This window comes from Psychrobacillus sp. AK 1817 (assembly GCF_008807035.1).
GTDB classification, from domain to species: Bacteria; Bacillota; Bacilli; order Bacillales_A; family Planococcaceae; genus Psychrobacillus; species Psychrobacillus faecigallinarum.
Map to the genome: position 1 here is coordinate 461371 of NZ_CP031739.1, position 57671 is coordinate 519041.

At 36.4% G+C, this 57671-nt stretch carries 64 protein-coding genes (2 of these 64 only partly in view); 13 read left to right on the top strand and 51 right to left on the bottom strand.

What is annotated here, in order from left to right; all coding sequences use genetic code 11:
• Window positions 1–908, top strand: partial view of an SH3 domain-containing protein gene (locus D0S48_RS02365; protein ID WP_151109837.1) — the 3' portion only. The gene continues 325 nt to the left of window position 1, outside the view; 908 of the gene's 1233 nt are visible here — the last part of the coding sequence; its start codon lies off the left edge, out of view; its stop codon occupies window positions 906–908.
• A 608-nt stretch (window positions 909–1516) separates the two neighbouring features.
• Here D0S48_RS02365 and D0S48_RS02370 read toward each other — a convergent pair.
• Together D0S48_RS02370 and ccsB are read right to left on the bottom strand one after the other, a co-directional pair.
• Window positions 1517–2002 (bottom strand): tetratricopeptide repeat protein, encoded by a 486-nt coding sequence (locus tag D0S48_RS02370; RefSeq protein WP_151109839.1) that lies wholly within the window; start codon window positions 2000–2002, stop codon window positions 1517–1519.
• Between the two features lie 901 nt (window positions 2003–2903).
• Window positions 2904–4094 carry a c-type cytochrome biogenesis protein CcsB gene (gene ccsB, locus D0S48_RS02375; RefSeq protein ID WP_151109841.1) on the bottom strand — a complete coding sequence of 397 codons (1191 nt, stop codon included), beginning with the start codon at window positions 4092–4094 and terminating at the stop codon, window positions 2904–2906.
• Between the two features lie 141 nt (window positions 4095–4235).
• Between ccsB and D0S48_RS02380 the strand changes: the two genes are divergently transcribed.
• Window positions 4236–4652 carry a ribosomal maturation YjgA family protein gene (locus D0S48_RS02380; RefSeq protein WP_225321670.1) on the top strand — a complete coding sequence of 139 codons (417 nt, stop codon included), beginning with the start codon at window positions 4236–4238 and terminating at the stop codon, window positions 4650–4652.
• Between the two features lie 15 nt (window positions 4653–4667).
• Here the strand turns inward: D0S48_RS02380 and D0S48_RS02385 are convergent, their stop codons facing one another.
• The 5 genes from D0S48_RS02385 to D0S48_RS02400 all read right to left on the bottom strand — a co-directional run bounded on the left by D0S48_RS02385 (window position 4668) and on the right by D0S48_RS02400 (window position 7863).
• Window positions 4668–5135, bottom strand: a complete 468-nt coding sequence (locus D0S48_RS02385; protein ID WP_151109843.1) for a GNAT family N-acetyltransferase — start codon at window positions 5133–5135, stop codon at window positions 4668–4670.
• Window positions 5136–5317: 182 nt separating this feature from the next.
• Window positions 5318–5476, bottom strand: a complete 159-nt coding sequence (locus D0S48_RS21245) for a putative holin-like toxin (protein WP_225321671.1) — start codon at window positions 5474–5476, stop codon at window positions 5318–5320.
• 66 nt (window positions 5477–5542) lie between these two features.
• Window positions 5543–6049 (bottom strand): GNAT family N-acetyltransferase, encoded by a 507-nt coding sequence (locus D0S48_RS02390; protein ID WP_151109845.1) that lies wholly within the window; start codon window positions 6047–6049, stop codon window positions 5543–5545.
• A gap of 201 nt (window positions 6050–6250) precedes the next feature.
• The gene (locus D0S48_RS02395; RefSeq protein WP_191963854.1) at window positions 6251–7381 is read right to left on the bottom strand and encodes a copper resistance D family protein; all 1131 of its coding nucleotides are present in this window, start codon (window positions 7379–7381) and stop codon (window positions 6251–6253) included.
• Between the two features lie 128 nt (window positions 7382–7509).
• Window positions 7510–7863, bottom strand: a complete 354-nt coding sequence (locus tag D0S48_RS02400) for a copper resistance CopC family protein (RefSeq protein ID WP_151109849.1) — start codon at window positions 7861–7863, stop codon at window positions 7510–7512.
• Between the two features lie 184 nt (window positions 7864–8047).
• Between D0S48_RS02400 and D0S48_RS02405 the strand changes: the two genes are divergently transcribed.
• The gene (locus D0S48_RS02405; RefSeq protein WP_151109851.1) at window positions 8048–8272 is read left to right on the top strand and encodes a hypothetical protein; all 225 of its coding nucleotides are present in this window, start codon (window positions 8048–8050) and stop codon (window positions 8270–8272) included.
• Here the strand turns inward: D0S48_RS02405 and D0S48_RS02410 are convergent.
• Genes D0S48_RS02410 through parE form a run of 3 tightly spaced genes read right to left on the bottom strand, consistent with a single transcriptional unit; the run spans window position 8248 to window position 13870 of the window.
• Complete coding sequence (locus tag D0S48_RS02410; RefSeq protein ID WP_151113666.1) at window positions 8248–9456, bottom strand: MFS transporter; 1209 nt, start codon at window positions 9454–9456, stop codon at window positions 8248–8250. The genes D0S48_RS02405 and D0S48_RS02410 overlap by 25 nt on opposite strands.
• A 17-nt stretch (window positions 9457–9473) precedes the next feature.
• The gene (parC, locus tag D0S48_RS02415; protein ID WP_151109853.1) at window positions 9474–11903 is read right to left on the bottom strand and encodes a DNA topoisomerase IV subunit A; all 2430 of its coding nucleotides are present in this window, start codon (window positions 11901–11903) and stop codon (window positions 9474–9476) included.
• A complete protein-coding gene (gene parE / locus D0S48_RS02420; protein ID WP_144536445.1) occupies window positions 11900–13870 on the bottom strand; it encodes a DNA topoisomerase IV subunit B in 1971 nt (656 codons plus the stop codon). Before parE ends, parC begins: the two co-directional genes overlap by 4 nt.
• A 466-nt stretch (window positions 13871–14336) precedes the next feature.
• Here parE and plsY point away from each other — a divergent pair, with 466 nt between their 5' ends.
• Together plsY and D0S48_RS02430 are read left to right on the top strand one after the other, a co-directional pair.
• Complete coding sequence (gene plsY / locus D0S48_RS02425) at window positions 14337–14942, top strand: glycerol-3-phosphate 1-O-acyltransferase PlsY (RefSeq protein ID WP_144536447.1); 606 nt, start codon at window positions 14337–14339, stop codon at window positions 14940–14942.
• Between the two features lie 117 nt (window positions 14943–15059).
• Window positions 15060–15353, top strand: a complete 294-nt coding sequence (locus D0S48_RS02430) for a HesB/YadR/YfhF family protein (RefSeq protein ID WP_144536449.1) — start codon at window positions 15060–15062, stop codon at window positions 15351–15353.
• A gap of 228 nt (window positions 15354–15581) precedes the next feature.
• On the opposite strand, the gene D0S48_RS02435 is transcribed toward D0S48_RS02430, so the two are convergent.
• From D0S48_RS02435 to D0S48_RS02490, 13 genes are all read right to left on the bottom strand, one after another.
• Window positions 15582–15887 carry a hypothetical protein gene (locus tag D0S48_RS02435; RefSeq protein WP_151109855.1) on the bottom strand — a complete coding sequence of 102 codons (306 nt, stop codon included), beginning with the start codon at window positions 15885–15887 and terminating at the stop codon, window positions 15582–15584.
• A 2-nt stretch (window positions 15888–15889) separates the two neighbouring features.
• Window positions 15890–16312 (bottom strand): acyl-CoA thioesterase, encoded by a 423-nt coding sequence (locus D0S48_RS02440; RefSeq protein WP_144537192.1) that lies wholly within the window; start codon window positions 16310–16312, stop codon window positions 15890–15892.
• A gap of 57 nt (window positions 16313–16369) precedes the next feature.
• On the bottom strand, window positions 16370–17242 hold the full coding sequence (locus tag D0S48_RS21250; RefSeq protein WP_370455718.1) for a class I adenylate-forming enzyme family protein: 873 nt from the start codon (window positions 17240–17242) through the stop codon (window positions 16370–16372).
• 5 nt (window positions 17243–17247) lie between these two features.
• Window positions 17248–17853 (bottom strand): AMP-binding protein, encoded by a 606-nt coding sequence (locus tag D0S48_RS21255; protein ID WP_370455719.1) that lies wholly within the window; start codon window positions 17851–17853, stop codon window positions 17248–17250.
• A gap of 19 nt (window positions 17854–17872) precedes the next feature.
• Window positions 17873–18613, bottom strand: coding sequence for a 3-oxoacyl-ACP reductase FabG (gene fabG, locus D0S48_RS02450; protein WP_151109857.1), 741 nt, complete (start codon window positions 18611–18613; stop codon window positions 17873–17875).
• A 2-nt stretch (window positions 18614–18615) separates the two neighbouring features.
• Window positions 18616–19509, bottom strand: a complete 894-nt coding sequence (locus tag D0S48_RS02455) for an intracellular short-chain-length polyhydroxyalkanoate depolymerase (RefSeq protein WP_151113668.1) — start codon at window positions 19507–19509, stop codon at window positions 18616–18618.
• A 2-nt stretch (window positions 19510–19511) separates the two neighbouring features.
• Window positions 19512–20534, bottom strand: a complete 1023-nt coding sequence (locus tag D0S48_RS02460) for a 3-oxoacyl-ACP synthase (protein ID WP_151109859.1) — start codon at window positions 20532–20534, stop codon at window positions 19512–19514.
• The gene (locus D0S48_RS02465) at window positions 20531–21544 is read right to left on the bottom strand and encodes a branched-chain amino acid ABC transporter permease (protein WP_151109861.1); all 1014 of its coding nucleotides are present in this window, start codon (window positions 21542–21544) and stop codon (window positions 20531–20533) included. The genes D0S48_RS02460 and D0S48_RS02465 overlap by 4 nt, the downstream gene beginning before the upstream one ends.
• Before the next feature lie 7 nt (window positions 21545–21551).
• Window positions 21552–22412 (bottom strand): branched-chain amino acid ABC transporter permease, encoded by an 861-nt coding sequence (locus tag D0S48_RS02470; RefSeq protein WP_144536461.1) that lies wholly within the window; start codon window positions 22410–22412, stop codon window positions 21552–21554.
• A gap of 13 nt (window positions 22413–22425) precedes the next feature.
• Entirely contained in the window at window positions 22426–23133 is a 708-nt protein-coding gene (locus D0S48_RS02475) for an ABC transporter ATP-binding protein (protein ID WP_151109863.1), read from the bottom strand.
• A complete protein-coding gene (locus D0S48_RS02480) occupies window positions 23117–23884 on the bottom strand; it encodes an ABC transporter ATP-binding protein (RefSeq protein ID WP_151109864.1) in 768 nt (255 codons plus the stop codon). Before D0S48_RS02480 ends, D0S48_RS02475 begins: the two co-directional genes overlap by 17 nt.
• A gap of 106 nt (window positions 23885–23990) precedes the next feature.
• Complete coding sequence (locus D0S48_RS02485; RefSeq protein ID WP_151109866.1) at window positions 23991–25232, bottom strand: substrate-binding domain-containing protein; 1242 nt, start codon at window positions 25230–25232, stop codon at window positions 23991–23993.
• A 728-nt stretch (window positions 25233–25960) separates the two neighbouring features.
• On the bottom strand, window positions 25961–29173 hold the full coding sequence (locus D0S48_RS02490) for an AfsR/SARP family transcriptional regulator (protein WP_191963856.1): 3213 nt from the start codon (window positions 29171–29173) through the stop codon (window positions 25961–25963).
• 119 nt (window positions 29174–29292) lie between these two features.
• Here D0S48_RS02490 and D0S48_RS02495 point away from each other — a divergent pair, with 119 nt between their 5' ends.
• Window positions 29293–29835 (top strand): GNAT family N-acetyltransferase, encoded by a 543-nt coding sequence (locus D0S48_RS02495; RefSeq protein WP_151109870.1) that lies wholly within the window; start codon window positions 29293–29295, stop codon window positions 29833–29835.
• Window positions 29836–30097: 262 nt separating this feature from the next.
• On the opposite strand, the gene D0S48_RS02500 is transcribed toward D0S48_RS02495, so the two are convergent.
• The 4 genes from D0S48_RS02500 to D0S48_RS02515 all read right to left on the bottom strand — a co-directional run bounded on the left by D0S48_RS02500 (window position 30098) and on the right by D0S48_RS02515 (window position 35018).
• On the bottom strand, window positions 30098–30508 hold the full coding sequence (locus D0S48_RS02500; RefSeq protein WP_151109872.1) for a GNAT family N-acetyltransferase: 411 nt from the start codon (window positions 30506–30508) through the stop codon (window positions 30098–30100).
• A 3-nt stretch (window positions 30509–30511) separates the two neighbouring features.
• A complete protein-coding gene (locus D0S48_RS02505) occupies window positions 30512–31561 on the bottom strand; it encodes a serine hydrolase domain-containing protein (protein ID WP_151109874.1) in 1050 nt (349 codons plus the stop codon).
• Between the two features lie 128 nt (window positions 31562–31689).
• Window positions 31690–34398 (bottom strand): aconitate hydratase AcnA, encoded by a 2709-nt coding sequence (acnA, locus tag D0S48_RS02510; RefSeq protein WP_151109876.1) that lies wholly within the window; start codon window positions 34396–34398, stop codon window positions 31690–31692.
• Between the two features lie 122 nt (window positions 34399–34520).
• Window positions 34521–35018: a DinB family protein gene (locus tag D0S48_RS02515; RefSeq protein ID WP_151109878.1), complete on the bottom strand. Its 498-nt coding sequence runs from the start codon at window positions 35016–35018 to the stop codon at window positions 34521–34523.
• Window positions 35019–36317: 1299 nt separating this feature from the next.
• Here D0S48_RS02515 and D0S48_RS02520 point away from each other — a divergent pair.
• Window positions 36318–36566 carry a GlsB/YeaQ/YmgE family stress response membrane protein gene (locus D0S48_RS02520; RefSeq protein WP_144536478.1) on the top strand — a complete coding sequence of 83 codons (249 nt, stop codon included), beginning with the start codon at window positions 36318–36320 and terminating at the stop codon, window positions 36564–36566.
• 108 nt (window positions 36567–36674) lie between these two features.
• Here D0S48_RS02520 and D0S48_RS02525 read toward each other — a convergent pair whose 3' ends face one another.
• Together D0S48_RS02525 and D0S48_RS02530 are read right to left on the bottom strand one after the other, a co-directional pair.
• A complete protein-coding gene (locus D0S48_RS02525) occupies window positions 36675–37346 on the bottom strand; it encodes a lytic transglycosylase domain-containing protein (protein ID WP_151109881.1) in 672 nt (223 codons plus the stop codon).
• The gene (locus D0S48_RS02530; protein ID WP_370455750.1) at window positions 37336–37752 is read right to left on the bottom strand and encodes an EAL domain-containing protein; all 417 of its coding nucleotides are present in this window, start codon (window positions 37750–37752) and stop codon (window positions 37336–37338) included. The genes D0S48_RS02525 and D0S48_RS02530 overlap by 11 nt, the downstream gene beginning before the upstream one ends.
• 598 nt (window positions 37753–38350) lie before the next feature.
• Here D0S48_RS02530 and mscL point away from each other — a divergent pair.
• Window positions 38351–38728: a large conductance mechanosensitive channel protein MscL gene (gene mscL, locus D0S48_RS02535; RefSeq protein WP_151109885.1), complete on the top strand. Its 378-nt coding sequence runs from the start codon at window positions 38351–38353 to the stop codon at window positions 38726–38728.
• 139 nt (window positions 38729–38867) lie between these two features.
• Here mscL and D0S48_RS02540 read toward each other — a convergent pair whose 3' ends face one another.
• The 4 genes from D0S48_RS02540 to D0S48_RS02555 all read right to left on the bottom strand — a co-directional run bounded on the left by D0S48_RS02540 (window position 38868) and on the right by D0S48_RS02555 (window position 40490).
• The gene (locus tag D0S48_RS02540) at window positions 38868–39458 is read right to left on the bottom strand and encodes an SCO family protein (RefSeq protein ID WP_144536482.1); all 591 of its coding nucleotides are present in this window, start codon (window positions 39456–39458) and stop codon (window positions 38868–38870) included.
• 90 nt (window positions 39459–39548) lie between these two features.
• On the bottom strand, window positions 39549–39677 hold the full coding sequence (locus D0S48_RS02545) for a YvrJ family protein (RefSeq protein ID WP_144536483.1): 129 nt from the start codon (window positions 39675–39677) through the stop codon (window positions 39549–39551).
• Window positions 39678–40042: 365 nt separating this feature from the next.
• Entirely contained in the window at window positions 40043–40255 is a 213-nt protein-coding gene (locus D0S48_RS02550; RefSeq protein WP_151109887.1) for a DUF2922 domain-containing protein, read from the bottom strand.
• Between the two features lie 19 nt (window positions 40256–40274).
• Complete coding sequence (locus D0S48_RS02555) at window positions 40275–40490, bottom strand: DUF1659 domain-containing protein (RefSeq protein WP_151109889.1); 216 nt, start codon at window positions 40488–40490, stop codon at window positions 40275–40277.
• Between the two features lie 116 nt (window positions 40491–40606).
• On the opposite strand from D0S48_RS02555, the gene D0S48_RS02560 reads away from it, so the two are divergent.
• Window positions 40607–41068: a DUF2621 family protein gene (locus D0S48_RS02560; RefSeq protein ID WP_144536487.1), complete on the top strand. Its 462-nt coding sequence runs from the start codon at window positions 40607–40609 to the stop codon at window positions 41066–41068.
• A gap of 13 nt (window positions 41069–41081) precedes the next feature.
• Here the strand turns inward: D0S48_RS02560 and D0S48_RS02565 are convergent, their stop codons facing one another.
• The 5 genes from D0S48_RS02565 to D0S48_RS02585 all read right to left on the bottom strand — a co-directional run bounded on the left by D0S48_RS02565 (window position 41082) and on the right by D0S48_RS02585 (window position 46329).
• On the bottom strand, window positions 41082–41567 hold the full coding sequence (locus D0S48_RS02565; protein WP_151109891.1) for a CcdC family protein: 486 nt from the start codon (window positions 41565–41567) through the stop codon (window positions 41082–41084).
• A 40-nt stretch (window positions 41568–41607) separates the two neighbouring features.
• A complete protein-coding gene (locus D0S48_RS02570; protein WP_151109893.1) occupies window positions 41608–41973 on the bottom strand; it encodes a response regulator in 366 nt (121 codons plus the stop codon).
• A gap of 16 nt (window positions 41974–41989) precedes the next feature.
• Window positions 41990–42700, bottom strand: coding sequence for a cytochrome c biogenesis CcdA family protein (locus tag D0S48_RS02575; RefSeq protein WP_144536493.1), 711 nt, complete (start codon window positions 42698–42700; stop codon window positions 41990–41992).
• Between the two features lie 90 nt (window positions 42701–42790).
• Window positions 42791–44575 (bottom strand): ABC transporter ATP-binding protein, encoded by a 1785-nt coding sequence (locus tag D0S48_RS02580; protein ID WP_151109895.1) that lies wholly within the window; start codon window positions 44573–44575, stop codon window positions 42791–42793.
• Window positions 44575–46329, bottom strand: a complete 1755-nt coding sequence (locus D0S48_RS02585) for an ABC transporter ATP-binding protein (RefSeq protein WP_151109897.1) — start codon at window positions 46327–46329, stop codon at window positions 44575–44577. Before D0S48_RS02585 ends, D0S48_RS02580 begins: the two co-directional genes overlap by 1 nt.
• 192 nt (window positions 46330–46521) lie before the next feature.
• Between D0S48_RS02585 and D0S48_RS02590 the strand changes: the two genes are divergently transcribed.
• Window positions 46522–47268: an SDR family NAD(P)-dependent oxidoreductase gene (locus tag D0S48_RS02590; protein ID WP_144536499.1), complete on the top strand. Its 747-nt coding sequence runs from the start codon at window positions 46522–46524 to the stop codon at window positions 47266–47268.
• A 171-nt stretch (window positions 47269–47439) separates the two neighbouring features.
• Here D0S48_RS02590 and D0S48_RS02595 read toward each other — a convergent pair whose 3' ends face one another.
• The 8 genes from D0S48_RS02595 to D0S48_RS02630 all read right to left on the bottom strand — a co-directional run bounded on the left by D0S48_RS02595 (window position 47440) and on the right by D0S48_RS02630 (window position 50964).
• Entirely contained in the window at window positions 47440–47817 is a 378-nt protein-coding gene (locus D0S48_RS02595) for a GNAT family N-acetyltransferase (protein ID WP_151109899.1), read from the bottom strand.
• Between the two features lie 44 nt (window positions 47818–47861).
• A complete protein-coding gene (locus tag D0S48_RS02600; protein WP_151109901.1) occupies window positions 47862–48374 on the bottom strand; it encodes a GNAT family N-acetyltransferase in 513 nt (170 codons plus the stop codon).
• Between the two features lie 23 nt (window positions 48375–48397).
• Window positions 48398–48592, bottom strand: a complete 195-nt coding sequence (locus D0S48_RS02605) for a hypothetical protein (RefSeq protein ID WP_191697088.1) — start codon at window positions 48590–48592, stop codon at window positions 48398–48400.
• A 122-nt stretch (window positions 48593–48714) separates the two neighbouring features.
• Complete coding sequence (locus tag D0S48_RS02610) at window positions 48715–49107, bottom strand: VOC family protein (protein ID WP_151109905.1); 393 nt, start codon at window positions 49105–49107, stop codon at window positions 48715–48717.
• 90 nt (window positions 49108–49197) lie between these two features.
• Entirely contained in the window at window positions 49198–49614 is a 417-nt protein-coding gene (locus D0S48_RS02615) for a GNAT family N-acetyltransferase (protein WP_151109907.1), read from the bottom strand.
• 157 nt (window positions 49615–49771) lie between these two features.
• Window positions 49772–50239, bottom strand: coding sequence for a DinB family protein (locus D0S48_RS02620; protein WP_151109909.1), 468 nt, complete (start codon window positions 50237–50239; stop codon window positions 49772–49774).
• 1 nt (window position 50240) lies between these two features.
• Window positions 50241–50654, bottom strand: a complete 414-nt coding sequence (locus D0S48_RS02625) for a DUF6157 family protein (RefSeq protein ID WP_151109911.1) — start codon at window positions 50652–50654, stop codon at window positions 50241–50243.
• Between the two features lie 16 nt (window positions 50655–50670).
• Window positions 50671–50964 carry a hypothetical protein gene (locus D0S48_RS02630; RefSeq protein WP_151109913.1) on the bottom strand — a complete coding sequence of 98 codons (294 nt, stop codon included), beginning with the start codon at window positions 50962–50964 and terminating at the stop codon, window positions 50671–50673.
• 136 nt (window positions 50965–51100) lie between these two features.
• Between D0S48_RS02630 and D0S48_RS02635 the strand changes: the two genes are divergently transcribed.
• Window positions 51101–51541: a GNAT family N-acetyltransferase gene (locus D0S48_RS02635; protein ID WP_151109915.1), complete on the top strand. Its 441-nt coding sequence runs from the start codon at window positions 51101–51103 to the stop codon at window positions 51539–51541.
• Between the two features lie 309 nt (window positions 51542–51850).
• Complete coding sequence (locus tag D0S48_RS21260; RefSeq protein ID WP_370455720.1) at window positions 51851–52171, top strand: DUF1062 domain-containing protein; 321 nt, start codon at window positions 51851–51853, stop codon at window positions 52169–52171.
• A 258-nt stretch (window positions 52172–52429) separates the two neighbouring features.
• Here D0S48_RS21260 and D0S48_RS02645 read toward each other — a convergent pair whose 3' ends face one another.
• The 5 genes from D0S48_RS02645 to D0S48_RS20510 all read right to left on the bottom strand — a co-directional run bounded on the left by D0S48_RS02645 (window position 52430) and on the right by D0S48_RS20510 (window position 57089).
• Window positions 52430–53683, bottom strand: a complete 1254-nt coding sequence (locus D0S48_RS02645) for a Y-family DNA polymerase (RefSeq protein WP_144536520.1) — start codon at window positions 53681–53683, stop codon at window positions 52430–52432.
• A gap of 223 nt (window positions 53684–53906) precedes the next feature.
• Window positions 53907–54884 (bottom strand): HD domain-containing protein, encoded by a 978-nt coding sequence (locus D0S48_RS02650; RefSeq protein WP_151109917.1) that lies wholly within the window; start codon window positions 54882–54884, stop codon window positions 53907–53909.
• Between the two features lie 20 nt (window positions 54885–54904).
• Entirely contained in the window at window positions 54905–55945 is a 1041-nt protein-coding gene (locus tag D0S48_RS02655) for an ABC transporter permease (protein ID WP_225321672.1), read from the bottom strand.
• Complete coding sequence (locus D0S48_RS02660; RefSeq protein WP_144536524.1) at window positions 55942–56781, bottom strand: ABC transporter permease subunit; 840 nt, start codon at window positions 56779–56781, stop codon at window positions 55942–55944. The genes D0S48_RS02655 and D0S48_RS02660 overlap by 4 nt, the downstream gene beginning before the upstream one ends.
• Window positions 56782–56924: 143 nt before the next feature.
• Window positions 56925–57089, bottom strand: a complete 165-nt coding sequence (locus D0S48_RS20510) for a hypothetical protein (RefSeq protein WP_191697084.1) — start codon at window positions 57087–57089, stop codon at window positions 56925–56927.
• Window positions 57090–57592: 503 nt separating this feature from the next.
• On the opposite strand from D0S48_RS20510, the gene D0S48_RS02665 reads away from it, so the two are divergent.
• Window positions 57593–57671: the 5' end (the start) of an HD domain-containing protein gene (locus D0S48_RS02665; protein WP_151109919.1), read on the top strand. 1328 nt of this gene lie beyond the right edge of the window; 79 of the gene's 1407 nt are visible here — the first part of the coding sequence; it begins with the start codon at window positions 57593–57595; its stop codon lies off the right edge, out of view.

Genomic DNA, 57671 nt, shown 5'->3' on the forward strand with positions numbered 1-57671 from the left:
ATCAAGAAAGATTGAAATACGATATCACTTATAATATTCAAGCAGGCGTCGAAATTCTTAACAGTATGTATAAACGTAATGATTTGCCTAAAATAATAGGCGGAGGACCTGAAATAATCGAGAACTGGTACTTTCCAGTCATGGCTTATAACGGTATAAAACCTGCTAACAGTCCACTATATAAGTCCAATGGATTGAAGAACATTGGTGCTTATCAAGAAAAAGTCTTTACATTTATTGAAAAGGATAGTTACTTGAATAGCACTAAATTAGCGCAGTTTCCTTTCAGTTTAGCTGATTTTGAATATGACCCTAACAGCAGTGACAATATTGCCTTTACGAAGAAGGAATATACATTAACGGATCAATTGCATACCTCTTCATATCATTTCCAAAAAGGAAGCAAGGTATTGCTAACAGCAGACAATGTAAAATTAAGATCGCAACCTAGTACTTCTTCAGTAGCAAATACTTTAGCCAAAAACACTACCTTAATTATTGAAGATAAATTCTTATACGACCAATCTCCAACGAGCATAAACCAATTTGTGTGGTACCCTGTTAAAACTGAAGATCAAAAGCTAACAGGTTATATTTCCTCTGCTTATATTAAGAAAAAGACAGATGTTCCATCTATAAAAAAAGTGATGTGGGGAAAAACAGAGCTAAAATTAGGGCAAATAGGTAAAGCTACTATTTTATCCAATACAAGCTTGGTCAAGATGGAAAGCAATGGTTCATTGACTACTGTTCGAACTTTGAAAAAAGGTGAAGAATACCGTGTTTATAACTATAAGAGCAATCATGGTGGTTTATATGGTGTAGGTGGTGGAAATTACATTCAAAAATCACCAAATGTAAAATACGAAACACCATCGAAAAGCAAGCTAGCATTACTTAAGCAATAAAAAAGTGTTCGATGTAAATAACTACCTAAAGTCATAAAGAATACTGCAAACGGCAAAATAGGAGTTGCACAAGAGTAAAATTTCAGTAATTGAACTGCTGCATAAGTATATAAAGAAATAGTAAATATTTTAATAATGTTATAAGCGTTGGAGTTTACGACAGAGTTGTTTTTCACGAACAAGTTAAGGCGAACTTAATAAGCCTGTTAGGTAATCAAAAGTTAACCGGCAGGCGAGTAAATGTATAAGTGACTTAGCATAGAGCGAATGTCTAAACTTTTGTGGCAGTCGAAATAAGAAAGAGGTGTAGGCGCACCTCTTTCCATAATTTTTAATTTTAGTTTACATAATATAAATTATACGAAGTTACGTTTCATTTGAAAAGTATACTTGAAACAGTGAGATATTTGAGAAAAATACGTAAATACATGATTTTTATAGATTATAAATTTATAGCTTTTTTGCATTTTAATCACTCATATTTTTAGTTATTACAATTCATTGTTCAGGTTAATGTCTTCCTTGTATTCAAATTAACTGTAAATTGTAATTCAGACACTATACACATCATTTATTTTGTTTTACCTTATTTATCACTTATTTCTGTTTCAATTCCAAATCTCATCCAGCTTATCTGAATAAAATTCAATTGCCTTTTTGTAGCTTTGTATATTTTCATCTATTGACGTATCTTTAATGTTTTTTAATAATAGTTCCATAGCTTTGTTATGATCATTTAAGTTGTATAATGTCATCGCTAAGAATACTTGCATAGCTCTATTATCTGGAAATCGTTCTAAACCCTGCTGCAAGGTTTTTTGGGACTTTACGTATTCTCCGAGTGTTCTATATGTACTTCCAAGCCCAATAAAAGCCCCTTCCTGATCTTTTTCAGGTAATCCTAGACTAATTGCTCTCTCATAAAATGGAACAGCCTTAAGCTCCTCTCCTTGCGCGTCAAAGCTCCAGGCACATTGATAATTAATATAAGCATTTTGAGGGAAATCTTTAACCAATTGAAGCAAAATAGTATTGGAATCTAGAAGAAGACCTTTTTTTCTCAATTTAAGTGCTTGTTCTAATAATTTTTCCATAGAAACCTCTCCCTTCCTATTTTTAATGAATTTAACCTTTTTCTATTCAATAGTTTTTTTCTCACTATTCATTATATTGTAAATATGAGTTCTATGTGTAAATCCATTGTAATTATTAGCCCTGCTTTCTATTGGTACTAGTGTTACAGAGATTTCTTTTTGTTGCGTCTATAAAAAAGTCTCCATGAATAATATACTATCCAAGCAAAGTAAATTAACAAATGTGGAATGTAATTATAATCAAGATCAATGAACAAAAAAGTTATGCTACATACAACAATCGTTGGTAATATAATATAAAACCACATTCGAACTTCTTTATTTTTAAAGCTTAAATCAAATCGATCGCTCATCTGCTCCATCCTGCCATTCTTTACTTAATATTATCCTCTTACAGATTAAAAAATTAACTGATATCACCAAGTACAAAGTTCATAACTTTTAAATATGAATAATTTCTCTTTCTCCCTTTAAGACTTCTTCTTTAGTTGAATATTGTGTATACTTCTTTTGTCTTTCCGAAATATTATCATAAAGAAACTTATGATATGAGTTATCCCAAAACTTACAATGCCTAATAAGAATCGACCGACAATTTCTCTTAGTAGCATATTAGTGATGGTTACCTACTCTCCATCTACCTGTACTACTTTTATATTAAACATTTTCTTACCAATAATATAACCACTCCAAACTATTGGTAGAATCGTTAAATACAGCGCATATATAACATCCAAAAATTTACTGTCTAAAAGTTTTTATCAATGAAACGATAATACTCAGCAGTAAAAAAGAAGGCTATCCACTAAAAATGCAATTTTTCTCCTTGGGGAACTAGCTAGGTTAAAATTATTTTCTTTAGTTGTATTCTCCATTCTCAAAATATTTAAGGTTATAGTATTTAAGCATATGAATGCAAGCCGGCGATGACTAGATTGACAAAGATTTGATTGAACATGATGGTCCCAAATCCAATGATAGCTAACCAAGCTGTTCTCTCTCCATCCCACCCTCTGTTGATGCGCAGGTGTAAAAATGCTGTGTAGAATAAGAAGGTGATTAATGCCCATACCTCCTTAGGATCCCAGCCCCAGAATCTGCTCCATGCTAAATGTGCCCAAATCATTGCGAAGAACAAACCACCTAATGCAAACAGAGGAAATCCAATAACGATAACTCGATAAGATATTTCGTCCATTAGAGTAAGGTTTACTTTTTGTGTGAGTGGCTGTAAAAGCTTTGATATACTCTTACGAGAAAATAACCGAATAAGTATGTAAAGTATGGAGCCTATAAAATAGGACCAAATTAACGTATTCAACTTTGCCGCGTCAAAAATAACTGGTACCTGTACTAGCCCGGAGAAACTCCCTTTTAATTCATCACCAGTATCATCTATTGATAGTGCATTATTAGGTGTTACGATAGCTGGTAGACTATACTGATAGGTTTCCTGATTGCCTTGTTGATTAACAAATTGGTAACTAGCGTTATAATGGACAAAGCCAAATATTGCAGTTATAGTCACAAAACCTAAAACGACTATTAATTGATATAATACAAATTCTAAAAAAAATGTACTTGCTCCTTTTTTGTTATGGTCTACTTTCTTGATCAAATAGATTAGCCCAGTTACAAATGAAAGAGATAATATTGCACTTGCAATAGCTACTGTAATCACATGTATTGTTAACCAATTGCTTTGTAAGGCAGGGATTAAAGGTGTAATCTCCTTGGAGAACATACTTCCATAAGCTATGATTAATATAGCAATTGGCATTAAGAATAATCCAATCACAACCTGTCTATAGAGGTAATAGACTAGGAAAAAGCCACCAACTAGCATCATGCCAAAGAAGGTCATAAACTCATAGAGATTACTAACAGGAGCATGACCTGAAGCAATCCATCTTAAGACAAAATAATTTAACTGAGCAACAAATCCTAATACAGTTAGACTCAACGCTAGGGTGGTTGCTGTCTTATTTTTGGAGCGGATTGCAAAGCCAAATGGTAAAATTGCAATCAAATACAAAATAAAAGCTAAATATAAAGAAGCACTACTTATTGATGTCAAAGAATCAAAAGACATATGTATCCCCCATTAACCATTTTTTTCAGACAATTCAACCTCCATTATATTATAAAAATACATAAAAACCATTATATGGTTAATAAAAGTTAGTATTTTCAAACTACTATTCACATTTTCAACATATTTATTTTATAGGGAGTGATTTCCTTGAACCAAATCTTTCGCAATCAATTAACGTATTTGGCACTTACTTTTCTCATGATATTGTTAGGATTAGCTTCTAGAATATATGGTTATTTGCTTTTTGATGTGTTAGAGCTAAATGCTGGAGATGCACTTTGGGCAGCTATGGTTTATTTTGGAGTACGATTTATTTTAGTTACTAGACCTCCGAAGTTTTCCTTATTGGTAAGCTTAATATTTTGTTTTGCAATTGAGTTTAGCCAGATATACCAAGGAGAGTGGATTAATAGTATCCGAGGAACAACACTAGGAGCCTTAATCTTAGGGAGAGGATTTTTAATCGTGGATCTTTGGAGATATACATTAGGGGTTAGCATAGCCTATGTGCTTGATATGATATTAAAGAAGTTCTTTATAAAATCCACCACCTAAGTGTGAGTACCCTTACTAAAACTGAAAGATACTAACAAAATAATCGTCTACGGGAAAATCACCTAAATAATTTAGGCCACAGCCATTATAAAAATCCTTGAGCTTGTTATTTCCGGCCCAGCAATCTAAATACATATCTCTATTTTGTTCTACAGAAATAGATTGACAGTACTCTATAATAGATGCACCAATGTTTTTTCCTTGGTATTCAGGTATAATTGCGATTCTGCCTACGTATAAACTATTTTCCCTGATTGAGAGATTATTCAATTGAAGGATTGGTTTAATTATAAAAGTTCCAACAATATCATTTTCTATCTCGTATTTAAATACTTGCCCTTGTGCTATTTGATCTTCCACTTCAGAGATTGGCCACGGATAAGTCCATTGCTTAATATCTTTACTTAATAGCTTTAAGGTTGCTTTATTCAAAATGTCAAGAATTGTAGCAATGTCATTTTTTTCTGCCAGTTTAATATTCATATGAACACTCCCTTTAAATTGATACTCACTATAAATATTGGTATAATTAGGTCAATAAATGTATAAAATAAAAAACCGCTTAGATGTTGGTAGCATCCAAACGGTAAAATAGACTAGTTCCCTTCAATGGGGATTGGCTCTTAAGGCAAAGTAACCCATCCGAGCGCTAACTCATAGGTGGGTTACTTTTTTTGTGTCATTGAAAGAGCCAAAGTAATTAAAGCAATAATTAGCGAACCAAAGCTAATCATTATTACAAGCGATTCAAATACAGTCAAAAAGGCAGCACCTCCCCTCTGTCTGAATTTACCGTGACAAAAGGGGTTGTATGTGCCAACCACCCATGAGATTACTAATCTATTTGCTACCTATTATATCTTATATTGCAACTATATTTAAATTTTTTCTTAATCTTTACCAGTTAAAAAGCTTCTTCTCTCTAATAATACTACATCTCTCCAAACTCCATTAAGTTTCCCGATTTTTTTTCGAGTACCGACTATCTCAAAACTATGTTTTCTATGTAAATGTATGCTCCCTTCATTCTCGGGAAAAATCATGGATTGGATTGTCCAAAATCCTTGTTGCTCACTATCCTCTATTAGATGCTTGAGTAGCTTTCCACCAATGCCCATACCAGTAGATGAACCGTATAGATAAATACTTACTTCAGCAACGCCAGAAAAGGCTTTTCGGCTTGAAATCGGACTAAGGGCAGCCCAACCTACCACTTTCTCTTTAAACGTCGCTACGAACCTACATTTGACTGTATGGCTAGCATCCCACTCTTCCCATGTTGGAGCCTCTGTTTGAAAGGTAGCATTACCTGTTTGTATTCCCTCTATAAAAATCTCACGCACATCGTCCCAATCGCCTTCAATCATTTTTCTAATGACTATTTCTTTATGATTCATTCATTATCCCTTCATTTCTAAATATGTTTTCTCATATTATAAGACAAGCAATCTATCTAAATAAGTTTTTTCAAGTTTTTTCTCATGAAATTAATTCAACTTTCATTTTGATTTGATGGATATCCATCTATCTACGATATTTATTATACAAATAAAAAACACTTCCTAAAGGGTTAGATCCCTTTTAAGAAGTGTTTTCTTTTAATATGCTACGACGCTATAAGATAGCGCTAATAATGCACATACGACTAGTAAAATACTCATGATGAATGAGAACAATGGCGGCATCTTTTTCGTAAAGGAATAGATACTGATTACTAGAAATGCCACTGCTAGAATACCTAATGATATCCCTTTAAAATTGGCAACAATATCCACTGTTAAAGGAACTAAAGAGCCCTGACCAGAAGGTAAAATGCCGTAAGCTTGTAAAAATGTATCTTTACTTAACGATGCATTGTTATGTGGCGGTTCCTGCTGACTCATAGCCCCAGTAGCAGCAAAAATTGCTAGCACAATAATTGATTCCAGCTTAGTCCAAGGTCTTGGATCCAGTTTTTCCTTCTTTCCAAGCTTTCTTTTCATCAAAATCCCATTAATGAAGGCATATCCTATTAACGGAAGGATGAACAAATGTTTGATGAGCAGGCTTTGGCCATATGGCTGTAACCACGAGTTTGGATATTCAGATATATTCATTGAGTAATTCATTAATGAAAGACCAGTAACGGTAATAATGGCAAAACAAAACAATGCCGTTACATGGAACCAATTTAAAAAAGGGATCCAATTCTCTTTGTTTTTAGAAAACCAAGCGACTATTATTAATATACCAACCCAAACGATAACAGTGCTAAAGTGAATAAAATGTGTAATAAAGCCTTGTATACCATATACTGCATGCGAATGGGTAGTCCAACTCATCGCTGCAACTATACCAAACAATAATAGGATTCCAATTATATAATAGATAGGAGTATTTCTATTATCAAATAAGTAAATAAAGAATCCAAGAATGATTGTTAAAATAACAGTTACAATCCAAGCTTTTCCTATTTCAAAAGTTAGCAACAATGATTTTAATACATATAAAAAAGTGTATTCCTCTAGCAAATAAACCATTAGATTTAATATTGGCATGAAGGAAAATACTGCTATTCCAGCGAGGGCTATTAGTTTAAACTTTTTAGAAACTAAAATTGCAGGTTTTAAATCAGTTGGAATTAAAGAAAATATGAAGCTGCCCATTAACAATGCAAAGCAGGAATATAGTATGGCCTCGCTAATTGTTGATAGAAACATCATCATTTCTTCTTGCGTCCATTCATCCACCATATACTAACAACTATTACTAAAGCTAATACGATAATCATACTTTAGTTTCATTAATAGGAGCAGTCTCTTTATCTTCAGTCTCTTTAACTTGTGACTCTTCTTCAGTCACTTGCACTGGAGTTTCCTCAACAGGAAGATTTACAGCAAATGTTGAGGTCTCCTTGAATTGGATGGCCATCAGCTCCAATTATATTCCACGTCAATGTGTATTCGCCATTTTCCATCCCATCTACAGAACCAGTCATAATATCATCAACTACTACAATATTTTTAACCGGAACCTCTACATTATTTGCTCCTTGTATTTTAAATGAACTTGTTTGTTCAATTTTTGTTAAAAAGGTAAGTGTAATTTCTTCTATCGGATCAGTAACAGTACTTCCGTTAGAGGGATTTGAACTTTCTAATCCCGTATGGGCAAATGCTTTCCCTCCAATTACCAGTAAACAGATAGTGACTAAAAATATGATTTTTTTCATTCTATTACCTCCAAAATATTATGTAGGTATTGTTATGTATACTTTCGAATTTAACAGTACCTTAGATTAATGTAGTGCTTACTATTACTTATACCACAATCTAAAGAAATATGTTAAAGATTGAATTTTACAATCACTTTCTTTAATATAGAAGGAGAAAATTATTTTAAAGGGAGAGAACTATATGGCCAAATCAAATGCCAAGAAAAAAAGATTACATCAGTTGAGAACAACCGGTAAAGATGTGTCATCGATGAGAAACGAAGTAGATTTTAGTACTCATGTAAGAGTGACTAAGACTAAAAAGGAAAAACTACTTCACTATAATAACAAACATAAAAAGCATTTCCAGCAAGGTGTACACCTCGAGGGAAATGCTTTTTATTATGTTCTTGCAGTTGGAATCTGAAAAGAAAGCTTTCTCCTTTGAATTTGTAAAAGGAAAACAATTGTTAGCCCTATACTAAATACTCCGAAAATCACCATCATATAAGCAAGACCTATCAAATCTAGCATTGCTCCAGTGGACAATAAGACAATTTGGAAAGAAACTCGGTCCAACATATTGCGAAAGGAGAAAAAACGACCATGATACTCTTTAGACACTTGCTTTTGGAAAATAGTCAGTGCTGTAGGATAAAAGCAGCCTATGGAAAAACCAAATAAAGCAAAGCTTACTAATGTTAAGAATGGATTTGCAACAAAGTACATAGACATTTCAGCAAAACCAATGATGAAAACAAATGTAAAAAGAATAGATTTTGTACTATATCTTTTTCCAATGTACTTAATAGCCAAGGTCCCAACCATAAAAGCAACACCCTCCACTGCATAAATGATGCCCTTGATAGAAGATGAGTCCTGAATCTCACTAATATTAATGACAATCAGGTTAAACGACCCTAAAAACAAAACAGGTATCAATGTTAAAAAGAGTGTCAGCAATACAGGAGTATTACCCTTAAGCATAGGAAAAACTTCTTTAAACCCATCCGTTCTCGGTCCATTAGTAATGATCACTTTATCCGTTCCAGCTTCATCAATTCGAAGCATAAAAGAAAATACTAATATGCCTAGATAAGCCATCAAGGAAATAATATACAATGATTGAATAGGCCAGTAAACAAGTGCAAGTCCCCCTATCGCAGTACCAGCAACTCTAGCAATGGTCGACACATTCATATGCCAGCCATTTAACTGCAGTAAATCTTCATCTTTAACAATTAACGGCAGCGTTGCCTGTAAAGCTGGGAAGTAAAAAGATGCTGACACCTGTAGGCATATTAAAAACAATAACATCCACCATATGGAACCAGTTGCAATAGCAACGAACATAAAAAACACACTAAACACTCTACCAATACCAGAAACAATTAGTACCGTCTTTTTGTTTGATTGGTCAATTATTCTACCCGCTAGTGGTCCAACAAGGATTCCGGCAAGCAAACCACTAGCGAGCAGCAAGGACTTATGAAAATCTGAAGGAACCTTTTCCTGCATAAATTCCAAGTTTCCTATGATTCCGCTCCAAAGCCCTAAACCAGCAATTAATTCCCCTATAAGAACAATCCAAACATTCCTATTTCTCCACATATCCCTTTTCCCATCTTTTAGGATTCTTCTACTGGTTTCTTCCATACTCGAAGAAGCTGCCCATCTTTCTCTGTATCTATTACAAATGATCCGTTAGAATAACGATCTGTCGGACGGAAGCTATTCACTTCAATTATTTCTTGATGTCCTCTTTCTGTTTCCACTACTAAACCTTCTGATTTGTTTGCCAAAACAACAGTAAATACGCGATGGGCGTTTGTTTTTAATTCTCGAAGCGTGACAAGTCCCCGTTTCGCGCGAACGCCAGGCTCAACTTCTGAAAGATGCATTCTCTTCACAGATCCACGATGAGTAATTAACATAATATCATCATTGCTTTGTTGTGGTACTACATTCACACTAACAACATAATCCTCATCTTTTAGATTGATGCCTTTAACCCCACTGGTTTTAACCCCTGTGATTGGCACTTCGTCTAAGGAGAAGCGAACAGAATAGCTCAAATGAGTAGTCATTAGTATTTCATCAGAAGGTGCCACTAGCTGAGCTAATATTAGCTCATCAGTCGCCTTTAATTTAATGGTTTTAATTGGTCGTGCATATCTTTGGACTACATAATCTGAAAGAAGAGATCGTTTTATTTGTCCTTCTTTAGTTGCAGTTAAAACACATAAGTCTAAATCAAATGAGTCAATGCCTATTACATTTATAATTGTTTCATTTGACTCGAGAGGTACGATACTAGATATATGCTGTCCTAGATCCTTCCAGCGGATATCCGGCAACTCGTGCACTGGTTGATAAATATAGTTTCCTTTGGAAGTAAACAACAGAAGGTGATGCTGCGTGTTGATTGACTCCTGATATAGCTGGTAATCGGACTCTTTTATAGCAAAGTCCTGTCCATTGGATGCATTAAATGATCTCAAGCTCGTGCGTTTAATATAACCATCCTTTGTAACGGTAACGATAACCTCTTCAGAAGGGATTAGCACATCTAGTGTTACCTTTATCTCTTCTATTTCATTTTCAATAACGGATTTACGCTGTTCAGCAAACTGCTTACGAACAACTTGCAACTCTTTCTTGATGGTCTTCATCAATACAGATTCCTTAGCAAGGATACTTTCAAGATTTTTTATAAGATCATTTAACTTAATCTCTTCCTCTTGAAGCTCGGTTATATCTGTATTAGTTAAGCGGTAAAGCTGCAAGGAAACAATAGCCTCTGCCTGTGCTTCAGAAAAATCATATGATTTTATCAAATTGTTTTTCGCATCTTTTTTATCCTTGGATGCACGTATCGTCTTAATAACCTTGTCTAAAATAGATAAGGCTTTCATAAGACCAGAGACGATATGAAGGCGCTCTTCTGCTTTTTTCAAATCATGAATTGTTCTACGAGTAACCACTTCTTTTTGATGATTGATGTACGCATCAAGTAGTAAAGGCAATGTCATCATGGTAGGTCTACGATTGTGAATTGCGATCATATTAAAGTTATAAGTTATTTGAAGATCAGTGTTTTTAAATAAGTATTGTAATATGCCATGAGCATCAATTTCTTTTTTCATCTCTATCACAATACGTAAACCAGTTCGATCTGATTCATCCCGAACATCTGCGATTCCATCTAATCTTTTATCTAAACGTTGTTCATCTATTTTTTTGACCAAGTTAGCTTTGTTGATTTCATAAGGAATTTCTGTGATGACAATTTGTTCTTTGCCGCCTTTAATCGTTTCTATTTCTGCCTTAGAACGTACAACGATTTTCCCTTTGCCGGTTTCGTATGCCTTTTTAATACCTTCAACACCTTGAATTATGCCGCCTGTTGGAAAATCCGGTCCTTTAATAACAGTCATAAGCTCATCCACTGTACATGCTGGGTTTTCCATACGCATTAAAACTGCATCTAGCGCTTCATGTAGAGCATGTGGAGGTATGTCTGTCGCATATCCAGCAGAAATACCAGTGGCACCATTTACTAGTAGATTAGGAAAACGGGCAGGTAGAACGAGTGGCTCCATGTCAGAGTCATCAAAGTTTGGTATATAGTCAACCGTATTCTTATTAATATCTCTTAATAGTTCATGTGAGATTGCAGAAAGTCTTGCTTCTGTATAACGCATAGCAGCGGGTGGATCTCCATCCACTGAACCGTTGTTACCATGCATTTCAACAAGCATATGACGTAGCTTCCAGTCCTGACTCATGCGGACCATCGCTTCATAAACAGAGGAATCACCATGTGGATGGTAGTTACCAATTACTGTTCCAACTGTTTTAGCTGACTTTCGGAAGGGTTTGTCGTTTGTATTCCCTTCTTGAAGCATCGCAAATAAGATACGACGCTGAACAGGCTTAAGACCATCTCGGGCGTCGGGTAATGCACGGTCTTGAATGATGTATTTGCTATAACGTCCAAACCGATCACCTATTACTTCTTCTAAGGGTAAATTTTGATATTTTTCGGTTTGTGTCATACTAATTCATCCTCCGTGTGAATTCTGTCATTTTCTAAGATGTTAGAATCATCGTCTAAACTAAAGTTTACGTTTGCTTCTATCCATTTTCTACGTGGCTCTACTTTGTCACCCATTAGTGTAGTCACTTGTCTCTCCGCTCGAGCACCGTCTTCAATAGTTACTCGTATTAATGTACGAGTGTCAGGGTTCATCGTCGTGTCCCACAATTGATCGGCATTCATTTCACCAAGACCTTTATAACGTTGCAGCATTACACCTTTTCCGATTCTTTCCATAGCAACATCGAGCTCTTTTTCCGTCCATGCATACTCAAAGACCTCTTTTTTGCCCATTCCCTTATATACCTTATATAGAGGAGGCATAGCAATATAAATGTTGCCATTTTCGATCAATGGCTTCATATAGCGATAAAAGAACGTGAGTAATAAAACCTGAATATGTGCTCCATCCGTATCGGCATCAGTCATAATAACAATTTTGTCGTATGCAATATCCTCTATTTTAAAATCTGCTCCAACTCCGCCACCAATTGCATGAATGATAGTAGCAATCTCAATATTTTTCATGATATCGGTTAGCTTTGCCTTTTCTGTGTTTATAACTTTTCCTCGGAGGGGTAAGATTGCCTGGAAAGTTCTGTCTCTACCTTGCTTCGCAGATCCACCTGCAGAATCTCCCTCTACGAGATATAATTCATTTTTCTTAGCGTTTCTTGATTGAGCTGGAGTTAGTTTACCTGATAATAACTCGGAAGGCTTACGTTTTTTCCCATTTCGAGCATCTTCACGTGCTTTTCTAGCTGCTTCACGAGCATGTTGAGCTCTAATTGCCTTACGAATTAAAGAAGCAGATAGCTCGGAGTTTTCCTCGAGGATATACTGTAGCTTTTCAGATACTACAGCGTCAACAGCACTTCTTGCCTCACTCGTACCTAATTTCCCTTTTGTTTGTCCTTCAAATTGTAAAAGATTTTCTGGTATTCGAAGAGATATGATTGCTGAAATCCCTTCACGAATATCCGAACCATCTAAATTTTTATCTTTTTCCTTCAATAAGCCTGATTTTCTAGCATAGTCGTTGAACACACGCGTTAAAGCCGACTTAGCACCTGTTTCGTGTGTCCCGCCATCTCTTGTTCTTACGTTGTTAACAAAAGATAAAATAGTTTCTGAATATCCATCATTGAATTGGAAAGCAAACTCTACTTCAATCTCTTCATGGTTTCCTTCCATATAAAAAACTGGATGTAAAACGTCTTTTTCTTCATTTAAGTAAGCTACGAAAGCTTCTATTCCTGTTTCAAAGAAGAAAACGTCATGAGACTCCGTACGTTCATCAATCAGTTCAATTTTTAAACCTTTTAATAGAAAGGCTGATTCTCTAAGTCTTTCGCATAATGTTTCATAATTATATTTAGTGGTAGAGAAAATTTTGCTATCTGGCAAGAAGTGAACAGAAGTCCCTGTTTCTTTCGTTGCGCCAATTTGAGTTAAAGACTGTACTACTTTTCCTCCGTCCTCAAAGCGTTGAGCAAATTTTTTACCATCTCTATGAATTACTACATCTACATAAGAAGAGAGAGCGTTTACTACAGAAGCACCTACACCATGTAGACCCCCACTTGTTTTATATCCACCTTGTCCAAATTTACCACCTGCATGTAACACAGTAAAAATAACCTCTGCAGTGGGAATACCCGTTTTATGCATTCCAGTTGGCATACCTCGGCCAAAATCTCTCACTGTAATACTTTGATCTTGGTGTATAGTGACGATAATATGATCACCGAATCCAGCAAGGCTTTCATCCACCGCATTGTCTACAATCTCGTATACTAAATGGTGAAGACCTCTTGCATCCGTAGATCCAATATACATTCCTGGTCTTTTTCTTACGGCCTCCAAGCCTTCTAACACCTGAATATCATCATCGCCATAGCTTGTTAAATTATTATTTTTACTCAATTCGTTCCCCCAAAAAAACAAAACGTTTGTTCTTTTTCTATTTTAAGCCTACAAACAGATTGTCATTATGTCAATAGCGCTGAAGGACAGGCCAGACTTCAATTGTAGTGAAAGTTCAATTAGAATGCAATCTACCCTTTTCTTGCATTCTCTATTCACCTAAATAATTCCTTCTTTACTTTTAAACAAAGCTTCTAACATATGTTTAAAAGAACAATCGTATAATTAGTATATCGTAAAAACTTGGATTATTTCAGTAGGAAACTTTTTAAAAGTTAAGATTTGGTCCTTCTGTGAGTTAAGTCATACTAAAATTCTGTAATATTGCTACAGTCATACTAAATGTGCACAAACTCTTATGTATATCTGTATTTATCCTCTTTTCTTGTCATTGAATAAAAACTCATGTACATGGTAAAATAAGAAAGTTATCATATTATCAGTAGATAAATAGAAGGAGCACACTATGACAATAATCATTTTACTTTTACTTGCTTACATAATTGGATCAATCCCATCTGGGCTATGGGTTGGTAAGCTATTTTATAACATTGATATACGAGAGCATGGTAGTGGTAATTTAGGTGGAACTAACACTTTTCGGACACTTGGTAAAAAAGCTGGTTTAGTAGTTACAATAATGGATATTCTTAAAGGAACTGCTGCTACCCTATTAGGCTTCCTTCCGTTCTTTGCTTCAGCAAATGTACATCCTCTTATTTTAGGAATAATAGCGGTGATTGGACATATCTATCCTGTTTTCGCTGGATTTAAGGGTGGTAAGGCAGTTGCTACTTCAGGTGGTATTCTTCTAGGTTATAATTGGCCGATTTTCGTAATATTAGTTTTAGGATTTTTTATTATCTTAAAAATAACGAAAATGGTTTCATTAACATCGATGTGCTTAGCGATTATAGCAATTATTTATTCTATAGTTTATTATTTTACAGTGGAAAAGGACTGGCCGTTAATCGTTATTGTGTCGTTACTTGCTATATTCATTTTATATCGTCATCGTGCCAATATCGAGCGTATTAAAAATGGGACTGAGCCAAAAGTTAAGTGGATTTAAATTTTTGCGACAGAGACACTCTTTATTGTTAGACAAATTCTTTGTGGATTGTACTAAAATAATATAGACTAAACTCATGAAAAACAGCGAAAATATAAAGAAAGCTTGGTGGTTCAGATGAAAATCAATATCTCGACAGATGCTTTGAAATGGTTCCATGAGGAAATGGAAGCGGACAAAGGTGATAAAATTCGTTTCTACGCACGTTATGGAGGAGCAAGTCCTATGCATGAGGCCTTTTCTCTAGGTGTAACGAAGGATACTCCATTTGAACCGTCTGTAACTCTCATGCATGAGGACATCATGTTTTTTATAGAGGAAAGAGATGAATGGTATTTCAATGGCCATGATCTTTACGTAACATTCAACGACCAATCAAATGAACTTGAATATTCCTACAAGAAAAGCTAAAAAGAGGATGGTAATCTTACCATCTTCTTTTCTTTTAATAGATGAACGGTCGCAAAGTTTTCTATCCGGTTATAAAAAATTCTATCGGGCCATAAGTACCGAGTGAACGGTCATAAAAATTTCTATCCGGTCATAAATCTTTGCTAACCGGTCATTAACACGATCTCCAACTAAAAAAACAAGTCGAAATGTTCATCCGACTTGTTTTTTTAGTTAAAACTTGTAATTTTACTGCACGAAACGAAACCTTCTCAACTGCTCCAATAAACCTTCTTTTTTCATAATCTCATATTCATACTTTCCAAACAAATCAAAATGAGGGTATGCTTCCTTATAATCGATCCATTCTTCTTTTAAATCATACTGCTTACCCCAATCAATGAGCTTAGCAATATCGCTACAGCCCACCTTAGTTACTGTATTACATCCAGGAAAGCGTTCATCTGTCCAATAATGAGTTAAAAAAGCGATTTGTTTGTTTTCTACTGCTTGCTTCCAGCTTGTCAACTCTTCCCTCTTTATACCGAATGCCACGATTAGGATTCCTTCACAATTTCTTTATACTTACTATCCCAAGCCGCATCGATCTTTGCAAGCGCCACTGGTTTAAAATCTTCCTTACGAACCACGACATGCTCCGTTGTTGCAGTAGAAGACAGTGTTCCATCCGTATGTACAATTTCATAGCCATAGGTTGTTCTTAGTTTTCCATGCTTTTCAATCCATGTGCGTACTTTAACATTGTCTCCGTATTTTACAGGAGCTTTATAATTTATATTTACATTGGTTACTGGTGATAAGTATCCGTCTTTCTCTAAACCAGCATAGGAGAAGCCCAAATCTTGTATAAGCTGAGTTCGCCCCATTTCTAACCAAACTAAATAGTTTGCATGATACACTACTCCCATTTGATCGGTTTCTGCGTATCGCACTTCAATTTCTTTTTCACTTATGAACATATCCTTAGTCACCTCACCTTTATTATACAAAAAGACAGCAAAAAAAGCTGTAAAGGGTTACTTTACAGCCTTCAAAGCCATCTCTTTTAATGTTTTTTTATCAATTTTACCTACATCTGTCCTCGGCAGTTCCTCTAAAAAGTATATTTTCTTAGGAACCTTATAGCTACCTAGCGTTGCTTTACAATAAGCGATAAGCTCCTGTTCTGATTGCGGAGAGCTAGCGTAAGAGATAAAAGCAGTGACACATTCTCCCCACTTATCGTCCTCTATTCCAAGTACGGCAGCTTCTCTAACGTTAGGATGCTCAGCAAGAAGTTGTTCTATCTCTATAGGGTAAATATTCTCTCCTCCAGAGATAATCATTTCTTTTTTACGGCCAACTATGAAGAAATCACCTTCTTCATCAAACATCGCAAGGTCCCCCGTTTTTAACCATTTCCCTTCAAACGTGTTCACCGTTTCCTGTTCATTATTCCAGTATTGCTTAAAAACATGCCTTCCCGAAACATATAGTTCTCCAACTTCATTTGATTGACAAGGTTTCCCGTATTCATTTATTACCTTTACTTCATTGAATTGCATACACTTGCCTACTGTCCCCTTTTTGAGCCTTGCTAGCTGGGGATCGATAAAGAAGTTGTTTGGTCCTGCCTCGGTCAGGCCATAGCCTTCCTTAAACAAAATTCCCATTTTTTCAAACCTATTATATATAGCTCGAGGACAAGGTGCACCTCCTGACAAAAAACACTTAACTGTCGGAAAGATAGACTTCTTTATATATTCTGTATCAAGCATAGCCTGGTACATTGTCGGAACAAATAACGAAAGAGTAGTCTTGTAGATATCCAAGAACTTTAAAGCTTCCTCTGCTTGGAATCTTTTACCTGTAACTACAGTGCCTCCCGCCATTAAAATAGGAATGCACAATGCATTTAGTCCCCCGTATGAAACATAGGCATATAGTTTAGTGTGCAATCTTCGTCATTTAATCCCCAGCTGATAATAGTATTGATAGCATTCCAATTCACATTATCAAATGATAGAACTGCACCCTTTGGACTTCCCGTTGTTCCTCCCGTATAAATAATGAGCCATGGGTCATCCGGTTTCCAATCAGTGTTAAAATGAAAATCACTGTTATGGGAAACTGTTACACTCGATAACAAAAACGTTTTATAAGTTGGGAAAAATTCGCTCAATTCTATATGATTTTCATCATAAATGATCGTCACCGGAGAGCAATTATTTAGTATATCCTGTAATTCGTTAGTGCTTAGTCGATAATTCAACGGGACATATATTAGCCCCTTCAAGCCACAAGCAAATAATATGGCAAATAGCTCAATTCTATTTTGAGAAAGCACGGCTATTCTATCCCCGGCTTCAAATCCCTGACTTTCAAAATAATTGGCCCATCCTTTTATTTGTTCCCATAATGTATGGTAGGTCCATACTTTGCCACTACTGCTATCTATTAAAGCGTTCTTGCTTGGAGAGAGGATTGCCCTCTTATAAATCCATGCCTGTTCAGTAAACATCTTGGCAACGCACCTTTCCTTACATCATGATACCGCCATCCACTTGTAATACATGTCCGTGTACGTAACTAGATTCATCGGAAGCTAAAAATAAATAAGCGTTCGCAATATCTTGTGGCTCGGCCAGACGCTGTAGAGCTACAACAGACTTCATCTGTTCAATGATTTTATCTGGCATCTTCGCTACCATTTTCGTCGCAGTAAAGCCAGGAGCTACCGCATTCACATTAATCCCTTTTCTACCTAATTCTTTTGCCCATGTTTTAGTCATCCCTACTACGGCTGCCTTTGAAGCCGCATAATTGGTCTGGCCCACGTTTCCATAAACCCCGCTGACCGAGGAAGTACTGATGATTTTTCCGTATTGATTTGCTACCATGTGAGGAACAACAGCCTGTGTACAGTTAAACACGCCTTTTAGATTGACGTCTAAAACTTGGCTGAATTCCTCTGCCGTCATCTTAGTTAACATGGCATCACGAGTAATTCCCGCATTATTTATCAAAATGTGGATCTCTCCAAATTGCTCCAGCGTTTGTTCCACCATTGCATCTACACTTTCCCGATTCGCCACATCCACTTGGATAAATACTGCATTATAGCCCTTTTCTCTCATTTCTTTTTCTAGAGATTTCCCCGCACTCTGATCAAAATCAGCTAAAACCACCTTTGCTCCTTCTTCTGCAAAGCGTTGAACTGCTGCAGAACCAATACCGTTAGCTGCTCCAGTAATAATAGCAACCTTATTTTGAATTCCCATAATCATCTCTCCTCCTTTAAAAACTTTTCGATAGCTCCTAACAATTGCCCGAGATCATCGATAAGGGGAGAGTGACCGCAGTTAACTAAAGGTATATATGTAGCATTGTCTCCTAAATCTGAAACTATTTCTTGTGTCATTTCCTCTGTGACTACATAATCTCGATCTCCTCGAAGTATTAAAACTGGAATCGTTATGTCCTTTGCCTGATTGGAACCTTTTGACACCCCGTTATGATCAGCGCCAATATTAAAAGTATTTAAGCTATGATACACATCTGCTAAATTTCGTTGTGTCAGCATATCCTCTAGATACTCTTCATATAACTGCTCATTCGGTTTACTATGCGTATAAATTACAGCATCCCAAACTGCCCTTAAGCCTTCTTTATTTTTTGTATCGTACAAACCCTGCATGGCTTTCGTTTTAGACGGATCTTCTTCGATTTGCTCTATAGTTTGTAATCTTTCTGTATAGTTAGGTGTACCATCTGCAGTCGTACCAAAGAATGGATATCCTCTAGTGGAAGCAGAAGCCAATAAAATAAGCTTCTCGCAGTATCCGGGATTGTCGATTACAAACTGCATACATATTGCCCCACCGGTAGACCAACCGATTAAATCGAATTTTTCAAGTGCAACCGAATCTATAAAATCCTTGAGATCATTCGAAAAATCTTTTATCCCATTTACTCGAGTATAATAGGTTGAGCCTCCAAAGCCTCTCAAATCAAGGGCGATTACAGTAAAAGAATCATCAAATGCATCAATTAATACATCCCAATGCTTAGATGAAGTCATATTGCCATGAACGAGAACGATTACGCGATCACCTCCCTCTCTCTTTCTATAAGTGATATACTCCCCATTTGCCAATGTTACTTTTTGCAATGTCATGTTCATATTTTTCTCCCTTCAGTTCCCCATTTAACAGCTATTGCTCCCCATGCATAGCCAATGCCTGCACTAACTAGAACAACAATATCTCCACTCTTTATTTTCTCTGATTTTTCCGCTAATTCCAATGATATAATTTGATCCATTTGTCCGATGTGCCCATAATCACTTAAATAAATCGATTGTTCCTTAGTTAAGCCTAACTCACCTAATACATAATCATGAGCTGATTTTTTCATATGGAGGATGGCAAGATAATCTATGTCCTTTTCACTGTATCCACTTTTCAATAATGCGTTACGAACAACTTTTAAAAAATTGTCCATAGATTTTTGTTCTAATCTTGCCTTCATCCCCTGTGGGTCCATTACATCTAAACGATACATACCGTTTTCCAAGAGTTCAGAGGTTAGAGGTTGCTTGGTTCCCCCAACTGGCACCAACACGTCCTCTGAAAAAGAGCCGTCCGTGATTATATCTGACTCTAAAAGAATATTTTTATCGTAATTTCTTTTTAAAATCATCGCCGCTCCTCCTGCTCCCAGGTTAAACATGAAACGAGTACTTTCGTTTGTATAATCAATAAAGTCACTGTTTCGATATCCTCCAGCAAGTAAAACCGTTTGGATAGAAGGATCAGCCAACATCATGCTCTTTGCCACCTTCATCGCCATAATTGTTGTTCCACAGCGTAGTGCAACATCAAAAGCCCAAGCGTGAAAGGCTCCTAGCTCCTCTTGTATCTTAATAGCAGCTGTCCACAGGGGGTATTCCTTATGTTCTTCCCCTATATAAATAATTAGATCGATAGATTTTGGATCCACATTTCCTTTTTGTAACGCTTTTTCTGCTGCCCATATTCCCATAGCAACTGTATGATCGTCTCTCCCTGGTATCGGCTTTTTTGATATACCCATTTTATATTTGACGACTTCTAGAGGGAGATTGGATTGTGTAGCGATATCTTCAGCAGTCATAACTGCTTCAGGAATATATATACCAGTACTGACAATTCCTATGCTCATTTAGCTAACTCCCTTCTTTTAGGAGCAACTTCAACTTTATGTTTCTTGTTTTTCCTTTTCCAAAAAGCTTGTTGAATAGTACCAACAATGCCTCTAGGAAAGAAAATAACAGCGAGAATATAAACAACCCCGAAGAATATGATCCATCTTTCAAAAATCGGATGTTCTTTTGCAAGTCCGGAAAGATAATGCTGAGCTAGCTCTATAACCCCTGCGCCTATAATTGGACCTATTAATGTGCCTACTCCACCAATAATTGTCATTAGTAAGGCATCGAGCGTAATATCCATTGTGAGCACGCTTGTATTAACAAAGCGTAAGGATATTGCATATAACGAGCCAGCAAGACTAGCAACTACTCCAGCAACTACTGAAGCAATTACTTTATAATGAAGCGTATTGAATCCAAGTGACTTGGTTCTTTGCTCATTTTCCCTCACTGCAATCAAAACCTTACCAAGCGGAGAATCTACAAATCTTCTTAAAAATAGGTAAACTAGCAGGAGGCTTCCAAGCACAAATAAATAAAACACCATGCGATCTCTAAAAACCTCGGGGGCTCTAAATGTAAAACCGTCATTTCCATAGGTTAAGGTTCTCCACTTTTCCGCAAGGACGAGAAACAGGCCGGATACTGCCATGGTCAGCATAGCAAAGAAGTGACTTTTTAATCGGAGCGTCAACAACCCAACTAAAAAGCTGATGACACCTGCAATAACCATCCCTACAGCTATTGAAAGTAAGAATGTTCCAACTGTAGACTCAAAATGATTTAACATAATCGCCGTCGCATATGCTCCCATCCCGAAGAACATAGCGTGACCGAAAGATACAATGCCAGTATAGCCGAGCAAAATATCATAGCTCATCGCTAATATAGAAAAGATGAATATTTGAGTCAATAGTATAGTCCATGTCCGAGAGTCTGAGACAAATGGAAATATGGTAAATGCCGCGACAATTACTAACAGCACTCCATGTTTAATTTGAAATGTAGATTTTAACTTCATCCTTGTATCATCCTTTCGCAGTAAACAAACCTTGCGGACGGAAGATTAATACGACTGCCATAAGCAGCATATTGACCGCAAGTGATAGAGCTGGAACATAATACGCCATGAAGCTTCCTGCTAAACCTACTAGAATAGCTGCCAGCAATGAACCTGGAAAGCTACCCATTCCTCCAATGACCACCACGATGAAGGCTAATATCGCATACTCCATTCCCATTTCAGCGTATACAACTCCAGAGTAAGGTGCCATTAAAGCACCTCCTAAAGCCGCGAGCGCTGCACCTGTCATAAATACATACAAAAATACCTTTTTAATATTAATACCTAACGCCTGCACCATTTCCTTATTCATCACACCAGCACGTACTGTCAGTCCGATTTTCGTACGCTTTAAAATAAATTGAAAAATACCGAATACGATAAAACCAATGCTAATGATAAACAAACGGTATTTAATAATAATGACATCTCCAAATTCCCAGCTTCCAGCTAACAAAGGTGGAACTTTTGCTGCCATCTGATTTGGTCCAAAAACGACCTTCAGCATTTCAGAAAGCACAATCATAAATCCTAAAGTTATTAATATTTGTTGTACATGGTTCCCATAAACAGGTGTAATAATTAGCTTTTCCGTTATAAAACCTAATATTACACCTGTTAAAATGGCTCCTATAATCGCTAAGGTAAAGCTATCCGTCAAACTGTAAAACCAAACACCAGAAAAAGCTCCCCAGGCAAATAGGCCCCCATGTGCAAAGTTTAAAACATCCATTAATCCAAATATCAAGGTTAATCCAGCTGCCAATAAAAAAATCAACATGCCTGTCGCCAATCCGTTTATCAATAAATTGATGATTAACTCCATGTAGCTTCCTCCTTCACCCGATACCGAGATATTTTCTTTTCAATTCTTCATTTTGGATAAGCTCGCTCATTTTCCCCGACTGAACAGTTTCACCATCATCGATTAGTGTATATGTATCTCCGATTTTGCTGGCCATCATAAAATTTTGTTCTACCAGGATAATGGTTGTTTGCTTCTTCATTTCAATAATTGCTTCCATAACCTTTTCAATAACGACTGGTGCTAGGCCCTTGGAAGGTTCGTCTATTAGTAAAAGCTTACTTTCATTTACAAAAGCCCTAGCCATCGAAAGCATTTGTTTTTGTCCTCCAGATAAGTGTCCACCATTCTTTTTCCAAAACTTCTTAAGATCTGGGAATAGCTCTAGGACATATTCTTGTCTTTCTTTTGCAGCATCATCTTCCTTACGCATGGCTACCTTTAGATTTTCCTCGACTGTTAAAGCTCCGAAAATACCTTGATCCTCCGGTACATAGCCGATACCGCCTGATGCAATCTGGTGTGTATGCTGGGAGATAATAGACGAACCCGCGTATTTAATGATCCCTTTAGAAGCAGGTGTGAGGCCCATTATTGTTTTCAAAGTGGTCGTTTTCCCTGCACCGTTTCGACCAAGCAGCACACTCACCTCTCCAGCCTGTGCTTCGAAGGAAACTCCCTGTAAAATGTGATATTGTCCTATAAACGTGTGTACGTTATCTAATTTAAGCAAGGTGCTCATCGTATAACCCTCCCAGATATGCGTTTTGAACAGTTTCATTGTTCATGATTTCTTCAGGGCTACCATCAGCAAGCAGCCTTCCATTGAACAAAACCATGATAGAGTCAGAGAGATCCAAAATCATATCCATCTTATGTTCAATCAACAAAATCGTCTTGTCACCCTTTTGCTTAATCTGCTTTATCACATCCAATATAGCCGGAACCTCTTCTAAGGACATTCCAGCTGTCGGTTCATCCAACAATAGTACTTCCGTATCTAAAGCAAGAAGCATGGCAATTTCTAGTTTTCTCTTTTCTCCATGAGAAAGCTCATTGGCAAGTGAATTAGCTTTCTTAGACAGTAAAACTATCTCGAGTAATTGTTCCGCTTCAGTCCGAAATTCTTGATAGCTACTAAAATGACGAAGCATCTGATAGCGGACTTTCTGCTTTGATTGCACAGCAAGACGTACGTTTTCCATGACAGTCAGATTAGGAAAAACATTCGTTATTTGAAAGGATCTACCAAGTCCAATTCGAGTCCTCTCTATGGAGGAATACTTAGCCATAGATTGACCTTTAAAGAAAACCTCTCCTTCTGTTGGCTTCAACTCACCGCTGATTAAATTAAAAAAGGTTGTTTTTCCTGCACCATTTGGGCCGATAATGGATTTAAAGTGTTTGTTTGGCATAACAAAATTTACATGATCTACTGCTGTCTGGCCGCCAAATTTGATTGTCAGATTTTCAGTTCTTAATATAGGCTCCATACGATTTGACTCCTCTCTTCTATCACTAACCTTGCTTTAGAAAGAATCTATAGCAAGGTTAGTGACAGGCCTAATGAATGTTAGGCTGTCACTTGCTTCAATATAGTTACTTCTTATTTAAAATTGGTGGTTCCGTTTCCTCAGGTGACAATTCACGAATCAGCACTGGTACTGGGTAAGCAATGCCTTCCTGCTTTTCTAACTTAATAGAATATAAGGATTGCAGGGCTTGATGATCATCCGGACGGAAAGTCATTTTTCCTTTAGGTGTTTCAAAGGACATTCCTTCCATCAATTTAATCAATTCATTCGCATCCGTATCACCATCAGATTTTTTTAAAGCTTCTACTATGGCAATCGCAGCTGACATCCCTCCAGGCGTGAATAAATCTGGTACTTCTCCATTGAAACGCTTTTTATGTTCATCTACTAACCAATCATTTATCTTATTGTCTGGTAATGTGTGATAATAAACCGAGAATCCTTCCATACCAACTAGCGGTTCCATAATAGAAAGTGCCGGGATATCTGGTGCGCCAGTAGAGATTTTAATACCTTTGTCTTGCAATTTTAGATCAGCAATTTGGTTCCATGGGGAGTTAGCACCAGCCCAAACAACAAACAGATAGTCTGGTTTTGCTTGAATCACCTTTTGTAGGTTCGATGTAAAATCCGTAGCGGCAGGGTCAGCGTATTCTTCTAATACAACCTCTGCTCCTAACTTTTCAGCTGCGGCTTTAAAGGCAGAAACCCCATCCCAACCGAAGGAGTAATCAGGCGCAAATGTCGCTATCTTTACTCCCTTTTTTGCAATAGCAGCTGCTCCTGCAACCGCATCCTGTGAAGAATTACGAGCAGTACGGAATATATATGGATTAAACTCTGATCCAGTAATACTGTCTGCAACTGCTGGTTCAACGATCATAATCTTTTCATATTCCTCTGCAAGGGGGAGAACTGCTAATGTATCACCGGAGCTAGAGGAACCTACTAAGAAATCAACCTCATCTTCTTCCAAAAGCTTCGTTGCTTTTTGAACCGCAACCTCAGGCTTAGTTTCTGTATCCTCAAATACAACCTCGATTTTTTTTCCTGCTACCTCCATCGTCCCGTCTGTAGCATACTCTAAGCCAAGCTCAAAACCATTTCTGGTTTGCTTTCCATAGGACTCAAGCGCTCCTGTTAAAGAAGCAAGAACCCCAATTTTAATAGTCCCGCCTTCCGTCACCTCACCCGAAGCAGGAGTGGTTTCACCTGACTCCTCACTAGACTTAACAGAATCCTCACTACAAGCGGCAGTAAAAATAAAAATCAATAATAGCGTTAAAAACAAACTCCATTTTTTCAATATTCCATACCTCCTAAATAATTTTGTAAGCGCTCTCATGCTTCGCTTTAAATGTACATAAGAGGAGTTACAAATAAGTTACAAGCTTTTTTTGTAGTATCATGTTTATGAAGAAGGCATCAGGGGCTTAAGTGACTTAGTTACTTTTTTTATGCTTGTTTATGGAAAGAAGACATTTTATAAGCGAATAAGATTCCCCCTCGCTACCTGCAAATACTAGGAGTTTTATAATATTTTACATATGAGTCCATTTCATAAATAGCGTTTTACTAATTAAACACGAACATTCTTAGGTATTGATTGTAGCGAAAGGCGGACTCCTGTTGGATGTGTGAGACAGATAAGCCATCATATGAAAGCATCCACCTGAAGCGGTAATCAATTATACTTAATTCTTATATAAGCATATGTTTTTTGGTATTCCCTCATAATTATTCGTGTTTCTCTTTAAGAATAGGAATTATGAAATTGATTAGGTAAAGAATCAAAATATTATTCATACAATTAAAAAGCATATCCATTAAATTGGATACGCTTCTATCTGGATAAGCCTCTAGTTCTATAAATAAAATGTCAACCATTTACAAAATATTTGACGAGCTTACAGAGCCGATCAGCATCAAATTTAGAATCGCTTACTAGTAGCCGTGTTGTTATAAATCTGCTGTAATGAATTTTCTCAGCGAAATATTATATTTGATGCCATATTTTTAAAACTTAAATAATCCTTAGCCAAAATTCACAATCATCTCATACATTTGAATAGTCGTTTGCATAGGTTCTACACGAAGCTCATCATGTAAAGTTGCTACACATCGTTCATACCATTTAACTGCCTGTGTTCTATTTTGCATTTGATAATAAGCAAACATAAGCAAACGATATGCCTCTTCCCACGTAGGATCTATCCTTATGAGTTTCTCAGACCAGTATATCGTGTTCTCGAAATCCTTTATACGCGTACTCGTTTGAGCCAATCTTTCTAAAACTAGCATATACTGTAGCTCTGTTTTCTCACGGTCATGAGAGATCCATTCATTGGCAGGATTATCTTCTAGAAGGCTACCATTATAGAGTCTCACTGCCTTTAATAGATGTTCTAACGCTAACGATGCAACTTTTTCATGCATTCCTAGTGTTACGTAATCATTAAATGTCTCTAAGTCACTATTAACAACTGCTTCTGGATTAATACGGTACATTGATTGTTTACGGAGTATAAAAAAAGATTCTCCTCGCGCTTGCCTTTTTGGTTCTATAACTTTAAGCAGCGCATTTAAGACAACCTTAAAATCTCGATCATTTGTTTTTTCATCCTCTTTCCATAGGTTTCTTATTAATTCTTCCTTAGGTACAAAGCGATTTTTATGCAAATATAAAAAAGTAAGAAGCTCCTTCGACTTTTCTCTTTGCCATTTCCTTTCTTCTACTTCATGAATACCCATAAATAGAGAAAAGGAGCCTAGAAGCTGCAGTCTCAGAGAATATCCTGGGTAAGGTATATCATCTCGCACATCTAATTTTTCTATCAATTTTTGCAAGAAAGGATCTTTGTTTCCTTTTAGAAGTAAGCTTCCCTTTTTAAGAAGGGGATAATTGACCTGTAGATCCACTGGACCAAATACGGTTTTTTTCAGCAGAAAGAAAAGAAAATTATTTTCCACACACATTCTTGCAAATTTCAGTAAGGAACCTAAAAAAGGTTCACTCATTTGAAGCTCAGCATAAATACTAGAAAGCCAGTAGTTACTAATCATTTCTCCGTATATATCTCTATTTTTATAAAATAATGCATTTGCTTCCTGACATGTTGCTTCAGCTTTGTCTAAATCACCATTTTCATAATAAACAATGGACAGGCCAAGCATAATATAAGCAGATAGCCAATAATCATTACTTTTGATTGTTTCACGCAATCCCATTTCACCGTAATCAATAGCTTCCTGAAGCTTCCCCTGCCTAGACTTTAAAATAGAAAGTCCCAAGTAAGGCTCGGCTTTAGCTCTTGAAACATCTAAGTCTTCCATTCGTTGTACGGCTTTTAAGTATAGAGATTCAGGTGTCTTTTGATCAAATGGATTGTACAAAATTTCAGAATGACCCTTTCTAATCCACCCCACTGCCTCCACGAAACCTGACTTTTCTTTGATGCCTGTTTCGATGCCTTTATTAGCAGCTTTTTTAGCTTTTTCGATTTCTCCTGTCAGTGAGTAAATAAACGAGAGTAAGATGTCAGTTTCTCGATGAGAATCGGGAATAGCTATTTCATCTCCTAGCCTCGATTCTAAAACCTGAACTGCGTCATTGAGCAGCCCGGTTCTTAAATAGATTCGCGCATCCAAATTACCATTCCTTAAAATAAATGGATCTAAATTCTCCATCGATACCCATTCACTAGCCTCTTTGGCTTTTCCTAAATTAACTAGATTCTCAGCATGAAGCCTTTTTAGAGAGTTCTGTTCCTGAATCGATATTTCCTCACTTTCATTTGCCCATCTAATGGCTTCCTCTAAAAATGATTTTGCTAATGCAGGTTGAATGGTATCTAAATAAATATGTGCCATCCCTGCATTAGCTCTGCTTATAAATAGAACATTTCGCTTTGTCTGAGCAATATCTAAACACACTTCATATGATTTCCTGGCTTTTTCATAAAAAGCCCGATATCGATGACATTCACCTTCAAAATAATAGAGTTCGTAAAACATTTCCCTAGTAGTAGGAGACAAATGATCCTTCATCAATTCTAACAGCCAATCGAATTGACCAGCCATAATCATTGAGTTCGCATTCTGAATAATCATTTCAGCTAAAAATAGCTCATCTTTAGATTTTTCTGCATGATAAATAGCTTGTACGATATTATTTTGCTCTTTAAAAAACCAAGATACTTTTTTATGTGTTTCATAATACAGTAAAGAATTTGTTTGGAGCCACTTATCTTCTAAAAATTGTTGAAACAATGAGTGAAATCTATAAGTGTTAGAGTCACTTAACCTTTGGATGAAAGAGTGACTTGAAGTTAGCAACTGTAACTGAACAAGTCCTTCTTCACCAAAGAATTCCTTTATTTCTATTGCTGAAAAAACTGGAAAAATACTAAAATTCAATAAGGAATGTTGATTTTTGAGGGTCATATTAGAAAATACTTCTTCCGAAAGATAGGAAAATAATTCATTCAATGCAAAATCAGAAAGATCTGCTATCACTTTGTTTGATTCCGCTACTTGTATGGCAATCAATTGTATTGCGATAGCCCACCCCTCTGTTAGCTTTAAAACGTTTTCCGCTTCTACACTTGTAATTGTTTTATCAAAGTAATCTTCAAAGAACACTTGAATTTCTTCCTCGGTAAACATAAAATCTTTTTCCTTTATCTCCACTAATTGACCATTTAACTTAAGCTTGAGTAGAACTGTCCATTTTGGTCGAATCCGTGAAGCTATAACCATATTGATAGAAGGAGGAAGAAACTCTATTATTTTTTCAATTACATAATTAATGTGAAATACATGATCAACCAAATGATAATCATCTAAAACAATTGTAAAAGGGGTGCCCATTACTGAAAGCTCATTACTGAAAAGAGAGTACCACCTAGTTAGCTCAGCCTCCTTTGGATACATGAATAGAAGGCTATCCTCTAGGAGACTGCTTCCAAACGCTGGAACAACTTTACGAATGCTATGTACTAAATGGCGTAGAAAAGGAAGAATATTATCATCCTCCTCCGATATGGAGTACCATGAAAACGTTTCCTTAGAATCTTGAAAATATTGAGCAAGGGCAGAGCTTTTTCCAAAGCCTGCACCACTATGTAAGAGACAAACTTTTTTGTCCGCTTTACTTTTCAATTTTTTAATTAGAGAAGACCTTCTCATATAATTTGAAGAAGGAACCGGTGGATTAAGCTTAGACAGTAAGATAGTTGGTTGTTCCATCGAATACCCCCCAAAGAAAATGCCATTTATATAACCATATCCTAACATACAATTTAATTGAATAGAAAGATAATTACAGTTGTGTTAGAATATAAGAATTATAGAAAAGGGGTTTTGAGATGAGCTTTCCAACATTGTCTACAGAGAGATTAAAGTTAATAGAAATTAAAGATGAACATGTGGCTAGTATTTTCTCCATTTTTTCCAATGAAGAAGTCATTAAGTATTACGGGATGTCCCCGTTTACAAGAGAAGAACAAGCTGATGCGTTAGTTAAATCATTTGCTACAGGTTTTGAGCAAAAAAAATCTATGCGTTGGGGAATAGAATTGAAAGAAACTGGAGAGTTAATTGGAACTGTTGGATTAAATAACTTATCTTTAGCTAGTAAAAGAACAGAAATTGGCTATGAACTATTACCTGGCCATTGGAGAAAAGGAATAGTGAGTGAAGCTGTTAGGGCTGTTATAGACTATTGCTTTAATGTTTTAAATCTATACCGTATAGGAGCAGTAACATTCCCTCAAAACGAGGCCTCTTTTACGTTACTTTTAAATCTAGGATTTGAAAAGGAAGGTTTGTTGAGAGGGTATCTATATCAAGATAACAGCTCACATGATGCTTTCATCTTTTCCCTCACCAAGCCTGATTGGAGAGAGTAATCTTTTTCTTTATGTGAAATTTGCTTCGTTTCTTCCAACGAACCGAAGCAAATTAATGTCTATCAAAAATGAGACTAAATGAATAGGAAATGCCCCATGATAAAACTATAGAAAATAGCCCTTTTTCAGCTAATCCTTATACAAATCTAATGAATATTAAATCGCTATGATTATATTTATTCATTTGCTTTTTCAAGTAAAAAATGCTTACATTTTAAGTGAAAGTATTATTAATTAGTAAACACAAACCGTAATTAAGCACTCATTTAAAAATCCACGTATTAAACCCATCAACTTGTTCTTGTAGTTTCCAATCCATCTTGTGATAATATTGGTTAAATTTTGATTCAATTGGACATAGAGCTACGATTGGCGCATCATTTATAAAGAGAAGCATCTTTTTTAAAACACCTTTACCACGATACTTTGAACTTACAGCAAATTGATAAAGTGAAATAGTATTGGCTGTTTTTCTTCGATAAAAACGAATTGCTCCCACAACATGCCCATTTTCTATAGCTAGTATCATTTGGTTTCTTCTAATAGCAGCTTGAGTTCCAAGAGGGCATAAAAACTCTTCTGAATATATCTCGCTACTATTGGGATTTAAGTTTTCTTTGAAGAAAGCTATTACATTAGGTATAGAAGCTGGTTTAGCTAATAAGATATGCATTTTTTACCCCTTCATTTGGCTCAGTAAAGAGTCATATATTTCTCCGATAATTCCTTCCAATTGATGTACCCCTAGTTCTGCATTTGTCATTATGACAGCACCTTTCTCCAAATATGGGTATGCTACCATCATACATTGAAAGCCCACTCCCCATCCTAGTGATGAGATTTCCAGTTGGTTCTCAGATTCCTCGAGAAATACACCAAGTCCTGCCCATTTTTTTCTTCCTTGTGAACTAATTAACTCCTTTGCTCCTCTAGCAGAGATACCGGTTTTACTTTCACCTTTCAAAGCATTCATTAATTCTTGGACTAATTTGGCTATATTTTCAGAGGTTGTCCATAATCCAGAAGCAGCTGGATATGGATATAAAGGATACTTTTCATTCACTACTTCTCCGTTTTTGTTATGACCACACGAAATGTTTTCTTCACTCATACTTGCTGCTGTCATAGCATAGTTACTATTCTCCATTTCTAATGGTGTAAATATATGCTCAGTCATAACTTGGATGAATGATTTTTTCATTGAGTCTTCAATTACTTGCTGAATTATACAGTAGCTAGCATCTGAATAATGAAATTCACTTTCAGGTTCATATGTGACTTCAATTGGGCAATTATTATAGGGCGTTTTTCCTTCTAGTAATTCCACCATTGTTGGAGTGCCATTACTTGCAACATGCTCTGGAAAACTATTGATAGGATCTACAATTCCAGATTGATGGCTAAGTAAGTTTCTTAAAGTTACTCTTTTTAAGTTAGTAAAATCATTCTCTGGGATATTCCAAGATATAAGTTTCTCGTTAACATTTTCATCTAAATCTAAATCCCCTTGTTGGACGAGTTTTATAACCAACATTCCAGTTAGAAACTTACTAATAGAACAAGCGTTAAAAAGAGACTTCTCGTTGATAGCTCTTCTGCTTCCCACCTCTAAAACCCCTTGGTTTATGCATGCACTGATTTGTCCCTGATCAATTAATGTAATACTTACTCCTGGCACCTTATAGTAATGCATTCGATCTGCCAGATGAAAGTTTTTTAGTCTCATGTAATTTCCTCCTACAACTCGTTATCTATATATTAACACGAATGTATGTTCTTGTAACGAATATTTCGTTAATTTACACAAAAAAAGAGCCCTAAATCATATAAGATTTAGGGCCCCGTTTCTATCTATTATGCTTCTAGCATTTTGTTACGTAACACCATTTGAAGGATACCGCCATGACGGTAGTAATCTACCTCAACCTCTGAGTCGAAACGAGCAAGCACATTGAATTCTTTTACAGAACCATCTTCTGCTTTAGCTGTTACTTTCAGGATATCACGAGGTTTAACTCCTTCAGCAATATTCACACTAATTTCTTCTTTACCAGTTAAGCCTAATGTTTCAGCATTTTCACCTGGTAAGAAATTAAGAGGTAAAACACCCATCATCACAAGATTTGAACGGTGAATACGCTCAAAGCTTTCCGTAATTACTGCTTTAATGCCTAAAAGATTCGTTCCTTTAGCTGCCCAGTCACGAGATGATCCCATACCATAATCTTTTCCGCCAATTACTACTAAACCAGTACCTTCTTCTTGATACTTCATAGCAGCATCATAGATGGACATGATTTCGCCTGTTGGCCAGTAAGTAGTATATCCACCTTCTGTGCCAGGAGCTACTTGGTTACGAATACGAATATTTGCAAATGTACCGCGCATCATTACTTCATGGTTACCACGACGAGAACCATATGAGTTGAAGTCACGTACTTCTACACCATTTTCACGTAAGTATTTACCTGCAGGTGTATCTTTACCAATTGCACCAGCCGGTGAAATGTGGTCAGTAGTAATAGAGTCACCAAATTTGGCTACTATGCGAAGACCATCAAGTGATTCAATTTGACCAGGTTCCTTAGATAATCCTTGGAAGAATGGTGGGTTTTGAATATAAGTTGATTTGTCATCAAATGAATATAGTGATTCTGTAGAAGTTTCAATTGCATTCCAAGCTTCGTTTTCATCGAATACACGTGCATATTCCTTTTGGAATAGTTCACGAGTAACCACTTTAGAAAGTACTTGGTTAACTTCTTCAGTAGATGGCCAAATATCAGCAAAGAATACTTCGTTGCCATCTTGGTCTTTACCAAATGAATCTTTTTGTAGGTCAATATCTACAGTTCCAGCAAGAGCATAAGCCACAACTAATGGTGGTGAAGCCAAGTAGTTAGCTTTTACTAATGGATGCACACGACCTTCAAAGTTACGGTTACCAGAAAGCACAGAAGTTACGAATAAATCTTCGTCAATAATCGCTTTCTCGATTTCAGGCAACAATGGACCAGAGTTACCGATACATGTAGTACAACCATAACCAACTGTGTTGAATCCAATTTCATCAAGGAATTTGTCTAGTCCTGAATCTTGTAAATAACCAGTAACTACCTTAGAACCTGGTGCTAATGATGTTTTTACATATGCAGGTACTTTCAATCCTTTTTCTACAGCTTTTTTCGCAACTAAACCAGCTGCTAGCATAACGTATGGGTTAGATGTGTTTGTACAAGAAGTGATTGCAGCAATTGCAACAGCACCAGTTGGCATAACAACATCTCTGTCTTCAAATTTTACAGTTGCAGATTTAGCAAACTCTTTTTCTGATAATCCGAAGCCTTGTGTACCTTGAGGAGCAACTACTGCTTCACGGTAACGAGATTTCATATCAGTAAGGGGAATTAAATCTTGTGGACGTTTTGGTCCTGAAAGATTTGCTTGGATTGCACCAAGGTCAATTTCAATAACATCTGTGTATACAGGCTCTAAAGTTGGATCAAAGAACATGTCGTTTGCTTTTAAGTAAGCTTCAACAACTGCAATATGTTCTTCTTCACGGCCAGTTAGACGCAAGTATTCAAGTGATTCCTCATCGATAGCGAAGTAACCACAAGTAGCACCATACTCAGGAGCCATGTTAGCAATAGTTGCACGGTCAGCAAGTGGTAATTTAGATACTCCAGGGCCGAAGAATTCAACAAATTTACCAACAACACCACGTTGACGAAGTACTTGAGTAACTTTAAGCGCTAAGTCAGTAGCAGTCGTTCCGTTTGGAAGATCTCCTATTAATTTCACTCCGATAACTTCAGGAATTGGGAAGTATGAAGGTTGACCAAGCATTCCTGCCTCAGCCTCAATACCACCTACACCCCATCCAAGTACACCAAGACCATTGATCATTGTTGTATGTGAGTCAGTACCTACTACTGAGTCTGGGAATGTTTCTAATGTACCGTCAGTTGTTTCGTTTACGTGTACGATTGGCGCTAGGTACTCTAAGTTAACTTGGTGAACGATACCAGTTGCTGGAGGTACAGCACGGAAGTTATCGTATGCTGTTTGAGCCCATTTTAAGAAGTTGTAACGCTCTGCATTACGTTCGAACTCAAGATCCATATTAGCTTGTAAAGCTGAAGCAGTACCATATTTATCTACTTGTACTGAGTGATCGATTACAAGGTCAACTGGAATAGCAGGGTTAATTTTGTCCGGATTACCGCCCATTTCGTTCATCGCAGAACGTAATGCTGCTAAATCAACTACTACTGGTACTCCTGTGAAATCTTGTAGTACAACTCGAGAAGGTTTAAATGGAACTTCTGCTTCTGGGTCTGCATCTTTACCCCATTTTGCTAATTGTTCTACATGTTCATCTTTAATAACATATCCATCATGTTGACGTAGCACAGACTCTAGCAATACTTTAATTGAGTATGGTAGACGTGAAACGTTTGCAATTCCTGCTTCTTCTAGAGCTGCTAAACGATAATAAGTATATTCTTTTCCATTTAGCGTGAAAGAAGTACGGCTATTGTGTAAGCTATCTTTTGCCATTAGTAATCCTCCTAATATCTATTGAAAAGACTCTATTCAAGTAACTTTTCTCCATAACTAATCATAACTTATCTCTATTGATAAGTAAATTACATTAAAATTATTATAAGTAATAATTAATTCTAATGACCTTTTATCTTTTTGATTGTTTTCTCTAATTGCTTCAAATGACGTTTTTCATGTAATCCTACGAATGGAAACCACTGCACAAGTGGTACTTGTCCAAATAAAGGATGCTTTAATGATTTTTTTTGAAATACCTGATAATCATTATCAGCATATACTTTTAATAATTCCATTCTTGCCTCATGCAATTTATTTTTCATCACCTCTTTTGTCTCATAATCAGGCTTTGGCACTGTATGTTTAGGTGCCTTTACTTTGATCAATCGGAAAGTCGAAACCCCAATAGGCTTCTTTTTCACTTGTGGGCTTTGAGGATTGGCAAGTTCAGCCTTTATTCCTTTTACAATGGTATTCTCCATCTTAACTAAGTGTTCCATAATTTCCTTTGGCGACCAAGCATTATTATCAGGTTTTTTATTAAATTCTTCCTCTGTTAAGGAATCTACCAGACGGAATAGATCCGCTCGAATTTCATTATTTTTTTCTAAAAACATTTTATACCTCCACTAAGCTTTGTTTACATATCTTTTAACTTATACCCATTTCCCTAGTAATACAATCTAAATTTCACAACATATTCTTATTTAGTTTATACTTAGATACGATTTTCACAATTCCAATTTATATGAAAAGACATGGATGTTCTCTCCAGGAAATTTGATAATTATCCAAGGTTGATAAAATCACTATAAATAACTCAAATTTAATAATTAAAATTTGTCACGAAGCATGGTTTACTCCGCTCGATTTAAAACTAGACAACTCTTAGTCCTTTATCTTATCGTATTAAGCAAATAAAAAAGCAGAGAAACAAGATTTCTCTACTTTAGGTTTATTAAAATTTAAAATTATAAATTATTTATTTAATGAAAGGAACTAAATTCGATAATAATATCCAAGATGAGGATTGTATGAAATATAGCAAACCAAATTGCTTGTTTATTTAGCTTTTTTGTTTGTTTTTTATCCATTTCTTAATCGCTCCTTTTTAGATTGTAATTTTCCATTTGAGTTTATCTCAGAGCTTTAACAATAAAAACGAACATTTATCAATTTGTTGCTAGATAAAAATACGCAACGATATTAGCGATTGACTGAGACTGGAGACATTACAAAAGTAATAATGGAAAAAGGTATAATATTTTGCCCTTAACCTGCTTAATAAAAGAAAACGCTTGGAACAGAAATCAATAAACCTTATCGATTTAATAGTATATATTTGATTTCTACCCACATTATTCATGTTTTTTATTTGAATAAGCTCTTTTAAAATGGTTAATCTAAGTGAGAATTTTATCAAACTCATCCATACTTATATTAGAGGTATTGTTTTTCATACTTATGGGTTTTTGATTGTAGTGGCCTTTATTGCATACAACTGTATCTTAAAGGGCTAAAACCTGAGCAACCGATCTAAAATAATATAGAAGTCTTGCTCCATTTGATTTTGAATGTAAAAGAGAAGCAATTCATTCTAGGTAAATTAGTAGTACTACAAAATATTCTTGATATGAGGGTAAGAACATTTGGTAATTTTAAGATTTATTTAGTCAGTTTATGCAAGTTTATATGCAGTAGGCAAACAATCTTAGAAGCTCATAATTCTAGATTGTCTACAGTAGCGTATGAAGATGGAGCTTCAAGTTTTATCGAGGTTGGAGACCATGGGCGGTAATTATTTAAATATTCCTTAAGTGCGAATTTTTTTAAATTAATTAGGTATGTTTAGTTTCTGTTGAAGTTGGTTATATAAAGAGTGTACAAGATAACAATTATTTGAGGAGATGAAGACAATGGGACTAATTTTATACTTAATCATCGGTGGGATCATCGGTTGGCTAGCAGGATTAATTCTTGGTAAAGATATACCTGGAGGAATTATAGGTAATATTGTAGCAGGTATTATCGGGGCATGGATCGGTGGAATGATTTTCCCTGACTTGGGTCCAGTTATTTGGGATATGGCAATTATTCCTGCATTAATCGGAGCAATTATTTTAGTAGCAATTTTAAGTTTGATTTTAAAGAGTATGCGTAAGTAATCAAAAAAATTATACGTACACCAAAAAGGGACGACTATATCATAGTCAGTCCCTTTTTCATTGTATTTGTTGAAGTGAAAGCTAAATGCTATTCACCGTTAGAAGTTCTTATAGTCCATCCTGAACGGTAGCAGTTTGGAGTGTGGCAAGCTGTTTTTCATAAAGATGATAAAAGTGGAGCACGTCCTCCACATATTTATTGCTACGGTTATAGTTAAAAATGGCTTTTTCAATTTCACCATCTGCTGCACCGCTTGCTGCCAAGTAATTAGCAGCACTGTAGATAGCGTCCTCTAAGTCAAAAGGATCCGCATAACCATCTCCATTTGCATCTATACCATATCCTCCATATTGGGCTATTACTGCAGGGTTTATTTTATCCTCTTCAGGTATTTCTCCTAAACCAAGTCCACCACAGCTAGGATGCGACCACCCAACAAAGGTACATGGCATAAATTGCATATGGCCCTCTGCCCCCACTGGTGATAACAAAGGATCCATAGTAGAAAACTTGGTTTCGATTCGATGGTGTGCAGCGAGAAGAGTCCAAGGAATCCCATATTCATCCGCAGCATCTTTATAAATTGGTATGTATTCCCCTGGAACATCTATCTTTGTCGTTGACTTTTGAATAGATGTCGCCCATTCCTGGACCGCAGGTATTTTACGAAGCTCCTGCCAGCTGACTATTAACAGAACATATACTGTGATCGTTACTGGCAACAAGAGGATAATACTCCACAGCTTCCATTTATATGATTTTTGTTTCTTAGATGTCATTCTTAAAAGCCACCTTTTCATTACTTGCTTCAGAATACTCCTTCAATAAATGGTTTAAAGTTAACGCCTTATTGAAGAAATAGCTTTGGAGGTAATGGCAATCTAAATTCTTTAAGCAACAAACCTGATAAGGGTCTTCTACTCCCTCGGCTAAGATTTTCACCTCCAAGTTATGAGCTAAAGAAAGGATGGATTGAACGATTGACCTTGTTTTAGATTTATGTATCTCTTGTGTGAAGCTTTGGTCAATATTAATAATATTCCCCGGAAGCTGTTCAAGATGTTTAAAATAAGAGTAGCCTGTGCCAAAATCATCCATGGCAATTTGAAATCCGAATTCCTTTAATTCCTGAAGGAATCTGATGACAAAGTATATTCCATAATAATTGAGTCTGTGATTTCCAATACAATCTTGTTTGGGGAGATATTGGTCTCATGCAGTATTAGCTTTGTACGCTAAATATAATCCTGTTGATAAAATTGTCTAGCTGAAACATTTATGCTAAAAAGTAATTTTTTACCTAAAGATTTCTCTATAACAAGAAATTCTCACATGTTTCTCTTAATACAAAGTCACCATTCTAGATTATTAATCCACTTTATCAGCTAGTGAAATAAATTCTCCTAGAGAAACAAAATTACCTTCATATCTCTACCCTAGCAATGATTCTACTCTAATAATCTCACTAGTACTAGTTGAAATTTGTGGATGAAAATTTTAAAAAAGCTCGTTGTTAAGCACCCTATTAACAAGAATTGAAAGTTCTATATGGTAAGGAATATGCTTTAATACACCTAATTTCTTAACTTCACGTATATATTAATACATTCTAAAGGATAGAGCTCTATATGTTTTCTTTAAGTTCATGGGTGCCCCCACCCTACCTAGCCATTTCTCTAAGAAAACAATAGCACAAATTGACAATAACTGCATAAAAAATTGCGAACTTTCTATTTAAAATATATACTATTTTGGATATTCAATAACGGGAGGTGAAAATTTTATGTGGAAGGACTTTAAAGAATTTGCATTCAAGGGTAATGTATTAGACCTTGCAGTTGCCGTAGTAATCGGAGCTGCTTTTGGAAACATCGTTACATCATTAGTAGAAAATATCATCACTCCTTTAGTAGGAATACTGTTAGGAGATATAGATTTTACTAGTATTAAATTAGGAGAACTCCTAATTGGAAATTTTCTTCAATCAGTCTTCAATTTTTTAGTGATTGCATTTTCTATTTTCATATTTATAAGATTACTATCTAGATTTAAACGTAAAGAAGACGTGGTTGCAGCTACACAAGATGCTCCTCCTGTGGACTCAAAGGAAGTATTGTTGGAAGAAATTAGAGATTTACTAAAAAAACAAGCAAACAATTGATATACATAAGTTTCTCTTCCAGGTAAAACGAATTTCCGGCAGTAAAAGTAGTCAAAAAAATACCCCGTAAATATTAGTTTAGGAACTAATATTTACGGGATAATTTATTATTTACAGACTTTTTTCGAGAAACAGCTTATTATTGGCCTTCTTTAATTAAAGTTTCGATATCGATTACTATTTCTTCTTTTGGCACTTCTTTAACCCCGCCGTAGTTTTTTACAGCTACTCCATTTTGATCGACTAAATAAAAGGAAGATCCGTGAATCACTTGGTCATCGTTTGGATTGTTGCGAACAAGTGCTTTAAATGATTTTTCAGCAAACTGTGAGATATACTCTTGAGAATATCCAGTTAAAAGCTCCCATTTACTTTCATCTGGCACCTCATACAATTCCAGATATTCTTTTAATACTTCAGGTGAATCTACATCCGGATCTACGCTGAAAGCCACAATTTTATAATCCTCAATACCTTTTTCCTCTAACATTCCTTGTATTTCTGTAAGGTTAAAGGTCATTGGAGGACAGACCGTAGTACAATTAGTAAAAATAAAAGTAGCTAACCAAACGGTTCCTTTTAAATCATCTAATGATACCTCTTCGCCACGCTGATTATCAAAAGCAAAATCTTCTATCTCCCAGTTAGTTTGGGCTTTAAAATCACTGCTGCCACATCCTGCGAGGACCAATATACTTATTGTTAACATAACTAATAATTTCTTCATCATATGACCCCTTTATAACATCATAGCCTAATCTTATAGAAAGAAAATAATTCATTCAACTACTCTGTCTCAGATATTTCAACAGTTTTGTGTCTACACTTTACTTAAGGACAACAGTGCGTTTTTTATTTCTTCAAGCTTGCTCTCAACTCTGTGCATTAAATAGAACGAGACAAAGATGGGAAAGCCTATATCTTGAATAACCATTAGCCACTGCTCCATCGGATATCCTCCTTCCTAGTAACTTTTAGAAAATACATATTCGTACCATAACAAAGATAGGTTTTAATACACACCTCAGAAATGTCACAAAGCTTGTGAAATTACTAAAGAGCTATGAAATATAGGTCACCTCCTTTATGTCACATTTAGGGACCACAAATCTACACAAGCATTTGGAAAAATGTATATTTTCTCTGTTGCTTTCAAAAAGGCCCTCCTAAGGAGAGCCTAATGTTTAGAAAAGTAATAATGACGAACTTGTTCCCTATCAACTGTTTCGAATCTTTAAATGACAACAAATTATACGTGAGCTATGGACAAAGATATATGTCTGCAATCTAAGCTCGGGCTAGTTAGCATATTTGCTAGATTATTTCATTAACGTTTCGATTTACTACCTTCGCGCTTTTGATCGAGGTTAAACTAAAGCTTTCTGCATGAAAAGCATCACTAGTAATAATAGCTTGCATTCCAGCTTCAATTTCGTTTCGAGTCAGGTTTTCACGAGGGTCATCAACGCTCAAAAGTACTGCTTTTCCGTTTGACGATTCAAATTGCATTTGTAAAGTTTTAGCCATGATTATTCCTCCTTATTTTTTAGTTAAGATTAGATGTTTGTATTTTCTCTGCCCCCACAAATGGGCTAGTAGAAAATCCCGAAAGAATTGTTACCGCTGCTTCTAGCTGGTCTGCGTTTGCATTTGCCTTTACATTGCGATACGTTTTTGACTTTGTTTTCATTTTCCCATCTGTTCCAATTCCTGCTTCAAAAGTTATTCTTAAAACTGATTGTTTATGTGCCAAGTTTGCCATCTGAATCACCTCCTCTCACTCTCTATATAGAAAGTTTTTAGCAGAAAGGATACATTCATGATGAAAATTCTTTTCAAACGCTTTATACTAATAATTAGAAGAATGAGGTGAAAAGATTGTTAGATGGATGGTTTTTATGGTTTATACTTTTTTGGGTTGTTGTCTTAGTAGTTTTAATGGGAATTGGAGGATTCTTCATGTTCCGAAAATTTCTCAAATCTATGCCTAAAAACGATGGTAAATCGGATCTCGACTGGGAAGAGTATTATGTAGATAAAACAATTCACCTTTGGAATGATGAGCAAAAAGCTCTGTTAAATGAGCTGGTTGCTCCGGTTCCTGATTTATTCCGACCTGTAGCCAAACAGAAAATTGCTGGTAAGATTGGTCAGATTGCCATAGAAGAAAATGCTACTGCAATCACACAAGAATTGTTAATTCGTGGATATATTATCGCCACCCCTAAAAGAGATCATAAATTTTTGCGGAAGAAACTCAAGGAATTGGCTGTAGATGTATCTCCTTTTGAAAAGTACTTTGCTTTATCAGAAGACAGAAAAAAAACGAGCACCCCTTAGTGGATGCTCGTTTTTATATTGACTGTTTTTGTATTTTCTTAAACTTTATGAACATTGCTATTCTCCATGGAACAATCATTCCAAATGCTAAAATCCAAAACATTCCACTTAGTGCTCCCACATCTATGCTGGAGCTAAGTATTATCTTCCCTATTAATCGAATAATTAGTAGACCGATTAATATAAAGATAAATGCCTTCGACTGCTTAAGATAGATTTCCCCATCTTTGTATTCGAACTTGGATGTCCATATGAGAATAATGGAAAATAGCATTCCAACTAGTAGTGCTTCGCCAATTTGTGCTAACGTTACTCGAAAGAAAGGAAACACAAACATTAGTGCTCCGGTTGACATAAATAGAGGCGGTAATAAGATTTTTTTTACACTTGCTGGTCGCTTTGCAGATTTTGCTCGCAAGGTCGTCACCAGTACTCCCATACCTAGCGCAATGACCGTAGAAACAATTATCATAACATTGGCCGGAACTATATCAAACATTGGTATTCCCCACATCATATAAATTCTTCATTTAAATTTTTTAAAACACTTCAGTTACATTACGTAACACATTAATAAGCTGATCAGGATCAAAAGGTTTGGTGATAAAATCCTTCGCTCCGTATTCTAAAGCATCTACAATTAGTTTTTGTTGGCCAAGTGCAGTGACCATAACAATCTTCGCATCAGGAAATTCAGTAACGATATGCTTTACAGCTTCGATACCTGTCATTGTCGGCATGGTAACATCCATTGTCACCACATCCGGTTTTAAATTCCTATATTGCTCGATCGCCTCAAGCCCATTAGTGGCTTCACCCACTATCTCAAATTGATGATCTTGTAGCATTCGTTTAATCGTTGTTCGCATGAATACCGCATCATCCACTACTAAAACTGTCGGCATATTATTGCCTCCTTACTTAAAATCCGGTAAAGTCTCCAAAAATAGGGCTTAAAATACGAATTATATAAGTTAATCCGTCGAAAAACAACAAAATTCCTAATGCGATCATAATATAGCCACCGATTTTAACAATCAGGTTACTATTTTTACGAATCCAGTTCAAGCGTGTTATAAAGAACGAAAGGACAAAGAAAGGAATAGCAAAGCCTAATACATATGCGAGCATATACCAAACACCTGACCCAGGGTTAGAACTAGCTAATAGCAATACAGAAGCTAAGATTGGCCCTGTACAAGGTTGCCAGCCTGCTGCAAAAGCCATACCGATTAATGCAGTTCCTATGTAACCAGATGGTTTGTTTTTAAACTGTAATCTTTTCTCCTTCATTAAAAATTCAGGTTTAAAAACGCCGACTACCATTAATCCAAACGCTACGATAAATATAGCACCGACCTGACGTATCAAATCATCGTATTGAATAAAAAATGTTCCTACAAAGGAAGTGGCAAAACCTAATGCAATGAATATGACAGAGAAGCCAAGCAAGAAAAACAAAGTATGAAGCATTCCTCTTTTTTGCATTAGCTTTCTATCGGTTTTAAGTTCTTCTAAAGACATTCCAGTAATATAAGATAGAAATGCGGGATACAACGGTAAAGTACATGGGGAAATAAAGCTTAAAAACCCAGCACCGAACGCCAGTAGTAAATTAACATCTGAACTCACGGCAGTCTTCCTTTCCGAATTACTGTTCCTATCGTATCAAATTTCCCATACTTTTACTCTATTAATGCTTGTGACAGCTTTTTGAATTTTTTATGCTATATCATCTACAACTCCATTTTGTAGCAGGTACATCTTATGATATAACCCTTTTTCATTTAATAATTGCTGATGTGTCCCTCTTTCTACAATCTCTCCATGATGAAGTACAAGTATTAGTTCTGCATCCTGGATTGTACTTAATCGATGGGCAATCGCAATCGTTGTTCTTCCTTTTCGCATATTTTCAAGACTGCTTTGTATCGCTACCTCAGTTTCTGTATCTATATTGGCAGTTGCCTCATCCAAGACGAGGATTTTCGGATTAGTGGCAATTGTTCTTGCGAAGGCAATTAGCTGCCTTTGTCCACTTGAGAATGTAGATCCTCTCTCAGAAACTTTTTGCTTATAACCCTTTGGTAATTTTTCAATAAATTTGTTAGCCTGCACGAACTCCGCAGCATTTCTTACTTCTTCGTCTGTCATATCGGGTGCGTGAAGTCTAATGTTGCTTTCAATGTCTCCATAAAAGAGGAATGGATCCTGTAGCACTAGCCCCAACTTATTTCTAATCTCGGCCATTGGAAACTCTTTAATAGAATGATCATCAATTCTTATATCTCCACGTTCGAACTCATAGAAGCGCATAAGCAAGTTGATAATGGAACTTTTTCCACTTCCAGTGTGTCCAACTAGTGCGACTGTTTGACCTGGCTCAGCTGTGAATGAGATATTTTTCAGCACATCTGTTTTTCCATCATAGGAAAAGGTAACATTTTTAAACTCTATTTTCCCTGACTCAATTTTTGCAGTTTCTTTATTTTGCTGTTCTGGAGTTAGGTCATTTTCATCTAATAGCTTAAATACTCGGGAAGCTGCTACGATTGCTTGTTGAAAAATAGATAATCTCTGCATCACTTGATTGATGGGTTCAAAGAATCTATCAATATATGTGACAAAAGCATAGATAACCCCAACCTCCACAATATTGTTCATAGAAGTGATTCCAAAATAGCTCAGCAAGATAATGATCGCAAGTGCGTAAACCATATCAATTGCAGGGCGTAGTAACAAGCTATCTAATTTAATGTTTTTTCTTCCAGCCTTCCAATGTGAGTTGTTTATATCATTGAACTCATCTTGAAGTCTATCCTCCTGCCTAAACGCTTGAATCATCGTCATCCCTTGTAAGGATTCAGCAAGCTTGGCATTCAATTGACTAAGTCTTTCGCGTAAATCCTGATATACTACCGAACTATATCGACGGTAGGTAACAATAATCACAAATAGAATCGGAAGTAATACAGTTGTTATTAAAGCAAGCTTCACGTTCAATAGGAACATGGCAATATAGACCCCGATGATTAGGAATCCACTTTGTATAAAGCCTACTAGTACGCTCACAAACATATCCTTAATAGCCTCTGTATCATTTGTTACCCTAGATACGATGCTACCGGCAGGCGTTTTATCGAAATAGCGCATTCCTAGTCGATGCACCTTTGAAAAGACGTCTATACGCATTTGCTGTATTATCTTTAAGGCAATTTCCTGGAACTTTAATAATTGAAAGTAACTAACTATAATATTTCCTATTTGAATAAAAATATATCCTAGCGCTAGTCCAACAAGTGGACCCGTTGGGAATATTCTAGGAGTTAAATAATTGTCCATAAAGGTTTTAATCAAGTATGGTCCAAGAATATCTCCCGTCACTGTTAATATTAATAGAAACAAGGCAAGAGTAATCGCTTTTTTATGTGGTTTTAGGTAAGTGAGCAGTCTTTTGAGAACTTGCCATTGGTCTTTTCCTGTAAGCACTGGCTGCTTTTCATTCATCAGACACTACCTCCTTTTTCCACAAGTGTTTCTAGTTGCTGTAATTGATACATTTCATAATACATCCCTTTTAGCCTCATTAACTCCTCATGAGTTCCTTTTTCTAAAATAGTACCTTCATCCATTACAATAATTTGATGAGCGTGCTGAATAGCACTCAAACGATGGGAAGTAATAATCGTTGTTTCATCTGTTCGATTTTTCTTCAGTGCTTCTAATATTGCTTCCTCTGTCCTTGCATCTACTGCAGAAAGAGAATCGTCTAGTATAAGCAATTCAGGCTTCATCATAAGAGCGCGTGCTATGGATATGCGTTGCTTTTGTCCGCCCGATAATGACACGCCACGTTCACCGACAATCGTGTTATAGCCATCTGTGAACTGCAGTATATCCTCATGGATATTTGCTAACTTTGCGGCTTCATATACTTCCTCCATTGTTGCCCCAGCATTTGCAAATGCAATATTGCCCGCAACAGTAGTAGAAAATAAGAAGTGATCCTGTGGCACATAACCGATTGCTTCTCGCAGGTTTCTTTTCTTATATGCATCAATGGAATGATTACCATACATGATTCTTCCCTGATAGCCCTCAAACTCTCTCATAAGCAATTTTAAAATTGCTGTTTTTCCTGAACCTGTCTTTCCAACAATCCCAAGCGTTTCACCTTGTTTAAGGGTAAAATGAATGTCACGAAGGGCAACACGATCATCTCCAGTAAACTTGAACTGTTCGATATCAAAGTGAATATCGCCAGCAGGCTTAATCTCTAAAGCCCCAACATGGTCATCAATTTCGATTTCTTCCTCTAGGATATTTCGAATTCGGTCATAGGAAGCTCTCCCACGTTCAACAATGTTAAACAACCATCCGAAAGCAAGCATCGGCCACACCAATAAGCCTAAATACGAAGTGAATGCAAAGAGGTCTCCTACGCTCATCTCTTCTGCCAATATAAAACGTGTTCCGAACACAATCGATAAGAAAAAACACATTCCAACTACTAAAGAAATCGTAGGGTCAAACAGAGAATCCACTTTCGCAACATGCATATTTTTGTCTACAACTTCTTTAGAAAGGTGAACAAAGTCTTCTGTATCTTCTTTCTCTTGTCCAAAAGTTTTAATAACCTTTACACCTGAAATGCTTTCTTGAGCTTTATCATTTAAATTTGAGAAAGCCTCCTGCGCGAAACGGAAACGTTGGTGTAGCAGCTTCCCATAATAACTAGTAGAGATTGCCATCAACGGTAAAGGAAGCAAAGCAATGATTGTAAGTTTCCAGTTAATCGTAAAAGCCATAGCGGCAATTACAAAACCTCCAGTTGCTAAGGAATCAACCAATGTCAAAACCCCTGAACCCGCAGTTTGCTGCACAGCAGACAAATCATTAGTTGCGTGAGCCATTAAATCTCCAACTCTCTTTTTCTGATAAAAGGAAGGAGCCATTTTGGTGAAATGATGAAATAACTTTTCTCTCAATAATCTTGCGAGATAAATGGAAGAGCCGAAAATCATAATTCTCCAATAATACCGCAAAACATACATACCCAAAGCGGCCGCAGCCAAAATTGCAAGCCATTTTATTAAGAATTCGCTTGTCAGCGCACCCTCATGAATCTCATCAACTACTAAACCAATAATTTTTGGTGGAAAAAGCTGCAAAAATGCTACAAAAAGAAGCATTAAAATACCGAATAAGTATTGCTTTTTCCTTTGTTTAAAATACCAACCCAACTCCAAGAATACTTTCACTTTATTTCCCCCAAATTACAAATTAAGACTTTACTAGTTTAGCAAATGTTTGAACATTACGAAAGATGGGAAAACAAAATAATTCGAAATCTGAAATAATTCCAACGAGCTATATTAGAAGCTTTCGATTACGAAAACACAAAAAAATAATTATGATACATTTAATAAAAACTACTGAAAGGTGGCATAAACATGTTCAAAGACAAGGTAGTAATTATAACAGGGGCAGCTCAAGGTATTGGTAGAGGTTTGGCACTGGTATACGCGGAAAAAGGAGCTAATGTGGTTTTGGCCGATATCGACGAAACTCTAGGTAAAGAAACGGAGGTTTCATTGTTACAACAAGGTTACTCCTGCCTTTTTATACAGACAGATGTCCGAATTGAAAAGGATGTCATGAATCTAATGACACAAACTACTAGGAAATTCGGCACCATTGACATTCTAGTTAACAACGCTGGTAAGTTTAAGCCCAGCTCCCCTTATGATTTGTCTTTAGAGGATTGGGATGACATTATCAATACAAATTTACGCAGTGTCTTTCTTTGTTCTAGGGAAGCGGCCAAGGTAATGAGAAACAATGAGCATGGTGGCTCAATTGTGTCGATGGCTTCCACAAGAGCGTTCATGTCAGAGCCCAACTCAGAGTCCTATGCAGCCACAAAAGGCGGAATTATTGCATTAACACATTCTCTTGCCAGCTCGCTAGCTCCTGATCATATTATGGTCAATTGTATATCTCCTGGCTGGATCGAAACTGGGAACTATGACAAATTACGAGCAGTGGATCACAGCCAGCATTTCTCAGGCCGTGTAGGAAAACCTAACGACATTGCAAAGGCTTGTATATATCTGACGGACCCATCAAACGACTTTGTGACAGGTATTAATGTGACCGTTGATGGCGGGATGACGAAAAAAATGATTTACGAGGAGTAAATCAAGAGCAAGGAAGACACAGGGAACGTTCTCTATAAAAAATGTATATTCGAGCTACTTCTCTAGCTATGTACATTGCCTATAGAATTCAAAAAGGCAAAAACAATGCCTCTTATGAGATGCCTCATCGTTTTTGCCTAATTGTTTCACGGGACTAGACGCTTACGCTTTTTAAATAGTTTCTAGGTATTGTTTGCTTAAGACAGGATCCGAATATTTAGCCATTCCTGTCTTTACTTTTCTTAATCGCCATTTTTGATAGAATGCTTCGTCTCCCGTAGTCGATTTCAAATGGACACAGGACACATCTCTTAGCTGATAGAACAAACCCTCCATAATAACATTTGCAATTCCTTGCTTTTGAAAATCTTTATGCACAACTACATCATAGATGGCCGCATTAAATACCCCGTCGGTTAACCCTCTTCCAAAGCCGACAATTTGACCTTTCAATACAGCAATTGAGATCACATTGCTAGCTTCATATATTTGCTGAATGACTTCTTTAGTATGCTTTACCCAGCCTACAGATTGGTATACCTCCTTCATTTCATAAACGAAATCGCTTAAAAACTCCCTATGTCTCCTTACATTCACTTTTCAACCTCTTTCCTATAACTAATGAACTCTATTTTTTCACCGTTCATATAATAGAATTCTTTATGAGATGAGATTTTCTGGAATCCATTTTTCTCTAAAACTTTTTGAGAAGGGATGTTATTCGTTGTTGTCTTTGCATCTACTTGGTTAATCTCTTCCCATGAAATAGTCTGCAATAACATTTGCAAGGCCATACTGGCAATACCTTTGCCAGTGTTCACCTCTCCAATTCTGTAGCCTAACTCACCTCTTTTTTGTTTTTTATCAATATCTACTAAATTGATGCGTCCTATAATAGCATTATCTTGTTTGATGAGATAAAAATAAGACTCACCTCTTGCCTGTTCTTCTAGCAAAGTCTTGTTTCTACTATTAAAAATTTCTGGAAGATAGTATTCTTCTCCTCGAGAGGGGACCATCTGTTCAAAATATGCTCTGTTCTTCTGTTCAAAAAGATACAAATCTGTTAAATCATCCAAGCTTAGCATTTCAATACTAATATTCATATAAAACTCCTTTTTGTTGTAGACTAGCTCATTAGCTTACCGATAAAAAGTATGAAAATGACAATAATTGACAATCCTGTAGATACAGCCAGCGTAATAATACCTCTTGTCATCGCCGCCCAGCCCTTTATGTCCTTAAAACCAACAACTGCCAAAACAAAGGTAACTAGTGTTAAGCCGAGCACTATAAACAAGGGATGCCAGCCAAGTATTTGCATGGATAAATTTATCCAATAATTAGAAGATGTCAAGATTAGAATTAGGATTACGGAAATAAGCGCAATGATAAATGAAAAAAGGTTTACATTTACTCGCAAAAGCTAGTCCTTTCCGGTTTTGACTATTTTAGATTCGTTACTGTTTGTATTCGCTCTTTCTCTTCCAGTTTATTGATGTATTCAAAAAATCCTATTTGATTTCCCCATGGGTCTGAAAATGTAGCCCATTTAGCTCCAACTTCCTGTCGGGAATGAATATCAAAATAATCAACACGAAGCTCCTTCATTATTCTTTCACGTTCCACAGTTAGGTCTTTCACTCCTAATCGAAGTGGTCCGCTCCCTTGTGCGGGAACTCCTTCTGAGACTTGAAGCCAGCATCCAGGAATTACCTCCCATTCAACAAATCCACCATGCGGAATAAGATCTGCCTCTTTTTTCAACAAAGTTTTATACCATTTATGACCTTCTTGGAAATCAGAAACTCTAATTTGCACTGTCATCTCAAAAAACATAACTTCCCCTCCATATCAAACGATAAAATTAAAAACATAATTGGCTCGCTCTATCCGATAATCGGTCGGCTTCTTCAGTTAGCCTAAATGCTACTTACTCTTTTTTTCCCATTCACACCAGAAACGCTCGACCCCTGGGTATTTCTCACCAATGCTTGAAACAATAAATCCATAGTTTCTATAAAAGCCAACTGCGTCCTGGTCGGTTTCCGCAGTCAAACGGCTAATTCCCAGTTCCTTCACCACATAGTCCAACATTTTACTTCCTATTCGTTGTTCACGAAGATTTGGAGAAACAGCGATATGTTTGATCTCTGCCTCATTACTAAGTGTCATCTCAATGCCTATACAGGCCACATAATCGTTGTTTCTTTTCCAGCCATATAGCTTTCTTGTCTTAATTTGTTGATAAAGATTATATTCACGTAAAACTTTATCGCTTGAGGTAGCATGTTCAAGTAGGCTAAAAATGTACGGATCAATAGTATCCTCTTCAACTTTATTCATCTAAACACCTATCCTTTGTTGCTCGTAATGAGCGAACGGTTATAAATTTTTTTATCCGGTCATAAATTCTCGCTATCCGGTCATAAATAAATTCACGCTATGCAGTCAAATCCACTATCATTATTGATTTTGCTCCACGTATTTCAACATCAACCAATTAGTAGTCGGAAACTAGTTTATATAATCTACGAATCGTTTCCATATGTATACCTTCATGATAAAAGCTGAATAAAAGAGCCTCTGTACTAGTATTAAATGTAACGCCCATCTTGTTTGTAAAAGGCTTAGGTAGTGACTGTTCAATTGGAAATGTTTGTTTAATCCTATGTGATTGCTCTACTAGTACTTGAGCAATTTCCTCTAGCGTTGAAGGAGTTTCTCTCCACTCTGCAGGTTTTGTTCCTGCTGCAAAATAGGTTTCATAAGTATCTGGTACACCCATCTCTATCCCTAGCAGCATAAAGCATAACTTTTCTTGGGTATAAGCAATATGCCCAAAATTCCATCGGATGTTGTTGTTAAAGCCATTTGGAATTTCGTCTGCTAGGTTTTCTGGTATTTGCTTGATAGCCTTTAATGTGAGCTCCCGTACTTGATCCATATGTCGATAAAAAATTTTCTCCATTTTAATCCACCCTTACAGTTTTTTTAGTACGCATGCCCTTTAAAATTTTTAACTGCGAGCTGTTCTCCAATTGTTTGTAGTGCTCACTTCCTTTTTCATAGATAGCAATCTTCCCAGCCTCATTATAATGAATTCCCCAACCATAATTTTTAACGAGTGGGGAGGCTCTAAAGCATGCCTTAGATTTGCTGAAAAACTCGCTTCTCTTTTCTTCTAAATTATTCATTTCAATTTGATTTTTTATCAAGTAGGTTAAAAACTGCACATCCTCCTGGGTGTACTCGTATGGATTACGATAAATAAGATCATATTCTATAGAAGCAATTGTTGGCTTATTGTGTTTTGGTGTGGGGACTATTGCAGATATAACTGTCGAGTCCTCTGAAATGGTGATAAAGGTGTTTGCATAGCACATTTCATAGCAGCTCCTATTACGTTTGGTATGGTTTGTTTACTTTATTACTTTTCAGCATAATGATTAGACAAGTAACCCATATGTTGATGGGGAAAAACAGAAGCATGATTAACAATCCATTTGTCTCTTTTAGAAATTCGCTAGGGTTCTGTTGATAAAGAAATACAGAGGCCGACGCTAATAGGATGAAACTCGCTATAAAGTTGGTAATCATGGCCATCTTCCTGTTGCATCTTTTTAAGACAAAAAGGGAGAAAATAGTTACTAGTGAAAAAGAAGCTGCAATTACAGCTATAATAATCAAATACAAAAACATCCCCCCTTAACTTCTTCCTATATATTCGCTTTTAGCAGTATAATTACCTTCTCATTTCCAAAGGTTTCCCATTGCAATTTAAATAAAAATAAACTAACTTTATAGAAAAATAAGGAAAGGACTGAAAAAATTGAAATCAAATAAAATTACCTCCCAAGAGGATTTGAAAAAAGCTTTCGCAATTAGAGAAGAAGTATTTGTTAAAGAACAGGGTGTGCCTTTAGAAGATGAATTTGACCAATTTGATACCCTTGCCGGAGATTGTCAGCATATTCTAGTTTTCATTGACAATGTAGCAGTTGGGACAGGTCGCTTAAGAGTAGTAGATGAATTCGGAAAGCTAGAGCGTATTTGTATTCTTCCGCCTTATCGAAAATTAGGATTAGGGAAAGTAATTGTCAAAGCTCTGGAGGATGTTGCGAAAGAATTGAAGGTTTCGAAAGTGAAGCTTCATGGTCAAACCCATGCTGAAGGATTTTATACTGGACTTGGATACAAAACAACTTCGGATATCTTCATGGAAGATGGTATTCCTCATATCTTGATGACGAAAGAATTCACCTTAATTTAACTATTCTAAAAATAATGTTATATGTTATAATATTGTTAAATCTGTTTGGAGAAAGGATACAAAAACTCGTATGCCAACTTTTACTTTGTAATGGACCAACTAAATTGGATAGCACTTTCCCTTAAAAACATCTGTTTTAACCAAGGGATTAGTCTGCCCATCTACCATTACAAAGGGACAAGAGCAAACCAGTAGTTTCGTATGCTTTTTGAGGTCCTTTTTGGGGCCTTTTTTAGTGCAAATTAATAACGATCCTGCCAACATCCAAACGGATGCGATTGTTCCTTTATCTTATATGAGGTGAAGGAAATGACCGTTGTATGTCACAATTGGGAAATACTAAAAAAACAAACGATTCGTAGAGAAGTAAAGCACTGTAAAATGTGCGGGAAAAATTCCTTGTTTACTGATACAAATATTCGAAGACATAATTCAAATGGAAAGCATATATACCGTTTTGCCATTTATAAATGCGAAAAAAACCATACCTGGAATAAAAAATTAGATATTTATAAAACTTTTCGAAGACATGAAAGAGTCCATGGACGTGAACCTGTAAACAAAGAAAGCACGTTGACAGAGCTGCCTGTAAATCTTTATATGGAAAAGCTTATATCGGAAGTTATGTAACGATTAAATCTGTAGAAGGAGTTTATCGAATTGATTCTCTTCTTTCTCAACAAATACCTGACTGGAGCAGAACAGCTGTCGTAGACAAAATAAGAAATGGTTTTATTTTAGTAAATGGTCTATCGATTAAGCCAAGCGCAAAAGTTATGCCGTATGACACCATTATGATTAAGCTGCTCTAACTGACCTTCCCTGTGAGAATATGATTAATTTTCACAGGGTTTTTTTATCGTATTTTCTCTCTAATATTTGTTCATCCTATTTCTTATGACCTCCGAGCAAGCCCGCTCGTTTCACTGCAGTGCCAGCTTCGGTATAGGAAACTGCGCGTAAAATAGCGGTTGAACCATACTTGCTACGCAGATAATCCATCGTCTTTCCAAGCTTGCGTTCCTTCCACTTTCCTTCTTCAAAAAGGCTAAGCTGCATAGAGTTCTCCGGCTCTAGATTAGTGATAGAAATGGATAGCCTTCTCACTGGACTACGGTCATAAAACTCATCAAATATTTTTTCGCAAATTTTATAAATCTTCATAGTCGCATTCGTCGGTTCATCTATGGAGCGTGAACGATTAAATCCTCCCCCAAAAGAGTCTTTACTATAGCCCACTGCAAGATGTATAGTGCGCCCCACCATATTAGCCTCTCTTGCTCGTCTTGCCACATCCTCACACATTTCCAATATGACTGCCATTACTTCTTTTTTTGTCCGGTAATCTCGAAATAACACCTGCCCCTTTCCATAGCTTATCTGGCCGTCTACAATGGGCGCTCCCAGTTCAGAGAGATCTATCCCCCAGGCATGGTGATACAATTGATTTCCCATCACTCCAAATTTATCCTCCAACAACTTCAAGGGAGTTTTTGCTAGCTGTCCTACATTGAAAATCCCCATGTTATTTAGTGTTTTTTCTAAACGAGAGCCAATTCCCCACATTTTACTTAAAGGTGAAACAGGCCATAGCTTTTGTTGAACATCTTCATACGTCCATTTGGCAAAACCTGTTTTTTTGGCATCCAAATCAAGCGCCAGCTTTGCCATAAGCATATTTGGTCCCAGTCCAACAGCACATGGAAGCTGAAACTGATAATGCAAACCGTCCTGTATACGTTTCACCGTGTTCTCAATTGGCCCCCAAAGCCTTTCTGTTCCCCCAAGGTCTGCAAAGCATTCATCCACACTATAGACATGAATCGCTTCACTTGGGACAAACTGATTCAAATAGCGCGTGATTTCCATTGAAACTCGAACAAAAAATTCCATTTTTGGTTCCAACAGATGGATAGAAGGATCGTCTGGTATTTCAAATAACCTCGTCCCGGTCTTTACGCCAAACCTTTTTTTCATTGGAGGAGAAGCAGCAAGCACAATGCTCCCCTTCTGCTCCAAGTTTCCAATAACAGCAATAGGCGTATTCATCACATCTAGTCCTGCTTCTGCCGCTGCACAGCTCGCAAAAAAGCTTCGAATGTCAATGCAAATAATATTTCGATTTTCTAAGCCCTCATACATAAAATCTACTCTCCTCCGAAAGGAACATTCGTTCGTCCTTATTATTATATTGCAAACGTACGTTCTTATTCAATGGTAATGTAGACCATTAGGAAGGAAAACACTTAATCGAATAAATTGAATAAATTCATTACTAATGAGAAACAATTTCAACAGGTAATTGGGACACTAATTCTAATAACAAAATAAAGACAAGCCTAATCACGATATAGGCTTGTCTTTATTAGCAAGATAAAATTTTTACATAGGTTCCTTTTACTGCTCGTTGCAATGCCGTTTGGTTTAATTTTTGAATCTGCTTAGAGCAGTCAGAAGCTCTTACTAAACCATTTTCCGAACAAACTAGAGGATCTATTAGTCTAACCTTCATTTTCTGATGAAAATCATAATTGGTTAGCTCGTCTATCACTTCAACAGAAGGATGAAGCTTTTGAAGAGCATGTTGAATTTCATCATCCTGTGAGCATACTACCAATTGGAGCAACTGATTATCCTCCAAAAGAAAATCCTCTAATGTGATGATTTGTTTATCCAATGCTGCCTTTAAAACAAAAGCTAACTGGTAGTTGCCATATAAATTTAAAGGATTCATAAAGAAATCAATTACTTCCTCATAGTAGACCGATGTAAACCACTCGGCGATTTCTATATTTGGAAGAACCATTTTACCGTCTTTCACGATTAGATTCTGTAAAAAATGTTGAACTTCTTCCATTGAAATATTTCCATAGGCATACAGATCGCGTAATGTGTAATCGACACGATCTGCACATAAATCAGGGGCACTTTGCTCGAGCAAGGACCATCTCGAATCATTAAATAGGATGTCTTTTAAGTTATATCCATATTTAGCTAGGATAGTAGGTATTGAGGAACCGTTAATTATTCTACTATATATTTTTTCATGATAGTCCTCGTCCTTATTTTCCAGAACAAAATCGACGACATGAGAAAAAGCAGTATGTGAAACATCGTGAAGAAGACCAGCAATCTGTTCTTCTAACGAACCCCCTATTTTTTTTACCAGAAGCATGACACCAATGGAATGCTCATATCGAGTGACATTCCATTCTTTCTTTACTAAATAGCTTGCCCCGCCTTGATGTATGCCCTTTAATCGTTGAACAGGCTTACTATTTATTAATTCTTCTAATACTCCATCTATATAAAATTCTCCATATAAGGAATCCACAATAAGCATTGAAGATATCCTCCTTAAGCTCAGACTTTTTGCTTTTCTTTATCCTTATAAAGAAGTTGCATCTTTTCTTGTAGTTGCTGCTGGTTCCATTCAATCATGTCCTCAGACAGAAACGCTACTTTCTTTCTCTTTGGAATATTGACTTGTCCGTTCACTGCGCGAGTATAGCCTTCTATCATTGCGGAAATTGCCAAGATGAGCAATGCAAAGCATATAGCAGGTCCTAGTGGAAGCCATGGTACACCTTGCAGATATCGGAAAGAGGAACCAAAAAGTCCTGCCCATTCATAGGCAATAGACTTTGGAGGATCTCCAAACATAGGGTCATAGCTAACTGCTGTACCTCCAATATACAATTGGAGCAACCCGAGATGCGTAAACACAACTAATGTTTCGACGACCTGTTGTCCATACAAAACGAATAATTTCTCTCTCATCATTGGAAATAGGTGACGGGTAATGATTCTCGGTCGACCAGCCCCTAACGTTTTAGAAGCCAGAATATATTCCTCCTGATCAAGCAGATTGGCCTCGTTGCCTATGAGAGAAGCCACAATTGGTACGGTGATAATGGCCATTAGCACAACCTGGATGATAATTCTCTCCCACACAGTTGTAGAAAATCCCTCCATCGGCTCCCATAGCACTGGGTAAAGCATAAGATAAGAAAAAATGGTCATAGGAATATAATGTAGAGGATCGATAGCGCTATTAATAATGGCCCGTCTCTTCTGCCAATAAGTACCGATTGCAAATCCTAGTGGTACTGCAATAAGCATTCGAACAGCTGCAACTCCCATGGCAGATATAATGGTATATTTTGCTCCAAGCATGATTTTAGCAAACATGTCATAGCCATATTGATCGGTCCCAAGTGGGTGCATCCAGCTTGGGGATAGTGGAGCTGCTTCTATTACTCTGCCATTTTCCATTAAAAAATAAGTTTGTTTCGGATCTGGCCCAAAAATCCACTCAAATATAAAACTGCCTATTAAAAAGAAGGCTAATATAGTAAATCCAAAAACAAAATATGGCTGTCTCCAAACTGATTTCATCTTCATCCGATTGCTCTCCCCTTGTTCAAATGACGTAGAAAATACCACTCGCCAAAACTATAAAGGAGAAACACTGGGAAAAAGAAGCTGCATACCGTGATTAAAAATAACTCTCCTGAAATGTTATTGCTCAAATAATACATAATACCGGGCATATTGAACATTCGTTCAAGAATGAATAAGTTTGAAAGCATGAACCACATAGTCTTTTTTGATTGAAAGAAAATACTAATAACTGCATTTCTAAAAATATGTATAAGTAGAATAGCCAATTTACCGAATCCAAGCGACCTTGCAAGCTCTGCATACATTTTACGTTCTTCAGCCTCGAAAGTAAGCATACTTAAACGATAGAGCTGAACCATTGGTAGAATCATCAGACAAACCACGGGAAGTAAATAAATTTTTTCCCCACCAGTAACAGCTATTTTCAAGAATATACCTGTATGCTTATGGATAATAATGATCAATAGCTGAATAAGCATAATAACCAATATGTCCGGAATCGATTCCAAAAAGAAAAAAACTGTTTTAATACGTTGTCTAACCCGTTCCTTACATAGCATAGTTAGCACTGTAAAAAATAACGCCAACAAAACAGCAACCAGAAGCGCCAAAAATAATACTTCTAACGAATATTGTACAAACCCCTCAATATGCATGCCAGCATATCGGTCCAGAAGTTCTCCTATAGAAAACAAGCCGAGTAAATGATTTCTATATTCTTCCCACCAAAATTCTCCTTGTTGGAAGCCGGTGATTAACAAAGGCAACCCACTAATCAGTAGGATACCAATAAATGCTACAGACAGCTGTAGCATCCATCTCCAAAAAGCCTTCATAAAAAATTCCCCCGTTGTCTGAAAATTACGATGAAATTATCATATCACAATAATTAACAAATAAAAGAGAATTTTTAGAAGGTTGATATATTAATAAAGGAGCCTCTCTAATCGAAGCTGCTTCTCTAAATTATAAATGACCGTTATTTCTTTTTCTCCGCAGTTACAGAAAGAATCTTAGATTCTCCCCCATATTCTAATCGAATATTTTTTCTCGCCTCAATTGGAGATTTTGCGGTCACGGGCTTAACTTGAACAACCCCATTCACTTCCATCTCCACTAGAAAGCATTTTTCACCACATCTCATATAAATCCCTCCATATTGTTCATTTACAATGTAGCCAATAAATAGCTATTAAGCAAAAAATAATGCTGTGATAGAATTTCCTAATAATTAGATGTGGCTCTTGCCCCCTGTTGTTAAGAACGTTCCTTTGGTTAAGGGGACAGTTCCTTTAACTTACAGGCTTTCTCCCATTAGCGATGATTTCTACTCAATTAGAGGACAGATTCAACGTTTTACGTGACACTTCCTAGCACTTTAGGAGTGGTTCGCCACAAGCTCTAGCATTAACTAGCGTTTGCACATTTACTCCTTTGATTTCGAACACCTCTATCCAATATTATTTTAACATGATTTTGGAAATGGATAACTTGAGGTCTTTTATCCAACTTATTATTACTCTATAACAAAGAAAAAGGTTTTTTGAAAATTCAGTAGAATACATATAAAAGTATCAAAATAATAGTCTAAATTGCTTTGCTCAAGGAGGACTTAATACATATATTATTAAATGGAGGTGATTTCAAATGAAAGAAGTAAAAGAGCAGCTTTTACATAGCTGTAACTATTTAGAGGAATTAGAAATGGAACAATTAAAAAAAGTAA

Bases quoted from the DNA above. Each gene is read 5' to 3' on its own strand.
- D0S48_RS02550 (WP_151109887.1), bottom strand. From the start codon at position 40,255: ATGGCTAAAACTTTACAAATGCAATTTGAATCGTCAAACGGAAAAGCA.
- D0S48_RS02470 (WP_144536461.1), bottom strand. From the start codon at position 22,412: ATGGAGTTAATCATCAATTTATTGATAAACGGATTGGCGACAGGCATG.
- D0S48_RS21255 (WP_370455719.1), bottom strand. From the start codon at position 17,853: ATGTTTACTGAACAGGCATGGATTTATAAGAGGGCAATCCTCTCTCCA.
- D0S48_RS02545 (WP_144536483.1), bottom strand. From the start codon at position 39,677: ATGGAGCAGTGGCTAATGGTTATTCAAGATATAGGCTTTCCCATCTTT.
- mscL (WP_151109885.1), top strand. From the start codon at position 38,351: ATGTGGAAGGACTTTAAAGAATTTGCATTCAAGGGTAATGTATTAGAC.
- D0S48_RS02555 (WP_151109889.1), bottom strand. From the start codon at position 40,490: ATGGCAAACTTGGCACATAAACAATCAGTTTTAAGAATAACTTTTGAA.
- D0S48_RS02490 (WP_191963856.1), bottom strand. From the start codon at position 29,173: ATGGAACAACCAACTATCTTACTGTCTAAGCTTAATCCACCGGTTCCT.
- D0S48_RS02600 (WP_151109901.1), bottom strand. From the start codon at position 48,374: ATGAATATTAGTATTGAAATGCTAAGCTTGGATGATTTAACAGATTTG.
- ccsB (WP_151109841.1), bottom strand. From the start codon at position 4,094: ATGTCTTTTGATTCTTTGACATCAATAAGTAGTGCTTCTTTATATTTA.
- D0S48_RS02385 (WP_151109843.1), bottom strand. From the start codon at position 5,135: ATGAATATTAAACTGGCAGAAAAAAATGACATTGCTACAATTCTTGAC.
- parC (WP_151109853.1), bottom strand. From the start codon at position 11,903: ATGACACAAACCGAAAAATATCAAAATTTACCCTTAGAAGAAGTAATA.
- D0S48_RS02570 (WP_151109893.1), bottom strand. From the start codon at position 41,973: ATGCCGACAGTTTTAGTAGTGGATGATGCGGTATTCATGCGAACAACG.
- D0S48_RS02480 (WP_151109864.1), bottom strand. From the start codon at position 23,884: ATGGAGCCTATATTAAGAACTGAAAATCTGACAATCAAATTTGGCGGC.
- D0S48_RS02645 (WP_144536520.1), bottom strand. From the start codon at position 53,683: ATGTATGAGGGCTTAGAAAATCGAAATATTATTTGCATTGACATTCGA.
- D0S48_RS02565 (WP_151109891.1), bottom strand. From the start codon at position 41,567: ATGTTTGATATAGTTCCGGCCAATGTTATGATAATTGTTTCTACGGTC.
- D0S48_RS02475 (WP_151109863.1), bottom strand. From the start codon at position 23,133: ATGAGCACCTTGCTTAAATTAGATAACGTACACACGTTTATAGGACAA.
- D0S48_RS02620 (WP_151109909.1), bottom strand. From the start codon at position 50,239: ATGGAGAAAATTTTTTATCGACATATGGATCAAGTACGGGAGCTCACA.
- D0S48_RS02370 (WP_151109839.1), bottom strand. From the start codon at position 2,002: ATGGAAAAATTATTAGAACAAGCACTTAAATTGAGAAAAAAAGGTCTT.
- D0S48_RS02580 (WP_151109895.1), bottom strand. From the start codon at position 44,575: ATGAATGAAAAGCAGCCAGTGCTTACAGGAAAAGACCAATGGCAAGTT.
- D0S48_RS02390 (WP_151109845.1), bottom strand. From the start codon at position 6,049: ATGAATCATAAAGAAATAGTCATTAGAAAAATGATTGAAGGCGATTGG.
- D0S48_RS02430 (WP_144536449.1), top strand. From the start codon at position 15,060: ATGAAAATCAATATCTCGACAGATGCTTTGAAATGGTTCCATGAGGAA.
- D0S48_RS02525 (WP_151109881.1), bottom strand. From the start codon at position 37,346: ATGACATCTAAGAAACAAAAATCATATAAATGGAAGCTGTGGAGTATT.
- D0S48_RS02495 (WP_151109870.1), top strand. From the start codon at position 29,293: ATGAGCTTTCCAACATTGTCTACAGAGAGATTAAAGTTAATAGAAATT.
- D0S48_RS02625 (WP_151109911.1), bottom strand. From the start codon at position 50,654: ATGTGCTATGCAAACACCTTTATCACCATTTCAGAGGACTCGACAGTT.
- D0S48_RS02455 (WP_151113668.1), bottom strand. From the start codon at position 19,509: ATGACATTGCAAAAAGTAACATTGGCAAATGGGGAGTATATCACTTAT.
- D0S48_RS02540 (WP_144536482.1), bottom strand. From the start codon at position 39,458: ATGATGAAGAAATTATTAGTTATGTTAACAATAAGTATATTGGTCCTC.
- plsY (WP_144536447.1), top strand. From the start codon at position 14,337: ATGACAATAATCATTTTACTTTTACTTGCTTACATAATTGGATCAATC.
- D0S48_RS02515 (WP_151109878.1), bottom strand. From the start codon at position 35,018: ATGTTTTTAGAAAAAAATAATGAAATTCGAGCGGATCTATTCCGTCTG.
- D0S48_RS02615 (WP_151109907.1), bottom strand. From the start codon at position 49,614: ATGAATAAAGTTGAAGAGGATACTATTGATCCGTACATTTTTAGCCTA.
- D0S48_RS02655 (WP_225321672.1), bottom strand. From the start codon at position 55,945: ATGAAGATGAAATCAGTTTGGAGACAGCCATATTTTGTTTTTGGATTT.
- D0S48_RS02460 (WP_151109859.1), bottom strand. From the start codon at position 20,534: ATGAGCATAGGAATTGTCAGTACTGGTATATATATTCCTGAAGCAGTT.
- D0S48_RS02400 (WP_151109849.1), bottom strand. From the start codon at position 7,863: ATGAAAAAAATCATATTTTTAGTCACTATCTGTTTACTGGTAATTGGA.
- D0S48_RS02500 (WP_151109872.1), bottom strand. From the start codon at position 30,508: ATGCATATCTTATTAGCTAAACCAGCTTCTATACCTAATGTAATAGCT.
- D0S48_RS02520 (WP_144536478.1), top strand. From the start codon at position 36,318: ATGGGACTAATTTTATACTTAATCATCGGTGGGATCATCGGTTGGCTA.
- D0S48_RS02650 (WP_151109917.1), bottom strand. From the start codon at position 54,884: ATGCTTATTGTGGATTCCTTATATGGAGAATTTTATATAGATGGAGTA.
- D0S48_RS02595 (WP_151109899.1), bottom strand. From the start codon at position 47,817: ATGAAGGAGGTATACCAATCTGTAGGCTGGGTAAAGCATACTAAAGAA.
- D0S48_RS02440 (WP_144537192.1), bottom strand. From the start codon at position 16,312: ATGTTCATAAGTGAAAAAGAAATTGAAGTGCGATACGCAGAAACCGAT.
- fabG (WP_151109857.1), bottom strand. From the start codon at position 18,613: ATGGGAATTCAAAATAAGGTTGCTATTATTACTGGAGCAGCTAACGGT.
- D0S48_RS02465 (WP_151109861.1), bottom strand. From the start codon at position 21,544: ATGAAGTTAAAATCTACATTTCAAATTAAACATGGAGTGCTGTTAGTA.
- D0S48_RS02610 (WP_151109905.1), bottom strand. From the start codon at position 49,107: ATGTTTTTTGAGATGACAGTGCAAATTAGAGTTTCTGATTTCCAAGAA.
- acnA (WP_151109876.1), bottom strand. From the start codon at position 34,398: ATGGCAAAAGATAGCTTACACAATAGCCGTACTTCTTTCACGCTAAAT.
- D0S48_RS02605 (WP_191697088.1), bottom strand. From the start codon at position 48,592: ATGCAAATACTTGGCTGGCATCCCTTGTTTATAGTGCTCGGCTTAACA.
- D0S48_RS02405 (WP_151109851.1), top strand. From the start codon at position 8,048: ATGGCCAAATCAAATGCCAAGAAAAAAAGATTACATCAGTTGAGAACA.
- D0S48_RS02590 (WP_144536499.1), top strand. From the start codon at position 46,522: ATGTTCAAAGACAAGGTAGTAATTATAACAGGGGCAGCTCAAGGTATT.
- D0S48_RS02410 (WP_151113666.1), bottom strand. From the start codon at position 9,456: ATGTGGAGAAATAGGAATGTTTGGATTGTTCTTATAGGGGAATTAATT.
- D0S48_RS02505 (WP_151109874.1), bottom strand. From the start codon at position 31,561: ATGAGACTAAAAAACTTTCATCTGGCAGATCGAATGCATTACTATAAG.
- D0S48_RS02660 (WP_144536524.1), bottom strand. From the start codon at position 56,781: ATGAAGGCTTTTTGGAGATGGATGCTACAGCTGTCTGTAGCATTTATT.
- D0S48_RS20510 (WP_191697084.1), bottom strand. From the start codon at position 57,089: ATGAGATGTGGTGAAAAATGCTTTCTAGTGGAGATGGAAGTGAATGGG.
- D0S48_RS21260 (WP_370455720.1), top strand. From the start codon at position 51,851: ATGACCGTTGTATGTCACAATTGGGAAATACTAAAAAAACAAACGATT.